Source organism: Chryseobacterium koreense CCUG 49689 (assembly GCF_001045435.1).
Taxonomy (GTDB): domain Bacteria; phylum Bacteroidota; class Bacteroidia; order Flavobacteriales; family Weeksellaceae; genus Kaistella; species Kaistella koreensis.
This window is the reverse complement of record NZ_LFNG01000002.1, coordinates 57,672-115,342: the sequence shown is the minus strand read 5'-3', so window position 1 is coordinate 115,342 and position 57,671 is coordinate 57,672. Positions and strand designations below refer to the sequence as shown.

At 40.4% G+C, this 57,671-nt stretch carries 49 protein-coding genes (2 of these 49 cut by a window edge); 23 read left to right on the top strand and 26 right to left on the bottom strand.

Going from position 1 to position 57,671, the window contains the following annotated elements; all coding sequences use genetic code 11:
• From ACM44_RS01740 to ACM44_RS01690, 11 genes are all read left to right on the top strand, one after another.
• Positions 1–153, top strand: the final stretch of a protein-coding gene (locus tag ACM44_RS01740) for an ABC transporter ATP-binding protein (RefSeq protein ID WP_048498398.1). It extends 612 nt beyond the left edge of the window; only the last 153 of its 765 coding nucleotides appear in the window; its start codon lies beyond the left edge, outside the window; it ends in the stop codon at positions 151–153.
• Between the two features lie 7 nt (positions 154–160).
• Positions 161–1,390: an ABC transporter permease gene (locus ACM44_RS01735; RefSeq protein WP_048498438.1), complete on the top strand. Its 1,230-nt coding sequence runs from the start codon at positions 161–163 to the stop codon at positions 1,388–1,390.
• Between the two features lie 120 nt (positions 1,391–1,510).
• A complete protein-coding gene (locus tag ACM44_RS01730; protein ID WP_048498397.1) occupies positions 1,511–4,108 on the top strand; it encodes a phosphatidylglycerol lysyltransferase domain-containing protein in 2,598 nt (865 codons plus the stop codon).
• 100 nt (positions 4,109–4,208) lie between these two features.
• Positions 4,209–4,895: an AcvB/VirJ family lysyl-phosphatidylglycerol hydrolase gene (locus tag ACM44_RS01725; protein ID WP_048498396.1), complete on the top strand. Its 687-nt coding sequence runs from the start codon at positions 4,209–4,211 to the stop codon at positions 4,893–4,895.
• Positions 4,896–5,028: 133 nt separating this feature from the next.
• Positions 5,029–5,511, top strand: a complete 483-nt coding sequence (locus tag ACM44_RS01720; protein ID WP_048498395.1) for a hypothetical protein — start codon at positions 5,029–5,031, stop codon at positions 5,509–5,511.
• A 154-nt stretch (positions 5,512–5,665) separates the two neighbouring features.
• Positions 5,666–8,353, top strand: a complete 2,688-nt coding sequence (gene mgtA / locus ACM44_RS01715; protein WP_048498394.1) for a magnesium-translocating P-type ATPase — start codon at positions 5,666–5,668, stop codon at positions 8,351–8,353.
• Between the two features lie 36 nt (positions 8,354–8,389).
• A complete protein-coding gene (locus ACM44_RS01710; RefSeq protein ID WP_048498393.1) occupies positions 8,390–8,968 on the top strand; it encodes a PepSY-like domain-containing protein in 579 nt (192 codons plus the stop codon).
• 175 nt (positions 8,969–9,143) lie between these two features.
• Entirely contained in the window at positions 9,144–9,893 is a 750-nt protein-coding gene (locus ACM44_RS01705; protein WP_048498392.1) for a COG4705 family protein, read from the top strand.
• A 79-nt stretch (positions 9,894–9,972) separates the two neighbouring features.
• Entirely contained in the window at positions 9,973–11,937 is a 1,965-nt protein-coding gene (locus tag ACM44_RS01700; protein WP_053215423.1) for a TonB-dependent receptor plug domain-containing protein, read from the top strand.
• A 186-nt stretch (positions 11,938–12,123) separates the two neighbouring features.
• Positions 12,124–14,385 carry a cation:proton antiporter domain-containing protein gene (locus ACM44_RS01695; protein WP_048498391.1) on the top strand — a complete coding sequence of 754 codons (2,262 nt, stop codon included), beginning with the start codon at positions 12,124–12,126 and terminating at the stop codon, positions 14,383–14,385.
• Between the two features lie 66 nt (positions 14,386–14,451).
• Positions 14,452–14,895, top strand: a complete 444-nt coding sequence (locus ACM44_RS01690; protein WP_407637841.1) for a phosphohydrolase — start codon at positions 14,452–14,454, stop codon at positions 14,893–14,895.
• Positions 14,896–15,165: 270 nt separating this feature from the next.
• Here ACM44_RS01690 and ACM44_RS01685 read toward each other — a convergent pair whose 3' ends face one another.
• The 6 genes from ACM44_RS01685 to ACM44_RS01660 all read right to left on the bottom strand — a co-directional run bounded on the left by ACM44_RS01685 (position 15,166) and on the right by ACM44_RS01660 (position 24,146).
• The gene (locus tag ACM44_RS01685; protein ID WP_048498389.1) at positions 15,166–16,821 is read right to left on the bottom strand and encodes a PspC domain-containing protein; all 1,656 of its coding nucleotides are present in this window, start codon (positions 16,819–16,821) and stop codon (positions 15,166–15,168) included.
• A 5-nt stretch (positions 16,822–16,826) separates the two neighbouring features.
• A complete protein-coding gene (locus ACM44_RS01680) occupies positions 16,827–17,162 on the bottom strand; it encodes a PadR family transcriptional regulator (protein ID WP_048498388.1) in 336 nt (111 codons plus the stop codon).
• 258 nt (positions 17,163–17,420) lie between these two features.
• Complete coding sequence (locus tag ACM44_RS01675; RefSeq protein WP_048498387.1) at positions 17,421–20,678, bottom strand: beta strand repeat-containing protein; 3,258 nt, start codon at positions 20,676–20,678, stop codon at positions 17,421–17,423.
• Between the two features lie 538 nt (positions 20,679–21,216).
• Complete coding sequence (locus tag ACM44_RS01670) at positions 21,217–22,734, bottom strand: GEVED domain-containing protein (protein WP_048498386.1); 1,518 nt, start codon at positions 22,732–22,734, stop codon at positions 21,217–21,219.
• Positions 22,735–22,929: 195 nt separating this feature from the next.
• Positions 22,930–23,220 carry a chaperone modulator CbpM gene (locus tag ACM44_RS01665; protein WP_048498385.1) on the bottom strand — a complete coding sequence of 97 codons (291 nt, stop codon included), beginning with the start codon at positions 23,218–23,220 and terminating at the stop codon, positions 22,930–22,932.
• Positions 23,217–24,146 (bottom strand): DnaJ C-terminal domain-containing protein, encoded by a 930-nt coding sequence (locus ACM44_RS01660; RefSeq protein ID WP_048498384.1) that lies wholly within the window; start codon positions 24,144–24,146, stop codon positions 23,217–23,219. Before ACM44_RS01660 ends, ACM44_RS01665 begins: the two co-directional genes overlap by 4 nt.
• Before the next feature lie 229 nt (positions 24,147–24,375).
• Between ACM44_RS01660 and ACM44_RS01655 the strand changes: the two genes are divergently transcribed.
• Positions 24,376–24,642 (top strand): hypothetical protein, encoded by a 267-nt coding sequence (locus tag ACM44_RS01655; protein ID WP_048498383.1) that lies wholly within the window; start codon positions 24,376–24,378, stop codon positions 24,640–24,642.
• Positions 24,643–24,654: 12 nt separating this feature from the next.
• Positions 24,655–26,811: a prolyl oligopeptidase family serine peptidase gene (locus ACM44_RS01650; protein WP_048498382.1), complete on the top strand. Its 2,157-nt coding sequence runs from the start codon at positions 24,655–24,657 to the stop codon at positions 26,809–26,811.
• A 74-nt stretch (positions 26,812–26,885) separates the two neighbouring features.
• Here the strand turns inward: ACM44_RS01650 and ACM44_RS01645 are convergent, their stop codons facing one another.
• From ACM44_RS01645 to ACM44_RS01620, 5 genes are all read right to left on the bottom strand, one after another.
• Complete coding sequence (locus ACM44_RS01645; protein ID WP_048498381.1) at positions 26,886–29,396, bottom strand: M1 family metallopeptidase; 2,511 nt, start codon at positions 29,394–29,396, stop codon at positions 26,886–26,888.
• 710 nt (positions 29,397–30,106) lie between these two features.
• Positions 30,107–30,901 (bottom strand): thymidylate synthase, encoded by a 795-nt coding sequence (locus ACM44_RS01635; RefSeq protein ID WP_048498379.1) that lies wholly within the window; start codon positions 30,899–30,901, stop codon positions 30,107–30,109.
• 78 nt (positions 30,902–30,979) lie between these two features.
• Positions 30,980–31,420, bottom strand: coding sequence for a GreA/GreB family elongation factor (locus tag ACM44_RS01630; RefSeq protein WP_048498378.1), 441 nt, complete (start codon positions 31,418–31,420; stop codon positions 30,980–30,982).
• A 59-nt stretch (positions 31,421–31,479) separates the two neighbouring features.
• The gene (locus tag ACM44_RS01625; protein WP_048498377.1) at positions 31,480–32,052 is read right to left on the bottom strand and encodes a hypothetical protein; all 573 of its coding nucleotides are present in this window, start codon (positions 32,050–32,052) and stop codon (positions 31,480–31,482) included.
• Positions 32,053–32,118: 66 nt separating this feature from the next.
• Positions 32,119–33,465, bottom strand: a complete 1,347-nt coding sequence (locus ACM44_RS01620; RefSeq protein ID WP_048498376.1) for an alpha-amylase family glycosyl hydrolase — start codon at positions 33,463–33,465, stop codon at positions 32,119–32,121.
• Positions 33,466–33,600: 135 nt separating this feature from the next.
• On the opposite strand from ACM44_RS01620, the gene ACM44_RS01615 reads away from it, so the two are divergent.
• The gene (locus tag ACM44_RS01615) at positions 33,601–34,362 is read left to right on the top strand and encodes an exodeoxyribonuclease III (RefSeq protein WP_048498375.1); all 762 of its coding nucleotides are present in this window, start codon (positions 33,601–33,603) and stop codon (positions 34,360–34,362) included.
• Between the two features lie 73 nt (positions 34,363–34,435).
• Here ACM44_RS01615 and ACM44_RS01610 read toward each other — a convergent pair whose 3' ends face one another.
• The 3 genes from ACM44_RS01610 to ACM44_RS01600 all read right to left on the bottom strand — a co-directional run bounded on the left by ACM44_RS01610 (position 34,436) and on the right by ACM44_RS01600 (position 38,832).
• Entirely contained in the window at positions 34,436–35,770 is a 1,335-nt protein-coding gene (locus ACM44_RS01610; RefSeq protein WP_048498374.1) for a trigger factor, read from the bottom strand.
• A 79-nt stretch (positions 35,771–35,849) separates the two neighbouring features.
• Positions 35,850–36,398, bottom strand: a complete 549-nt coding sequence (locus ACM44_RS01605; RefSeq protein WP_048498373.1) for a hypothetical protein — start codon at positions 36,396–36,398, stop codon at positions 35,850–35,852.
• A gap of 49 nt (positions 36,399–36,447) precedes the next feature.
• The gene (locus ACM44_RS01600) at positions 36,448–38,832 is read right to left on the bottom strand and encodes a TonB-dependent receptor (protein ID WP_048498372.1); all 2,385 of its coding nucleotides are present in this window, start codon (positions 38,830–38,832) and stop codon (positions 36,448–36,450) included.
• Between the two features lie 142 nt (positions 38,833–38,974).
• Between ACM44_RS01600 and ACM44_RS15310 the strand changes: the two genes are divergently transcribed.
• The 3 genes from ACM44_RS15310 to gap all read left to right on the top strand — a co-directional run bounded on the left by ACM44_RS15310 (position 38,975) and on the right by gap (position 41,500).
• Positions 38,975–39,127 carry a hypothetical protein gene (locus tag ACM44_RS15310; protein WP_160303949.1) on the top strand — a complete coding sequence of 51 codons (153 nt, stop codon included), beginning with the start codon at positions 38,975–38,977 and terminating at the stop codon, positions 39,125–39,127.
• Positions 39,128–39,460: 333 nt separating this feature from the next.
• Positions 39,461–40,447, top strand: coding sequence for a 6-phosphofructokinase (gene pfkA / locus ACM44_RS01590; protein ID WP_048498370.1), 987 nt, complete (start codon positions 39,461–39,463; stop codon positions 40,445–40,447).
• Between the two features lie 48 nt (positions 40,448–40,495).
• On the top strand, positions 40,496–41,500 hold the full coding sequence (gene gap, locus ACM44_RS01585) for a type I glyceraldehyde-3-phosphate dehydrogenase (RefSeq protein WP_048498369.1): 1,005 nt from the start codon (positions 40,496–40,498) through the stop codon (positions 41,498–41,500).
• A 242-nt stretch (positions 41,501–41,742) separates the two neighbouring features.
• Here the strand turns inward: gap and ACM44_RS01580 are convergent, their stop codons facing one another.
• Positions 41,743–42,513 carry a hypothetical protein gene (locus ACM44_RS01580; RefSeq protein ID WP_048498368.1) on the bottom strand — a complete coding sequence of 257 codons (771 nt, stop codon included), beginning with the start codon at positions 42,511–42,513 and terminating at the stop codon, positions 41,743–41,745.
• A 188-nt stretch (positions 42,514–42,701) separates the two neighbouring features.
• On the opposite strand from ACM44_RS01580, the gene ACM44_RS01575 reads away from it, so the two are divergent.
• Positions 42,702–43,214 (top strand): DUF488 domain-containing protein, encoded by a 513-nt coding sequence (locus tag ACM44_RS01575; RefSeq protein ID WP_048498367.1) that lies wholly within the window; start codon positions 42,702–42,704, stop codon positions 43,212–43,214.
• 124 nt (positions 43,215–43,338) lie between these two features.
• Here the strand turns inward: ACM44_RS01575 and ACM44_RS01570 are convergent, their stop codons facing one another.
• Together ACM44_RS01570 and ACM44_RS01565 are read right to left on the bottom strand one after the other, a co-directional pair.
• Entirely contained in the window at positions 43,339–44,118 is a 780-nt protein-coding gene (locus ACM44_RS01570; protein WP_152669278.1) for a tetratricopeptide repeat protein, read from the bottom strand.
• A 110-nt stretch (positions 44,119–44,228) separates the two neighbouring features.
• The gene (locus ACM44_RS01565) at positions 44,229–47,066 is read right to left on the bottom strand and encodes an alpha-amylase family glycosyl hydrolase (protein WP_048498365.1); all 2,838 of its coding nucleotides are present in this window, start codon (positions 47,064–47,066) and stop codon (positions 44,229–44,231) included.
• A 259-nt stretch (positions 47,067–47,325) separates the two neighbouring features.
• On the opposite strand from ACM44_RS01565, the gene aqpZ reads away from it, so the two are divergent.
• Complete coding sequence (gene aqpZ / locus ACM44_RS01555) at positions 47,326–48,078, top strand: aquaporin Z (RefSeq protein ID WP_048498363.1); 753 nt, start codon at positions 47,326–47,328, stop codon at positions 48,076–48,078.
• Positions 48,079–48,131: 53 nt separating this feature from the next.
• On the opposite strand, the gene ACM44_RS01550 is transcribed toward aqpZ, so the two are convergent.
• Genes ACM44_RS01550 through ACM44_RS01540 form a run of 3 tightly spaced genes read right to left on the bottom strand, consistent with a single transcriptional unit; the run spans position 48,132 to position 50,380 of the window.
• Complete coding sequence (locus ACM44_RS01550) at positions 48,132–49,142, bottom strand: LuxE/PaaK family acyltransferase (protein WP_048498362.1); 1,011 nt, start codon at positions 49,140–49,142, stop codon at positions 48,132–48,134.
• The gene (locus tag ACM44_RS01545; protein ID WP_048498361.1) at positions 49,139–49,903 is read right to left on the bottom strand and encodes a UDP-2,3-diacylglucosamine diphosphatase; all 765 of its coding nucleotides are present in this window, start codon (positions 49,901–49,903) and stop codon (positions 49,139–49,141) included. Before ACM44_RS01545 ends, ACM44_RS01550 begins: the two co-directional genes overlap by 4 nt.
• Positions 49,904–49,933: 30 nt before the next feature.
• Positions 49,934–50,380, bottom strand: a complete 447-nt coding sequence (locus tag ACM44_RS01540) for a 6-pyruvoyl trahydropterin synthase family protein (RefSeq protein ID WP_048498360.1) — start codon at positions 50,378–50,380, stop codon at positions 49,934–49,936.
• An 81-nt stretch (positions 50,381–50,461) separates the two neighbouring features.
• Here ACM44_RS01540 and ACM44_RS01535 point away from each other — a divergent pair, with 81 nt between their 5' ends.
• The gene (locus tag ACM44_RS01535) at positions 50,462–51,115 is read left to right on the top strand and encodes a ComF family protein (protein ID WP_048498359.1); all 654 of its coding nucleotides are present in this window, start codon (positions 50,462–50,464) and stop codon (positions 51,113–51,115) included.
• Positions 51,116–51,122: 7 nt separating this feature from the next.
• Here ACM44_RS01535 and ACM44_RS01530 read toward each other — a convergent pair whose 3' ends face one another.
• Positions 51,123–51,455, bottom strand: a complete 333-nt coding sequence (locus ACM44_RS01530) for a zinc ribbon domain-containing protein YjdM (RefSeq protein ID WP_048498358.1) — start codon at positions 51,453–51,455, stop codon at positions 51,123–51,125.
• A 146-nt stretch (positions 51,456–51,601) separates the two neighbouring features.
• Between ACM44_RS01530 and ACM44_RS01525 the strand changes: the two genes are divergently transcribed.
• Positions 51,602–52,807, top strand: coding sequence for an RsmB/NOP family class I SAM-dependent RNA methyltransferase (locus ACM44_RS01525; protein WP_048498357.1), 1,206 nt, complete (start codon positions 51,602–51,604; stop codon positions 52,805–52,807).
• A 101-nt stretch (positions 52,808–52,908) separates the two neighbouring features.
• On the opposite strand, the gene ACM44_RS01520 is transcribed toward ACM44_RS01525, so the two are convergent.
• The 5 genes from ACM44_RS01520 to ACM44_RS01500 form a co-directional block, all read right to left on the bottom strand.
• Positions 52,909–53,205 carry a TM2 domain-containing protein gene (locus ACM44_RS01520; protein ID WP_048498356.1) on the bottom strand — a complete coding sequence of 99 codons (297 nt, stop codon included), beginning with the start codon at positions 53,203–53,205 and terminating at the stop codon, positions 52,909–52,911.
• Between the two features lie 51 nt (positions 53,206–53,256).
• Positions 53,257–53,778 (bottom strand): nitroreductase family protein, encoded by a 522-nt coding sequence (locus ACM44_RS01515; protein WP_048498355.1) that lies wholly within the window; start codon positions 53,776–53,778, stop codon positions 53,257–53,259.
• Between the two features lie 21 nt (positions 53,779–53,799).
• Positions 53,800–54,249, bottom strand: coding sequence for a hypothetical protein (locus tag ACM44_RS01510; protein WP_048498354.1), 450 nt, complete (start codon positions 54,247–54,249; stop codon positions 53,800–53,802).
• Between the two features lie 105 nt (positions 54,250–54,354).
• On the bottom strand, positions 54,355–55,092 hold the full coding sequence (gene rlmB, locus ACM44_RS01505) for a 23S rRNA (guanosine(2251)-2'-O)-methyltransferase RlmB (protein ID WP_048498353.1): 738 nt from the start codon (positions 55,090–55,092) through the stop codon (positions 54,355–54,357).
• A 117-nt stretch (positions 55,093–55,209) separates the two neighbouring features.
• Positions 55,210–55,680: a DinB family protein gene (locus tag ACM44_RS01500; RefSeq protein WP_048498352.1), complete on the bottom strand. Its 471-nt coding sequence runs from the start codon at positions 55,678–55,680 to the stop codon at positions 55,210–55,212.
• 274 nt (positions 55,681–55,954) lie between these two features.
• On the opposite strand from ACM44_RS01500, the gene ACM44_RS01495 reads away from it, so the two are divergent.
• On the top strand, positions 55,955–56,959 hold the full coding sequence (locus tag ACM44_RS01495) for an AAA family ATPase (protein WP_048498351.1): 1,005 nt from the start codon (positions 55,955–55,957) through the stop codon (positions 56,957–56,959).
• A gap of 71 nt (positions 56,960–57,030) precedes the next feature.
• Positions 57,031–57,671, top strand: the 5' portion of a protein-coding gene (locus ACM44_RS01490; RefSeq protein WP_048498350.1) for a DUF58 domain-containing protein. Its footprint extends 223 nt past the window's final position; the window shows 641 of its 864 coding nt (coding positions 1–641); it begins with the start codon at positions 57,031–57,033; the stop codon falls past the right edge of the window.

Genomic DNA, 57,671 nt, shown 5'->3' with positions numbered 1-57,671 from the left:
GAACCGGACATCGCAACTTTTAGCACACGAACCGTGACTTTGCGGGATGGACGAGTTATCAGGGACCAAAAAAATGACAACATCAAATCCGCAAAAGAGGCACTCGCAAATCTGCCGATTTCGGATGATACCGCCATTCAACCTAAAAAATGAAAACCGGATGAAATTTTCAAACCTTTTCAAAATCGCCTGGAAAGCACTTCTGCGGAATAAACTGCGTGCATTTCTCACCATGCTTGGAATCATCATCGGTGTTGCCTCGGTCATCGCGATGACTGCAATTGGGCAGGGTTCAAAAAAAAGCATCAGCGAACAGCTTTCCTCGATGGGTTCCAACATGATTACCATCCGACCGACCAGTAATGTGAATGTTTCCGGCGGTGCCAGAATTGGTGCATCCGGTTTGCGGACTTTGGTTTCGGCAGATGCGGATGCCATTGCGAAGGGCTCTCAAAATATTTCCTCTGTTTCCTCAGCGGTACAAACCAACGGACAAGCGATCAGTGGTGCAAACAACTGGCCCACCCAACTTCAGGGAGTCAATGTGAACTATTTCAAAATCAGAGACTGGGACGTATCAAACGGTTCGCTTTTCACACAAAGAGATGACGCCTCGTCCAACAAAGTCTGCCTTCTGGGGCAAACCGTGGTAAACAATCTTTTTAAGAATGGCGAAGATCCCATTGGAAGCACCATCAGATTCAACAAAGTTCCGATGACGGTAATCGGAGTTCTGGCGATGAAAGGCGCCAATACTTTTGGCCAGGACCAAGATGATGTGATCATCGCCCCGTTCAACACGGTACAGCGGAGGTTTTTAGGAATCACCTGGGTTCAAACGATCTATGCCTCTTCAACCAGCGAAAACACTTCCGCACAAGCATCTGACGATATTTCCAACATTCTACGGAAACAACACAAATTGCCGCCGGATGGAAGCAGCGATGATTTCTCGGTACGAACCCAAGCGGAATTAATTTCCACGATGAGCTCTACCAGCCAATTGCTTACCGTGCTTCTTTCGGCAATTGCGGGGATTTCGCTCATCGTCGGTGGAATCGGCATCATGAACATCATGTATGTTTCGGTGACGGAAAGGACCAAAGAAATCGGACTCCGAATGTCCATCGGTGCAAGAGGAAAGGATATCCTTTTCCAATTCCTCATCGAGGCCATTCTGATCAGCATAACCGGGGGAATTATCGGTGTGGTTTTGGGCGTCACAGCTTCTACCCTGGTTACAACATTTTTATCTTGGCCAACCTACATTACTACTTCATCCATCATATTATCATTCATCGTTTGTGCGATCACGGGTGTATTTTTTGGTTATTATCCGGCATTGAAGGCATCCAAACTAGATCCGATTGAAGCACTTCGATATGAATAGTGGACAGTTTTCCTGAATTTCTTACATTTGAACAAAAAGCAATAGACGGCACCGATAGGAACAGCGCCCAACCCAAGACGGACGAAATGTATTTTAATGCAGATTCTTCCCCCTTAATTTATGGACAAACCTAAAAATAGCACAATAAAAACAATCATCTCAAAAATCCGTTGGAAGGAGATTCTTGCTGTACTTATCCTTTTCCTTGCTTTCGTTTTTTTCCGAAGCGAACGAAAAGAGATGGCATCCATCATTCCCCAGCTCAAACAGGCGGATTCTCTTTGGATCTTCATCGGGATTTTGCTCACTTTCCTGTATGTGGTTTTGCAGGCATTGATGTATGTGGCGAGTTTCAGCACAGTGGGAACCAAACTTTCGCTAATTGATGGAATCGAACTTTTTTTAAAAAGGAATTTCCTGAGCGTTTTTCTTCCGGCAGGTGGAATTTCTTCACTCGCATTCACTCCCAAACCCATTCAAAGAAAGATCCCTAACAAACAAAACATCCACAAAGCGAGTGCAATCTATGGATTCATCGGTATTCTGACCGTTTTTTTAGTTGGAATTCCGGTGGTTGCCTATGCGGCAGTGATCAACAAAAATTTCGGGGAATCGTGGTTTTGGTTGATCGTAGTTGGGATTTTTGTAGCACTGGTTTTTTGGCTCGTCAATTCTTTAAGGACAAAAGGAATTCTTTATCAACTCACCGAAAAATATTATCCCAAAAAAATCGACGATATTGATGAAGTTTTTGGTAGCGAAATCAATTCACGAAGTTTTTATCTGACGATTTTCATCTCGGTTTTAATAGAATTCTGCGGAATTTTCCATTTGCTGATCGCGATGTATGCTTTTGGTGCGGAAGGTTCTTTTTCTGCTGCCGCCGTGGGATACACGATTTCGGTTTTGCTGATGCTGGTTTCGCCATTTTTGCGAGGATTAGGCGCTGTGGAATTTTCGCTGATCTATATTCTCGCCAATTTCGGTTTTTCGCACAGTCAGGGATTGGGAATCACTTTGCTGTACAGGGTTTTCGAGTTTTGGCTTCCGCTGGTTTTGGGAGTTTTTGCATTTCTTTGGCACGGCCGGAAAGTCATCGCCAGAATTTTGCCTGCAATTGCGATTTTCCTTTTGGGATTGATCAACATTATTTCTGTCATTACTCCACCTTTAAAGGAAAGACTGCATTTTTCGCAACTCTATTTTTCGGAAGGGATTCTGCATTTTTCCAAAATCCTCACACTGATCGCCGGGATTTTGCTCATCGTCACTTCTGCCTATTTAATCCGGGGATTGAAACGGGGATGGTATTTCGCGCTCATCCTCGCCATCATTTCGCTTGCCGGAAATTTGCTGAAGGCGCTTGATTATGAAGAAGCCCTCGTTGCATTTATCATCATTCTGATTTTGGTTTTCACCCGAAGAGAATATGTACTGAAATCCAGCGGGAAAGTTTTCAGAACCGGATTTTCCTGGATTTTGGGAGTTTTGGCGGCACTTGTGCTTTTTAATTTCCTGAGTTTTTATTTTATTGACAAACGCCATTTCGGCATTGATTTCACCTGGAACGAAGCACTTTATTACACCTTCCAAAACTTCCTGCTCTTTAAGGAAAATGATCTTTTGCCAAAAACCGGATTTGCACGGGATTTCGAATATTTAAACTATTTCCTTGGAATATCGTTTTGGATTTTGCTTATATTTTCTGTTTTCAATGTGAGAAAAATCACCGGTTCCATGGAGGATTCGGAAGATTTCGAACAGGCAGAAAATCTGGTGAACATTTACGGAACTTCACCACTTGATTTTTTTAAGATTTCTAAAGACAAGCAACTTTTCTTCTCTGAAAATGAGGATGGTTTCATTTCCTACCGCATTGCCAACAATTACGCAGTAGTGTTAGAAGAACCGGTTTGCGCACCATCAGACAAAATCTCCATGATTAAGGAATTTGAGGATTATTCCAAAAAAATTGGTGCAAAACCTATTTATTACAGAATTGATGAAGGAAGCCTGTTCCTTTTTAATGGCTTAAAAAAGCAGAAACTCTTCGTGGGTCAGGAAGCGATTATGCATGTGGAGGAATTCAAACTTGAGGGAAAAGAAAGAAAATCTTTGCGAAACGGACTGAGTTCGCTGAACAAAAAAGGTTACCAAACAGAGATACGCACTGCGCCGCACAGCGAAGAACTTTTAAATCAAATCCAAAAAATATCCGATGAATGGTTGAATGAATTCAACAAGTCGGAAATGGTTTTCTCTCAGGGAATGTTCAATCGCGCCGAAATTGTGAACCAAGATTTAATATTGCTGAAAAACGATAACGACGAAATTGAAGCCTTTCTGAACATTATTCCGGATTTTGCACCGGATGAATGTACCTACGATTTGATCCGCCGAACTTCTCAAGCGCCAAACGGAAGCATGGATGCGATGATTGTGAAATTGGTGGAATATGCAAAATCAAAGGATTTCAAATACATCAATTTGGGACTGACTCCTTTGGGTGGCGATAAAACAGCTGACAATACAGCAGAAGAAATCCTGAAATTTGTCTATAACCGGATCGGGAGTTTCAAACATTACCAAAGTTTACGGGACTTCAAGGAAAAATATGCCGACTCCTGGGAAAACAAATACCTGGTTTATGGCAGCGATTTTGATTTGGTTGGAATTCCGGCGGCATTGAACAAAGTGATGAAACCAGTTTCATCATGAAAAAAAATATTCAGGAAGAAATTATTAGGAATTACGCCTCATCAAACTTGAAAAGTTTAATTGGAACAGGCAGAAATATAACTTGCGGAACTGACGCACCATGAAAAACACACGCAAATTTTCACCGTTTTTTTTGCTACTGGCATTCGTCCTTTCCTGCGGGAACCGGAATGAATTTCCGGTGGCTCAGTGGAATAGCAATAATGATTCAAAACCGGTACTGTTCTATATCAGCGGCGATGCAGGATTTAATTCTTTCTCTAAAAGTTTCGGGCAAAATATGCATCAATTTGGATATGACGTTTTCGCCTTGAATACCCGGAAATATTTCTGGACCAAACGCACTCCGGAAAGTACTGCAGAAGATACCGAGAAATTCTTAAAGGAAATCACCGCAAACCGGACCAACAAAAAAATAATTCTCGTCGGCTTTTCTTACGGAGCGGATGTTGCGCCATTTATCTACAACAGACTGGATGAAGATTTCAAAAAAAATATTCAAAACCTGGTCATTATCGGACCTTCAAAAGTGAATGATTTCGAGATCCACCTCGCCGAATATGTGACCGGGGAAAAAGAATATGGATACAGTGTTTTGAATGAAATCAACAATTTGAGAAACGTTCCATTCACTCTGATTGTGAGCGATTTTGAATTTTATCACTTCCCACTGTCGCAAATCAAGCTCAAAAATTACAGTTTGCTCCACCTTCACGGAGACCATCATTACGGAGGAGACACCAAAAGACTTGCAGCCTTTGTGAATGCCAATCTAAATAAAAAATAGGTGGCCGGAAATGGCGCGAAATAATGGAGATTCAGATTATTCAATAGTAAAAATCAACTTAATTGAAATTCAATACTTTACTTCAAATAGTAACCATTTTTTCACCAACTTTGTGTAATAAAAACAAACCGGGATGAAATACTTAGTTTTAATCGCAAGCACCATTTTGCTCTCCTGCAACCAGAAAAATAACGATATCAAACATCTGCAAACCCAAATCGACAGTTTGCAGGCAAATGCGTACCAACCTGGATTTGGCGATTTTATGAGCGGCGTGCAGGTTCATCACAACAAATTGTGGTTCGCGGGAAAAAATGAAAACTGGAAATTAGCGGATTTTGAAATCCATGAAATTAAAGAAAGTATGGACGACATCAAAAAATTCTGCAAAGACCGACCTGAAACGAAATCCATCGGTATGATTGACGTGCCTCTGGAAAACCTAAAAACTGCCATCCAAAAACAAAACACCAAAGACTTCGAAGACCAATACCTGATCCTCACCAACACTTGCAATAGTTGCCATCAGGAAACAAAACACGGTTTCAATGTGATCACCGTTCCTACCGCACCACCATTTTCCAACCAAAACTTTAAGCCACAAAATGGAAATTGAACTGTATGAGGCTTTAGCATAAACCATCCTTTTAAGTCTTTGATTTTTTTTGATATCCATGCTGAAAACTAATCTGATTTTTTTTCAAAAACCTCTGATCCAAAACCGTAATTTTGTATATCACTCGCTTAAAATCACTTGAGAACTCCACCTGATGAAACTCTTCTACAAAACCAAAATCATCACACCGAAAATCAGCTCCGGACACCACGTGTTGCTGCTTCAGAAAATTTCAGCGCTGTCGCCCGAAGCAGCTATTTTAAATATGAAAACCAGCGATGATGGATTATCAGAAGAAGAAGCAAAAAAGCGGCTCGAAGAATACGGCCCAAATGAAGCCAATTACCAGAAAGCCCCAAAATGGTACCGTCAACTGCTGAATGCGTTTCTAAATCCGTTCACCTTTATTTTAATGGTAATCGCGGTCATCTCTTATTTCGTAGATAATATCATGGCCGCAGCCAATGAAAAAGATCCCAGCACCGTCATCATCATTTCGATCATGGTGGTTTTCAGCGGATTGCTGAGGTTTTGGCAGGAATTCAGAAGCAATCGCGCAGCGGAACAATTAAAGAAAATGGTCACCACTTCCACCACGGTGAAAAGGAAAAATAAGCCACCCGAAGAAATTTCAGTGACGCAGATTGTGCCGGGAGACCTCATCAAACTTTCCGCGGGAGACATGGTTCCCGCAGATTGCCGAATCATCCAGAGCAAGGATTTATTCTGCAGCGAAGCAATGCTGACCGGTGAAGCGATGCCGACCGAAAAAAATTCCACCGCCATCCCAAACGCTGCCATGCAGATCCCATTGATGCTCGAAAATCTTTGTTTCATGGGAACAAATATCGTGAGCGGATCTGCAACTGCACTGGTTTTGAACACTGCGACCCAGACCTATTTCGGGCAAATCAGTGAAAAGATCAGTGAAAAACGTTCTGAAAGCGAATTCGAAAAAGGAGTAAACAAGGTGAGTTTCCTGCTTATTCGTTTTATGCTGGTCATGGTGCCGCTCATTTTTTTGATCAATGGTTTGATTAAAGGAAATTGGATTGAGGCATTACTTTTCGCAATTGCAGTAGCAGTAGGATTGATTCCGGAAATGCTACCCATGATTGTGACCGCCAATCTTTCCAAAGGTTCCATTGCGATGAGCAAAAAGAAAGTCATCGTGAAACATTTGGACGCGATCCAAAATATCGGTGCAATGAATATTTTGTGTTGTGACAAAACCGGCACCATCACCAAAAATGAAATCGCCCTCGAAAAACATCTCAACGCCGATGGAAATGACGATAAGGAAGTGCTGAAATGGGCATACCTCAACAGCTATTTTCAAACGGGACTGCGGAATTTGATGGATGAAGCCGTGCTAAAACATACCGAAGTTCAAGACCTCATCAACATAGAGTCCGATTTTCAGAAAGTAGACGAGATTCCGTTTGATTTTGAGCGAAGAAGAATGTCGGTCATCCTGAAAATGAAAAACGGAAAACAATTGCTCATCTGCAAAGGTGCCGTGGAGGAAATCATCGGTTTATGCACCAAATCATTTGACCCGGGTCCCGACAAAGAGCTCCACATAGAGCAAGATAAACAAATTGATTTGGATGAAAATGTGAAAAATAAAATCCTCAATATTTCTAAACAAATGAACGAGGAAGGATTGCGCGTTTTGCTCATCGCTATTCGTGAGTTTGGTGAAAATCATCCGACCAATTACTCTAAAAAAGATGAATCGGAACTCACCATGACTGGATTCATAGGATTCCTGGATCCTGCCAAACCTTCGGCGGGTCCAAGTATTGAGGCTTTGCACCAACTCGGAGTCGAAGTTAAAATCATTACCGGTGACAATGACTTGGTTGCAAAAAAAGTGGGGAAAGACGTGGGATTGTCTACCGACAAAATAATGCTCGGCGAAGAACTGGAAAGACTTTCTGATGAAGAGCTAAAGGGAAAACTCTCTGAAACCGTAATCTTCGCAAAAATCAACCCAATGCAGAAATTGCGCATTGTAAACCTTTTGCGGAAAGCAGGAAACACCATCGGCTTTATAGGTGATGGGATCAATGATGCCGCCGCTTTGAAGGAAGCCGATGTGGGAATTTCCGTGGATTCGGCGGTAGATATTTCAAAGGAAAGTGCCGATATTATTTTGCTCGAAAAAGATTTGATGGTGCTTCGAGAAGGTGTTTTGGCAGGAAGGCAGACTTTCGGAAACATCATCAAATATATCAAAATGGCAGCAAGTTCCAATTTCGGGAATATGTTCAGCATGTTGGGAGCAAGTGCGCTTCTGCCATTTTTGCCCATGCTTCCTTTGCAAATTATCACCCAGAATTTGCTGTACGATTTCTCGCAATCTGCAATTCCCTGGGATAAAATGGACCAGGATTTTCTGGAGCAACCGAAAAAATGGGAAGCAGGAAGCATCCAGCGGTTTATGTTGTGGATTGGCCCAATCAGTTCGATTTTCGATTATGCAACCTTTGCGGTGATGTTTTTCATCTTCAAGGCAAACAGTCCGGAGCATCAAACTTTATTTCAGACGGGTTGGTTTGTGGAAGGACTTCTTTCACAAACACTGATTGTGCACATGATTCGAACCCGGAAAATCCCGTTTATTCAAAGTTGGGCTTCAGCACCATTAACTGCCGTCACTTCACTGATCATGCTAATTGCAATTGCGATTCCATTTACCCCGGTTGCGGCATCGCTTAAAATGCAAGCACTTCCAATCGCTTATTTTCCATGGTTGGCTGGAATTTTGCTGATGTATAGTTTGCTTACCCAATTGGTGAAAACCTGGTACATCAAAAAATATAACGAGTGGCTCTAAAGTCTCTCCAAATTAATATTTTTTTACCAATAGAAAATGAAAACAAAAAATTTATTCACCGTTTTTGCTGCGGTAGGGTTACTAACCTTCAACGCTTGCAAAGAGAGTAAAGAAAATGAACAGCATGAAATGACCGAACAAACTTCCGATCAGCAATCATCTGATGATGCACTAAGTGTAAAACAAGGTGTAGAAGCCGCAAAAGACGCCAGCGAAAACATTAATCTGGATACTTTGCCGGCAAGCATACAGGAATTTATTTCTCATAATTATTATGGATACAAAATGGTAAGTGCAGTAAAAGATCCGCTTTGTTCGGGCATGGAAGCCATAGACGTCACCGTAGAAAAATCTGATTCGCCGTCTTTTTCCCTCATTTTTAAGATGGACGGGCAATTTGTGCAACAGGAAACCGACATTAATCTAAACGAACTTCCAAAAGCCGTACTAAATCAACTGAACACAGGTTTTAAAGATTATATGCCGGATCAAAATGCAGAAAAACTGAATCTGGCAGATCAGTCAATTAACTATCAAGTCGATTTATCTAAAGGTCAGGTTAAAAAAGAAGTGGTGTTCAAAGAAGATGGAACCGTGGTCTGTACTGAAGAATGAAATCTTTGAAATCCAAATAAAACAGAAGTAATTCCGCTTCTGTTTTTTTTTGAAAAAGCTCAGCAAATATTTGAAATTTAATTTCTGCACATTCAATGGATCTCAAGGTCCTTACTTTTTAATGCATGACATTTTTGACTAAAGATTTGTTTTAAAAAAATAAAAAGCAAAAAAAATGGAAAACCAAAACTTCAACAAAGTCACAAAAATCACCCTGATTTTCTGGCTGATGAAAATCGTTGCCACCACTTTGGGTGAAACCTTGGGCGACTTCATTTCTCAAACACTGAACCTGGGTTATTATGTGGGAATCAGTGTGACGGCAACACTTTTCCTGATTTTTCTGGCCATGCAACTTGCAGTTAAAAAATATGTGCCGGCAATTTTTTGGCTGGTCATCATAGGAACCACAACCTTTGGAACAGAGATTTCGGATTTCATCGATAGAACCTTGAAAATCGGATATGCGGGAGGAAGTGCAATCTTGCTTACCTGTTTATTAATCACGCTTTTTCTATGGTATAGAAAATACAGAAACCTTGAGGTTTACCCCATTTTCCAACGCTCTAAAGAAATTTATTTCTGGATCGCCGTTTTATTTTCAAATTCTTTGGGAACCGCATTTGGAGATTTTTTGGGTGACAATTTGGGTTTCTCTTATTTGCAAGGCGCGGTTATTTGCGGCGTAATCATTCTGGTCGTGGTATTGATGCACTATTTCACGAAGATCAACCACATTCTATTATTTTGGATTGCGTTTGTTTTCACCCGTCCCTTTGGTGCCACTTTCGGGGATTTCCTCACCAAACCTTGGGCAAAAGGAGGACTGGATTTGGGAACACTGAACGCGTCAGTGGTTTCAATCATCATCATTTCGTTGTTGATTTTTGTTGCCCACAGAAAACATTCGCAGCAGGGTGAATAACGTGATTTTAATGATTTTTTAAATCTCGAAATCCTTTATTTTAAGGCTTAAATAGCTAATTTTGCACTTTAAATCATAGATGAAAAAGTTAATCATTCCGATCCTAACACTTATTTCTTCAGCAGCATTTTCCCAACAAAAACCAACAGATTCCACCACCGAAAAAAGAATCGACGAAGTGATCATCGTGGCATCTTCCAGAACGGATCAAAAAATAGAGAACTCACCACAGAAAGTGGAAGTTTTGGGAAAAGAAGACATGCAGGAAGAAAGCGGAATCAAACCGATGGGAATTGCAAGTATTCTGGGCGATATTTCCGGGGTTCAGATCCAGCAGACTTCGCCAGTTTCGGGAAACTCCAATGTTCGGATCCAGGGTTTGGACGGAAGATATACCCAGATCTTAAGAGACGGAATGCCGTTGTTTGATGGATTTTCCGGCGGATTGGGCGTGCTGAACATTCCACCACTCGATTTGCAGCAAATTGAGCTGATCAAAGGTTCTGCTTCCACGCTTTACGGAGGTGGCGCAATCGGCGGTTTGGTGAACATGATTTCCAGAAAACCTACTTCCAGACAGGAACTGACGGCGTTGGCGAACTACTCCACTTTAGATGAAAAAAACCTGAACTTTTTTGCAGCCAAGAAATTCAGCATTTTCGGATATACTTTTTTTGCCGGTGGAACTTCGCAAAATGCACAGGATGTGAACAAAGACGGTTTCTCAGACGTTCCAAAATTGAACTCCGTGAATATTCACCCAAGATTGTTCTTTTATCCTTCACCAAATTCCACGGTTACCCTTGGTTGGAGCGGAAGTTTCGATCAAAACCTTGGTGGCGATATGCTGGTCATCAAAGGAAATCCGGACCAAAACCACCAATATTTCGAGGAAAATAAGACCAGGAGAAACACTTACGAATTCGTCTTTCAGCAAAAATTTTCGGATCACAGCAAATTGGAAATGAAAAACAGTTGGAGCGATTTCAAGCGGAAATTCAGTTCAAATGAGAACTTTCTCGATGCGAATCAACAAAATTATTTTTCGGAATTATCTTTCATAAAGCCTATGAATAAAATGATTTGGGTTTTGGGCGCAGATTTTCAGGGAAATAAATTCAGCCCCGAAAATTTCCAAAATTTCCAGATTCCAGCATTTGAGAATAATAGTTTCGGACTTTTCCTTCAAAATACCTTAAAGCTTCAGAAAACCACGATTGAAAGTGGAATCCGAAACGACTTTACCAAAAATTTTGGGAGTTTCTTCCTTCCTCAAGTTGCATTGATCCATCATTTTAATGAAAACTGGGCCGCAAGAGCCGGAGTTGGATTGGGTTATAAAATTCCAAATGCTCTGGCTCCGCAAATCATCGATTATCCGTTGGAAAACCTTTTGCCAATCAATATTCAAACCACGAAAGCGGAAAAATCAGTAGGATATAATTTGGAGTTTAATTATAAAAAAACTTTTTCCGGAGAGGAAGATGGCGAGAAAAATTCAATCTTTATCAATCAAGCTTTTTTCCTGACTCAAATCAACAATCCTGTTATTGCGAACTATGACTCCAATGGAAATGTTTATTTCAGGAACGAAGCAGAACCGGTGGTATCAAAAGGTTTCGACACTTATGTGAAGGCGACTTTGGACGAATGGGAACTTTATCTTGGCTACACTTTTACCATTGCTGAAAACAAATATTTAAGTGAAAATCAGTTCATACCGCTAACTCCGAAAAACCGTTTTGCGATGACTGCGCTGAAAGAATTCAAAACATGGAAAGCGGGAATCGAAGCCAGCTATACCGGAAAACAGCACCGGTTGGACTACACGGAAACTCCCGGATATCTTTTCGCCGCCGCGATGATTTCCAAAGATTTCGGAGAGCATTTCACTTTGGTGTTGAATTGCGAGAACATCCTGGATTTCAGGCAAAGCAGAAAAGAAGCACTGTTCACGGGAAGTATGCTGAATCCGACCTTCCGGCCACTTTGGGCACCGATTGATGGCAGAGTGGTGAATTTTTCGGTAAAATTTAAACTTTGAGGCTAAAAGGCTGGATACATAGCTTTTTTCAGACAAACGGTGGAGAAAAAGAATCCGTGAAAATCAATGTTCCAGACGCTGCGAGTGTGAAATAACTGCGCAGAAACTTCAACTAAACTTTAGAATAATGCTTTGATTTATCATTGCATTTTTTTATTTTTGGGGAAATCGAGATTTTTACGAAGTATGGGACATTTACCGAAGTTGATTGAAGACTTGGCATTGATTTTAATTGTAGCGGCATTTGTCGTTTTAATTTTTAGGAGGATCAAGCAACCGCTGGTTTTGGGATACATTATCGCCGGATTCTTGGTTAGTCCGAATTTTAAGATTTTCCCGTCTGTCGTAGATAATGAAAACATCAAGACGCTCGCAGAAATCGGGGTGATTTTCCTACTTTTCGGTTTAGGTTTGGAGTTCAGTTTCAAGAAACTGATGAATGTGGGCGGTTCCGCTTCCATCACCGCTTTTGTGGAAATTATCTTTATCACCATCGCCGGATATTTCACGGGTAAAATGCTCGGCTGGAATACCATGGACTCTATGTTTTTGGGGGGAATGCTCGCCAGTTCCTCCACCACGATTATCATTCGGGCATTCGATGAATTGGGAGTGAAGACCAAAAATTTTGCAAAAACGGTTTTTGGAGTACTTGTGGTGGAAGATATTGTGGTGATTTTGCTGATGGTATTGCTTTCTACAATTGCGGTCACCAAAGAATTTGAAGGGACTCAGATCCTTTACACAGTTGCGAAGCTGCTTTTCTTCCTGATTTTGTGGTTCATTTTGGGGATATTTCTTTTGCCTACTTTTTTGAAGCGAATTAAAAATCTGGTGGATGATGAAATTCTGATGATTCTCTCCATCGGCCTTTGTCTGGGGATGGTTCTGATTGCAACTTCCGTAGGTTTTTCTGCGGAATTGGGCGCTTTTGTGATGGGTTCCATCATCGCGGAAACTACTGTTGCCGAAAAAATTGAACATACATTAAAATCTGTGAAAGACCTGTTCGGTGCGGTTTTCTTTGTTTCTGTGGGAATGATGATCAACTACAGCGATATGATCACTTATGCGGTTCCGATTTTGGCAGTGACCTTTTTGACAATATTTGGCAAGCTTTTCAGCTCGGCTTTGGGTGCTTTGATTTCGGGGCAACCTTTAAAGCAATCCGTTCAGGTGGGGATGAGTATGGCGCAAATCGGCGAATTCGCATTTATTGTGGCTACTTTGGGGCTTTCATTGGGCGTGATTTCGCCATTCCTTTTTCCGGTCGCGGTGGGGGTTTCGGCAATTACCACTTTTACCACGCCTTATATGATAAAGCTTTCGGAACCGATGCATAATTGGCTAGTGAAAATCATTCCACCAAAATATATTGAGCGGATTAACAAATATTCGTCAAACATTCAAAATATCCAGGCGGAAAACAGTTGGCAAACCCTGCTCAAAAACTACGGAAGAATTCTGATGATCAATGGAATTGTGATTATTGCGATCTATCTTTTATTTTCAAAATTCCTGATTCCGAAAATCAATGAAAATGTGGAATCCAATAACATCAAGAACATGATTGGCATCGCAGTTCCTATACTTTTCATCGTGCCGTTTTTATGGGCTTTGATGATGAAGCGCCCCAAATCGGGTGCATATAATGAATTGTGGACCAAAAAGAAATACAACAGAGGTCCTTTGCTGATCATTGAAATTTTCAGAATCGGGTTGGGAATTGCGATTCTCGGTTTTTTTCTGGATCGATTTGCTTCCACGCGGATTTCGTTTTATATCACAATTCCGGTGGCGGTAATCATCATTTTCCTCTTCAATAAAAGGATTAACCTTTTCTACAACAGACTTGAGAAAAGGTTCATCAGAAACCTCAATGACCGATCTGCAGGAAATGTGCAGTCTGAAGCGGTTACACGACTTGCGGGCAACAGCGAAATCAAAAAAAATCTTGCAGCTTGGGACGTCCACATTCTGGAGCTGGAAGTGAATCCGCTTGCCGACTATGTGGGGAAACCTCTGGTCGAACTGCAGTGGCGTGAAAAATACGGCATTAATATTGGATATATCAAAAGAGGTGAAAAACTCATCCATACGCCGGAGCGGCATCAAGTGCTGATGCCTTATGATAAAGTGGGGATTATCACCACCGATGACGATTTCCAGGTGTTCAGACCTGTTTTTGACAAATTCGAAGCCGTGGTGGAAACCGATGTCAATGATGTGAAATTGGGTAAAATCCTGATCAATCATCATTCACCTGCTAAAAACAAGTCCATCCGTGAATCCGGAATCCGCGATAAGACCGATGGCTTGGTGGTGGCGATCAGACGTGGAGAGGAACGAATTCTCAATCCTAAATCCACTGAAATTTTATTGGAGGACGACATCATTTTCGTGGTCGGAGATCGAAAGAAGATTGAAAAGCTAAACGTGGAGATCTAAAAACGTTATTTTCACCGTCATTTCACACAAAAATCAAAAAATTAAATTACCATTTTTCAAATGACTATGACAAAGGAGGAACTTTTAAATAAAGCCATAAAAATCGCTGACCGCGCTCATAAAGGACAAACCGACAAATTCGGAACTCCCTATATCGGTCATGTGATCCGTGTGATGAATTATGGAAAAACCTATGACGAAAAGATCGTCGGAGTTTTGCATGACGTGATCGAGGATTGCCCGCAAATTACGCTAGATTATCTTTTGCAGCAGGGATTTCCTAAAGAAATCGTTTTTGCGATTGAATGTCTCACGAAGAATCCGCCGAATCAGGATTACACCGAATTTGTGAAGCAAACTGAGAAGTCGCCGCTTGCAGTTGCCGTGAAGATGAATGATCTGCGAGATAACATGGACTTGACCAGATTCACCAAACCTTTGACCGAAAGGGATTACAAGCGTTTGAATAAATATCTGACGGCGTATCTTTATTTGAAAGAGAAATACTAAAAGGGTGACAAAAGTATTTTCTCCCGTAGCAAATATTGATTGATTTACCTCTCAAATCCCAATAAAAAAACTGATGAATCACTCATCAGTTTTTTAGTTTTTGTGCCTAAAATTCTAATTCAAAAAACTGGTGACAAAAGCAACAATTTTCAGTACTATTTCAAAAAAGAGCTGTGCCATAACATTGAATTTTAAAGAGTTAAAGATTGAACAAGCGAAAAGCGAATAACTTTTTTTGGTAAGGAATCCGCTTTTGCTCATCCACTCTCATTATTTTGTTTTAATGGTGATTTCTTTCTTGCCGTCTTTCACGGTGATGTCGATATCTTTCAGTTCTTTCTTGTCAATTTTCTTGATGATAAGATCGCCTTCTTCTTTGCTGACTTTTTTTCCATTCACGATGATGGAGTCTTCATCACTGGAATTGACCACGATCGAATTATTTCCTGAAGCAACAGATGCATTATCTGCCGTGCTGTCATCATCATTTACAGAAAATCCACGTTCGTCATTTAGTGAAACTACCTTCATATTTTTCGGGACCACCAGTTCATAATCTACCCGGTAATCTCTGAAGCGGTATTCATAGGGATAGGAGTAGTAATTTGGAAGCAAAATCTTGTTCCCCACGATTTCTACCGGAACCTGCATTCTGAGTGGCAGATTATATCCGTCCGCATTTTTTTTGATTTCCAGGTAAGGTGCTTTCACGTCCATCCTTTTCACATCCACGCTTGGATAATCCTGTTTGTAGATGGTCTTTTTATCTGAATAGACATCGTCCCAATAAGCTTTGAAGGATTGTGGAATAACCACTCTTTTCACATCGACCAAAATGGTGTCGGAAGTGGTATTGATTGCTACATTTTCAGTCTCGTCATTATTTCCGCTGTACTGGGTTTTGAATTTGATCGCGCTGAAACCTGTTGTTGCGATCAATCCGATCCAAAGCAATACCAATCCACCAATCACATATCCGGTATTGTTCAGTTTAGTTTTTGGCGAAAACAGTTTTATTGCCAGATAAGAAAAGATGAGCGCCGGAATGAACATGGTGAGAAAACCAACCGCTATCACCAGGAAACTCAAATTGTTATCCTGCAAATAAAATCCGAGGTTGTCAAAAAAATGGATATTGTTTGACCCCGAAATTCCGAAGACGGCAAAAGATCCAAGGAGCAGTGAAATCCCCATCAAGGTAAATATTCCGCCCAAGACAAACCTTACCACATTCCACAATCCGTTTCCGGCTTTGTTGATATAGGGTTTGTTTTCATGATAGATTTCGCCAACTCTTTGGGTGGATTCATTGGCAAACTGCACGATTTTGTTGGACTCTTCTTTGATGTTGTCAAAGTTGATCGGCTTTCCTTTCATTTTTAAGAAATCTGCCGCTGTTTCAGCTTTTGGCATTACCACCCAAAGAATGATGTATAAAAGCACCATCAGCATTGGTGAACCCGGAAGCGGAAATAACAATAGGAATAATCCTACCCAGATGGCGCGCATGGCTGCAATGTCCATTCCCGCGTAATGGGCGAGACCGGCACAAACTCCCGCGATTTTTTGTCTTTCAGGATCCCTGAAGAGCTGTTTTTGTTCAGTGGAGCTGTTGTGAGTCCTTCTGGATTTCTCGTTTTTGGTTTTATCAGAAAAATAGGCTTCTTCCTGTTCTTCGATGACTTCTGGTTTTCCGATTTGGGTGATTACTTTTTCCACGTCGTCATCGTTAATTACTTCACGTTTTCCCAGAGCATCTTTGAAGATTTCCACCATTCTGATTTCAATGTCGTGCATCACCTCGTCTGCTTCATTCGCATCCAGAGAATTTCGCAGTGCAGCAAGGTAGTCGCTTAATTTGATGTATGCGTGTTCCTCGATAGTGAAAGAGAAACCGGCAAGTCCTATTGAGAGTGTCTTGTTCATTTTATTTAGCTTATAGTTTTTTGAGTGATTTGATTTACGGAATCTGTCAATTCGTTCCAGGTGTTTAGCAGTTCGGCGAGAAACAGTTTTCCTTTATCGGTAATCTGGTAGTATTTTCTCGGAGGTCCTCCGGTTGATTCTTCCCAACGGTATGATAAGAATTCGCCGTTTTTCAATCTTGTCAGCAAAGGATACAGCGTTCCTTCCACTACATCCAGTTTTCCTTTTTTCAGTTCGTCGATCAGGTCAGAAACATACATTTCTTTTTTTTCAATCAAACTCAAAATACAGAATTCCAGAATGCCTTTTCGCATTTGCGCTTTGGTGTTTTCTGTGTTCATTTTTTATGAGGTTATTAATTGGAACTATTTTCCATGGGTGAGAAGTCGTCACTTCTTCAACTTTACAAAGCAAAGATATGAAAATACTTTAGTAATATGCAATACAAAGTAGTGAAAAAATTTAATTATGTTTGTTAAAATATTGATAATCAATGTGAAAACTTTTAATCATAATTAATAAAAACTAAAACAAACGGCATTAATCAAAAAAAATCGCCCCAAATATGGGGCGATTCATCTAAGATATCATCTAAGAAATTACTTCTTGATTGCTTTCACTGTTTTCACAGATCCGTCGTTCATGTGCAATGTTACCATATACAGACCTGAATTCAATGATGAAAGATTAAGTTCCGCTGCAGGAGCAAGTGTTTTCAATTGTCTTCCTGAAACATCGCTCACTGAGATTGATTTCACGTTTTTCACGTCAGAGATTCTTAAGATATCTGTGAATGGGTTTGGATAAATCGAAATTTCAGTCTTATTAGCAGCGGTAACCGCAAGTGCAGCGTCCGTTGTAAAAGAGATTTCCAAATTACCTGTGGAATCATTTGATCCATCGTTGGAAACCAATTTAGCATAATAAGTTGTACTTGGATTCAAAGTCAAGTCATAAGTGGTAGCTGAAATAGTAGTTCCGTTTACCAAATCATAATTTCCGGAAGAAGTTCCCACGAAAAGTTTATAGCTTGTAGCACCGATTGCCGCATCCCAAGTGATCGTGGTTGGACTAATTGATACTCCGGTTGCACCATTGGCAGGAGAAGTGATTAAAGCTACATCCGGCGATACAATTTTAACGGTATAATCTTCAACCTGTCCGTAAGTATATGTTTGACAAGGGGTGTTATCCGTTCCATCAATCAACTTAACCCTCATCAAGGTAGGGCCAAATTTGGCGTCAGCAGGGATCACAATCTTAGCGGTTGCCGGTGCAGTTGCGGAAGCACCTGTAAGCTGAACTCTTTCAGTATCTTCCAAAACTCCATTTTGATTAAAGTCGATCCATGCAAAATAACTATCACTGGTATAAAATGCACTTGCTTTTACGGAAAGAACGTAAGACCCTTTTCTATTCACATTTGTTGAAATACCTGTGAAATCTTCGTAGCCTGCAGTAGCAGTGGAGTTATTGTTAATTGTTCCAAAATTCACATTAGAGATTTTTTCAAATGATGTTGAGGTTGCTCCTGCGGTACAATAAACCATCACTCCTGTTTTGATCATGGTATAAGCACAGCCGGTTGCATCTCCAATATTGTTTGTTGGTACTATTTTCACATAATAAGTTGAATTAGCAGCCAAGGTAACCTGCATACTCGTCGTTGTTGTTACAGTTCCGTTTACGATATCTGTTCCACCATCAGTGGTTCCCACATAAACTTTATAAGCTGTAGCTCCATTAGCAACCGCCCACGAAATCGTTGCAGGATTCGGCGTGAGATTAATAAGGCTTCCTGTCAGCGAAGTACATGAAGGAACTGTTGTAGGAGCGACATAAGTAAATTCATAGGCACCCATATCCGGGGTTGCAGCATCTCTGGTTGTTCCAGTGTAATCAGTCGTATAAGAAGCAATCGGTGTTCCTTTGTTATCAAGCAACTCTGTATTTGGAGTACTTGGGTTCAATTTAAGGAAATCCGCCGAAGTTCCATTAGTTGAAAGATAATCGGCGCCAATATTCAGGGAATTGGTTTCTCTGACTCCTACATGAGTTTGGAATGCCGACATTGTAGTATAGGCATTGGTACCGTTATAATAGATATTTTGGTTGGTTCCAGTACCTGTGAAGAAATTGTTGTTATTTGATGTTACTGCATAATTATTAAGATTAGTAGAAGCACTTCGTCTGAATGCAGATGCATAACCAGCTCCTTTAGGTGTAGAAGTGTTTATAACCATATTATTACGCATATCCAACGTTGCAGTAGTAGAAGTAGTGTTGAATGTATGGTAAATACCTGTGGAATTAAAGGTAGCTCCAGATGAGACCGCATTCAAATAAATTGAATTATAATATACATTGAGATTTGATGTGACACCGCTAGAAGCGAGATAGATCCCTGCTAAACTTACGGAAGTACTGTTACTGTTTGGTACACGCAAATCACCAATTACATTGTTTACAATATTTGTCTTAGCAGAAGCTGTAGTTCCAACGATGTAAACTCCATAAAGTGTACTTGTACTATTGGCTTGCGCATTATAGACTTTATTTCGCAAAATATTAGTAACTGCCGTGGCATTGGCATAGACCAAATATCCATTCGCGGCAATATTGATTCCGCTTACGGTGTTGTCGATAATATCTGTTTGAGCTCCAGAAGCGGTTGTATAAATCCCATAATAAGTACCGAAAGAAGCACCGGTCACTTTATTTTTTGTGGCAGTGAAGGATCCAGTATTTGCAGTAGCTGCGTAGCCGTGCAAAATTCCATATACGGATTGGTAAGTGGTACCGGTATGATTGGCTATGGTGCCCAAATTGATATCATTGTTATTTGCGGTGAGATTTACTGCCGTGGAAGCATTTACACTTAAACAGTAAATACCCGCATAAGTTCCGTTGCTGGTCGAAGTATAGTTCAATCGATTTGGTGCATTGACTTTATTATTATTAACCGTAAAAGAGGTATTGTCACCGTAGATATAGATTCCGGCCGCTCCTAAGCCTCCGTCTGCAAAATTCATGGTATTGAAAGAAACATTTGAGGATGCCTGATAAGTACCAAATACGCCATATGCTGTGACATAACCTAATTCACCTAAATTATTGAAAGTATTACCCGTGGCCGCTGAAGTTCCTCCCACATCATTTCCGGAATCCCTTAAGGTATATGGAGCTGCGGAAGCATAACCGTTTAGCATAACACCGATTGACAAAGCATTGTTGATGGTATTTCCGTAAATCTTGTTATTGCTATTCATTCCCGATATGACAGTCGGTACAAGCGCAGTTCCAGATTCCGTGGTATGAGCAAAGTAAACTCCGGCAGTGGGAGCAATTACACCACTGCTGATAAAGTTCACCACATTATTCTGAATGGTATTATTATTACAACCATCCGTAGCATCCAATGGGTAAAAATAAAAACCTCTTTCGATGGCCATATTGGCTGTATTATTACTTGCATTTTCTTGAAGGGTAAAACCATCAATGGTCACATAATCCACTCCAACAAATTTAAAGAAAGCATCATAAGACGTGGTTCCAACCTGCGCATTAATCACAGGATTTGCTCCCGATCCACTTTTTTGGATGATCAGCGGATTACTGGAAGATAATGATGCATTCAAAATGGCCGTTCCCAAAGTAAATCCTCCGGAAGGAGCCGATTCAGAATACCCGGAAGGCACATTGATCGTGGCACCACCTGCACCTACACCATTTGCGTTCAGATCAATGAACGCATCCGCCAATGTTGGGTAATCCACCCCGATCGTTTTTGTCCCCGACACTTGGGCGGAAGCACAAACCCCTAAAAGTACTCCACATGTGAGTAAAAGTTTTTTCATTTATAAAATTTTAAAATTGTCGCCAAATATAGCTTAATTTATGAAGCAAATTATATGGTCTGCTATAAATTCTTGTTTTTAATAGCTTTTTAATCTCAAAATAAGATGTATTCTAATACAATGTTAAAGCCTGGATCAAAATTCAAAACTATCTATAATTTATACACAATTAAGTTGTCTGCAAATCCTATCTTCTTCTCAATTCTATCTCATGAAAAAAATGCGCAACAGACACAAAATTTCCATACATTTATTTTGTTGATTTATAGAGCTTTGTGATGAATTTTGGTTTTTTTTCAAAATACTACTGAAGTGATGTGCTTTTAGGCGCATTGCTTTCCGATAGGTTTTGCTAAAGATGCTAATTCCTATATCCGATTCATTGGTGGGCAAATCTTTTCAGTTGAATTTGGATCGGAGGCGTACAAAAACAGATGAAAAGGTTTCATTAAAATATTCCACATGAGTCGTTTTAACAAAATGGCACAAAAAAATCGCCCCAAATCAGGGGCGATTCATTAAGGTATGATCTAAGAAATTACTTCTTGATTGCTTTCACTGTTTTCACAGATCCGTCGTTCATGTGCAATGTAACAATGTATAATCCCGCGTTCAATGAAGAAAGATTAAGTTCTGCTGCCGGAGCTAGCGTTTTCACTTGTCTTCCTGAAACATCGCTCACTGAGATTGATTTCACGTTTTTCACGTCAGAGATTCTTAGGATATCTTTGAACGGATTTGGATAAACGGTTAAGGCATCTTTGTTTACAGTTGAAACCCCTAATACTTTTGGTAAAATATTTATGGTGTAATCTTCTACTTGCCCCCATGTTGAATTTCCACACGATGTTGCGTTCGCTCCATCAGAAGTATCATGTACTCTAATTCTCATTCGTGTATTTCCTTCTAAAGCGGTAGCAGGAATTGCGATATTTCCAGTCCAGGTACTGGCAAGACCTGTTGTAGAAAAAACCAGTTCTCCTGGATCATTAAAACTACCATTTTGGTTAAAATCGATCCAAACTAAAATTTGATCGGCTGCATAAGTTGTAACTGAACATGCAGCAGTGAACGTATAGCTACTTTCTTTATTTACGGTACCGATTTTCGAAGTGAAATCTTCGTATCCTGGTGCAGTACTGAGCGCTGATGAACTATTATTGATTCCTGCAAAATTCACATTGGTGATTTTTTCATACGCTGCAGATTGAGCTCCGGCAGGACAGTAGGCAACAACATTATTTGTAGTAAATGAAATCTCGGAACAGCCGGAAGCATCACCGATAGCGTTTGAAGGTACTACTTTCGCATAATAGGTGGTGTTTTTCGCTAATGGAACATATGCAGTGTAACCTGTCACTGTAGCATTATATATATCAGAACCTCCAGACGTGGACCCTACGGTAAGCTTGTAGTTATTTGCTCCGAAAACACCTTGCCATGACATCGCTACCGTTCCAGAACTTGAAACTGTACCATCCAAAGGCGACACAAAACTCGTACAAGCCGGTACAGCGTCTGCCTCGGCTTGGGTAATATTGATGTTATCCACATAAATATTTCCATTTCCACTAGACTTCACATAAAATGCACCAAATCCATAATTAGCACTCGGATCTAACGAACTTCCAGGAATAGTAGCACTTAATGTTTGACAAGTGGTAATTGCTGCTGAAGCAAGCACTACATTCGCAAGAGAGGAGATATTCCACTGTGATGTTACAGGATCTTGTTTAAATAAAGCAAGATGCAATGTTCCCTGCGGTGTGCTTGCTTTCTTATAATTTATTGAAACATTAATGTCTTTACCACTGTCATATTTACCAGCTGCATTAGGAACAATCGCCCATCCTGTCTGAGTAACAGTGTTTGAAATTGCAAGCTGCCCCCCTTGTGCACCACTACAAGCCGCTGCTGCCGATCTCGTGCCACCACCAAATTGAATGTATACCCCCGGTACACTAAAAGAAGCATCTTCAAAATCACCAGAAAGTGTTAATTGTGCATTCGCACCGATACCCAATGCTAAAAAGCACGATAATAAAAGTTTTTTCATTAAAAATTAATTAAGTTAGTATTTCTGCGAACTTACTAATTTCTAAAGAACCCTCACAATTCCTTGTCAACACAAAAGAGGATTTTAATTTTTTTTTAATAATTCATAGGGATAGGCGCATTCCAAACCATTACTGAAAATAACACACAAACAAATTCTTGCCAATCATTTCAATCAAAAATCAATGACAAAAAACTATTCGCCGGTAAAATACGCCGATAACCGCATCAGCCTTCGGTTTTCTTCACTTAAACGTTCCATTTTTTGAAGTAAATGATGAATGACCTCCAATCCAGGAAGATTCACTTCCAAATCATAATGCCAGTTTGCAAATCTTTCAAACGCGGGAAGCTCCTCATACAAAAGGTACTTCACATCGTTTTCCGTCTCCGTTTTCAGCAATCCGGACTCTTCCAATGAATCAAAAAACGTGATTTCTATATTGTAGATTTTCACAAGATCTTCTCTTGAAATTCGTTCGCTCATTTCTTTAAGTTTTTAAGTTCCTGAAAAAGTTCTTTTTCGCGCTGGGTCAAATGAGTTGGCAGCTTCACCAGATAAGTCACGAACAGGTCACCGAATTCGCCCTCCTTCTTATATACCGGAAAACCTTTGCCTTTCAATCGGACCTTGGTGTTGTTTTGGGTTTCCGGCTTCACCACCAAATTCACGCTTCCGTCTAAAGTAGGGATGGTTACCTCTCCCCCTAAAACGGCGGTGTACAAATCTATTTCAACCATTGAGCTTAGATTATCGCCATTTCTTTTGAAATGATGGTCTTCAGAAATATTAAAGGTAATGAATAAATCACCATTTGGACCACCGTTAAAACCGGGATTTCCATGCCCTTTGAGTTTGATTTTCTGTCCATCGGCAATTCCCGCCGGAATCGTGATCCTCACCTTTTTTCCATTAATTTCAAAGGTTTTCTGATGAGTTTTTGCAGCGTCTCTCAGATGAAGGTTAAGTTCCGCCTCCACATCCTGACCTTTAAATTTTCCGGAAGCTCCCCCTCTGGAACTTCTGCCAAAACCGGCTCCCGCACCACCAAACATACTTTGGAAAAAATCCGAAAAATCTTCGCCTCCCCCAAAGTCTCCTCCCGAAAATCCCCCATAGTTTCCGCCATAATTCTGGCTTTGCTGATATTGCCTCTGTTGTTGCTGAGCTTTTTCATATTCCTCACCATGTTTCCAGTGCTCACCATATTTATCGTACTTTTCACGGTTTTCGGGATTGCTCAGAACCTCATTGGCTTCATTGATTTCTTTGAATTTCTTCTCAGCTTCTTTGTCGCCGGGATTCATATCCGGGTGGTATTTTCGGGCAAGTTTGCGGTATGCCTTTTTTATTTGGTCCGCGCTCGCCTTTTTATCGACTTGCAGAATTTTGTAATAATCTATGTATGCCATCGAATAAAAGATTTTATCAAAATTAATGAAAATTTATGCGAAATCATTTTAATTATCCTCAAAAAAAATATTAATCGGACTAAATTATCGGAATACCGATAAACAGGGTATTTTATTGATTAACAACAGTATATAATTGCAAATTATTTAAAAAAAGGGTGTTTTAACTATTTTATTTTTATAAAATCTTCTTAGCTTTGTTAGGTAAAACGTCATAAAATCCAAAGCCATGAAAACGTTTTTACTGTTCTGCTCGCTGATCCTGGTTAATTCCCCAACAATAGATTTTGATTCCTCAAATTTAAGTTCAGTTGAATTGTTTCAAAAAAATGTTCCGCCGACAGTCAAAAATAGAGAATCGCAACTCCATTTGGGAAATGACCAAGAAGCTAAACCCCAGAATGACCAAGAAGAAATCGCAGCCAAAAGAGAACTCCGAAGCCTATTTGATGGCTTTCTAAATGCACTAGGGCTCATAAAACCTGAACAACCCTAAAAACCCTAAACCATGAAAAAAGTAACTTTAATTTGTATGAGCGCAGCTTTCCAGCTCATCACCGCACAACAGTTCAGTTATCCACCCACCAAAAAAGTAGCGGTAACCGACGAAATTTGGGGCCAGAAAATCCAAGATGATTACCGCTGGATGGAGGATGTAAAAAATCCCGAAATGGTTTCTTGGCTAAAATCACAGGCAGATTTCACCAATTCTCAACTGTCTAAGATTCCCGGTCAAGATCAACTCATCAAGGAATTAAAGCAATACGAACAAATGAACCCGGGATTGAATATTCCCGCCGGAAAATCAGGAAAACGATATTTCTACAATCGGAAAAACGCCGGCGAACAGGTAAGAAAGCTTTATTATCGGGATGGCGAAAATGGCGCCGAAAAACTGCTTTTTGATCCCCAAAAATTTATTGCAGGAAAAACGATGGATTATAACACTCAAATAAGTGATGATGGTTCAAGAATCATTTTTAACCTCAGTGAATCCGGATCGGAACTTGGAGATATTCACATTATGGAGGTTTCGACCGGCCAATTTCTGGCAGATGTGATTCCCCACAGCGAAGGATATTTTTTTGACACGAGCAAATCAGAAATTATTTACAGGCAATTTAAAAGTTATGACGTTCATGATCCTGAGAACAACCTCAATTTACCTTTAAAATTACACAAAATTGGAACTCCAATTTCCTCAGACATCTTATTGGCGAGTGCGGAGAAATATCCAGAATTAGGAATCAAACCCATGGATTATCTTGGCATTTCATCGTATAAGAACTCCCCTTATGTTTTCTTAGGAATATTTACAGTAGATCCGAACGCGATTTTTTACTATGCACCAAAATCCGATTTCAAAAATAAAAAAATAGTATGGAAAAAACTGGTCGACCAAAGAGATGAAATCCATCAAATGTTTGTAGATGGCGAAGATGTTTACTTTCAAACACCAAAAGGCAATTCAAACTTTAGACTAATCAAAACCTCACTGAAAAATCCAGATATTGCCAATGCCAAAGTAATATTAGACGGAAATAGCAACTGGAAAATTGACAGAGTTGTACAGACCAAAGATTTTTTAGTCATTGATCAAGACCACAATGGTATTCAGACCAAAATCGTGACCTACAACCTGCGCAATGGCAAAGAGGAAAGCTTAAATGCAAATCTTGAAGGAAACGTAATGTCCATGCCTTTCAACGAAAATCAAGACGACAATGAAATCGTGTTGATCAACACAGGTTGGACAAAACCTTTCAATGTCTTCCCATACGATCTGGCCGCCAAGAAGAAATGGGAAAACTTTCTAACCGTGAAGTTCAACTTTCCCAATTTGGAAAATCTAGCCTATGAAGAAATCGAATATCCTTCTCATGATGGCGCCATGGTTCCGCTAAGTATCGTTTACGACAAAACAAAACTAAAAAAAGACGGCAGCAACACGGCATTCATGATGGGTTATGGTTCCTACGGCATGATTGCATATGCTCCTGTTTTTCAAAGAAATTATCTGCCACTGCTGAACCGCGGTGTAGTTATCGCTTTCGCTCATGTGAGGGGCGGCGGTGAAAAAGGAAATGATTGGTACCTTGCCGGAAAAAAAACAACAAAACCAAACACTTGGAAAGATTTCAATGCTGCCGCAGAATATTTAATTAAAAATAAATTCACTTCACCAGAGAAACTGGGAATTACCGGAGCAAGCGCAGGTGGAATATTGATTGGAAGAGCAATCACCGAAAGACCAGATCTTTATAAAGTGGCCATTCCCAAAGTGGGATGCCTAAACACTTTAAGGATGGAATTTTCAGCAAACGGACCAGTTAACATACCCGAATTCGGTACCATCAAAGACGAAACCGAGTTTAAGGCACTTTACGAAATGGACGCGTTTCAGCACATCAAAAAAGGAACAAAATATCCTGCACAACTGATTACGACAGGCTTTAATGATCCCCGAGTCGACAGTTTCATTCCTGCGAAATTTGCCGCAAAAATGCAGGATCAAAATGCCTCTCAAAATCCGGTTTACCTTTATGTGGATTACAAAGCGGGACATTTCGGCGGAAGCACTATGGATGAGCAATTTGCACAATTATCTAAAGAGTTTGCATTTCTGCTTTCTGAAACAGGAAATCCAGAATTTCAGGTGAAGTAATCACTCAAAAGAATTATTAAAAAAAAAGCCACCTCAATGCGGGTGGCTTTGTCTTTTTTAAATATCAAATCATCTTATTTGTAAGCCTCAATCGCCTTATTGATCGCATCGATCTGTGCATTGATCGTCGGACTTGACGGATTCGCCTTTAGAACCTGCATCTTTTTGGCAAGTCCCTCTTTCAAGATTTGAACAATCATCATTTTCGCCTGCGGGTTTTGCCCGATCTGGCTCTTCACCTGGGTCAAAACTTTGGTCAGGTTTTCCGTCGCCTTCAAATTATCGGAGCCCATAATCCAGTTGAAGGCCTCTTCCGCAGAAGCGCCCAATTCCGGATTTTGGAATTTGATAAATGGGTAAAACGCAGCAGTTTGCGCAATTGCAGGCATCTGTTTTTCAATCTTATTTTTTACGATGATCGGCAAAAGCTGTGCGATCAAATCATCACTCGCGCCATCCAAATCGATTTGGTTGGCTAAAGCGGAAACCCTGGAAGGATCAATCACAGCAATCGCTCCCAAAGACGCACCTTTTACCGCATTGGAAACCGCGGACATTCCCTTATCAAAAACCGGAAGGTACTTCTTGTCTTTCGTTTTTGCCAAAGCCGTAATTGCAGCCGATTGCACCAATGTTTTCGGATCGTTGACCGCCATTTTCTCCACTTCGGCGAGCGCGGCTTTTTGCTGGTCTGGTTTCGACAAATCCAGTCCGCTTAAAGCCTTTATTCTGATTCTGAAATTACTGTCCTTCAATGCTGCAACCAACGTTTTCACAGAAACAGCATTTTTAGAAGCATTATCTGCAGCATTTTCTACTGCTTTATATCTACTCAAAAATTCTTTGGAATTGGTGTATTGCATAAAATACTGTTCCGGTGTCTTGTTGTCGGTAATTTCCGATAGCAGAACCCCATCTGCATCAATATTCAGCAAGTCCGGACTTTTGGTGATCGAAAAGCTGAAATCATTTTTACTTTTTGCAGCAACCCAAACATTTTGCCTGGTTGGTTTTCCGTTCTCGTAAACATCTATTGCCAAAGGAAACTGAAAATATTGACCCTGATTTTGGATGATCGAAACAGTGACCATTTTTTTCACCGGATCAAAAGTGGAAGTGTAACTCAATTTAGGATTTCCGTTTCCGTAGTACCACTGATTGAAGAACCAGTTCAAATCCTTACCCGAAATCTTTTCTAGTGACAATCTCAGTTGCTGTGCTTCTCCCGTTCCGTATTCGTTGGTTTTCAGGTAATCCGTTAATCCCGCAAAGAATGCATCGTCACCCAAATAATTCCTTAGCATGTGAAGAATGGAGCCACCTTTATTGTAAGAAACTCCATCGAAAACATCTTCTCTGGAATGATAATTAAACCGCACCAAATCCTTGGAAACATTCGACGGGTCGCGGAAATATCCTTCACGGGTTTTCATCAAAGTGTAGTCGGCGAAATCTTTTCCATATTTGTACTCGTTCCATAAATATTCCGAATAATTGGCGAAAGACTCATTAACCGTGATGTTCGACCAAGATTCAGCTGTCACCAAATCACCGAACCAATGGTGGAAGAGTTCATGGGAAATCACGTCCTCCCAACGGTTTTCATCAATCAAATCTCCTGGTTTTTGCTGCGCCATGGTGGAATGAAGTGTGGAAGTGGTATTCTCCATTGCTCCAGAAACGTAATCCACACCCGTGATTTGTGAATATTTTGGCCAAGGATAATCGTAATTTAATCTTTTAGAAAAAAATTCGATCATTTCAGGGGTGTTCCCGAAAATCTGTTTGGCATACGGTTCATACTCCTTTTCCACATAATAATCCACCGGAATGTTTCTCCATTTATCTTTCACCACAGCATATTCACCAACTCCCATGAAGAAAAGGTATGGTGCGTGTTTTTTGTCCATCACCCAATGGTCGGTCCGCAAATTATTGCCCTCCTTTTTGGAATCCTTCAAAACACCATTTGACAAAGTCAAATATTTATCTGGAACGGTCATATAGATTTCCTGGGTGGTTTTCTGGTTCGGTTTGTCTATGGTTGGGAACCAAACTGAATTCGATTCTGTTTCTCCCTGAGTCCAGATCTGGGTCGGTTTACCACTCTCCTTTCCTTGCGGATTGATGAAGTAAAGTCCTTTCGCGTCAGTTATTGCGGCGCTTCCCACCTGTTTCACTTCATTCGGTCGGGCTGTATATTTGATGTAAACCGTGTAATCCTGATTCCTGCTGTAGGTTTTATCAAGATTAATTTTCAGCATATCATTTTTGTAGTCGTACTTCAATGGCGATTTTGAACCGTTTTTGTCTAAAGCCACTTCGTGGATGAGCATCGCTTTCGCATCCAAAACCAAGGAATCACTTGGATAAAAATGTGGCGACGCAGAAATCCACGCCTCACCGTTCATCTGTTCTTTTTGGTAATCGAAATTCACCTTCAGTTTGGTGTGTTTCAACTCGGTGGTTTTGGTGTGGGTTGCTCTGTAAATTTCAGTTCTTCCGGAAGTATCGGTTTGCGCGAATGCGGTTTGGGAACTAAAGATTACACCCAATAAAAGGGCAGAAATTAATATTTTTTTCATAATCTATTTTGTTGAATTTTTGATATAGAGCGGTTGTTAAAATTGGTCTTTAATTTTCAGAAAAAGTTACAAAAAAAGTGAAGTTGTGCTTCACTTTAATCTTAAAATCTCATTCAATTTTTCCGGATTTGACTTAGTGGTCAAAAACAACACTATTTCTACCGAATCCAAATGCAATACAAATTAAACTTTCACTTGTTTTTTTCCTAAAAAAGCATACCGAAATTTTTTTTGCCCGACTGCAAAAGGATATGAAATTCATTTATCTCGAAGAGATTGCACGAACTTTTGCAAATCATGTTCAAAAACACGGAGTTCTTTTTCAGTCCACCGATTTCCCAGAAAATCAACAATTTATTTGAGGCTTTCTATTGCCGTTTTAGAATAAATGATTTTCATTTGATCCGAAAAATAGAATCCATTAATTCTTGAGAATGCGCTACAAATTCTCCATTCTTAATTTGTTTTCTGCTTTTCTCCATGACTTTTCCAAACTCCTCAGATCTTTTGATTTCTTCCCAGGAATAGTTTTTTTCTTCCTCGGAAACATCAATGCTTTTGACGCCTTTTATCTGTGTCAAAAGTTTCTTGATGAAAGAAACATCTGCGTTATCTTCTAATTTAATGGTAATTTCTATCGCTGAATTTTTATCAAAGTTAAAGTTTTATCTGTGAACTTTTTCTAAATTAAAAAATGATCATCCAGTGATTTATACCGCGACCGGCGCTTTGATTCCCGGATAAGGATCATAATTTTCTAAGGTAAAATCCTCAAAATCAAAATCGAAAATATCTTTAATTTCCGGATTCAGCTTCATGGTAGGCAACTCTTTCGGTGTGCGCGAAAGTTGCTTGTGAACCTGCTCGAAATGATTGTTGTAAATATGGACATCGCCGAAAGTATGCACATAATCGCCAACCTCTAAACCGCAAACCTGCGCAACCATCATCAGCAGCAACGCATAACTCGCAATGTTGAACGGAACTCCCAGAAAAACATCTGCACTTCTTTGGTACAGCTGAAGCGATAATTTGCCATCCGCAACATAAAACTGAAACATCGCGTGACACGGCGCTAAAGCCATGTTCGGAATTTCCGCCACATTCCAAGCGGAAACGATTAATCGTCGGGAATCGGGATTCTTTTTGATTTGGTCTATAACTTCAGTGATTTGGTCAATCACTTTGTTGTCGGCTCCTCGCCAACTTCGCCATTGTGCGCCGTAAACGGGGCCTAGATTTCCGGTTTTATCTGCCCATTCATCCCAAATAGAAACTCCATGATCATTCAAATATTTCACATTGGTGTCGCCTTTCAAAAACCAGAGCAATTCGTAAATAATCGATTTCAGATGGACTTTTTTCGTCGTCACCAAAGGAAAACCTTTCGATAAATCGTACCGAAGCTGGTAGCCAAAAACACTCCTGGTTCCGGTTCCGGTTCGGTCGGTTTTGTTGGTTCCATTGTCGAGAATATGCTGTAGTAAATCGAGGTAGTTTTGCATTCTTAGATTTGAAGTTTGAAGCCTGTCTGCCGACAGGTAAATTTGAAATTATAAATTTGAGATTGTAACCGCTCAAATTTACCAAATATTTTTAATGGTTTGTCCTATATTATTCACGATAAAAGTTTCGCCGGCTTTCTTTCCGTGCATCGCTTTTGCCAATGGGCTTTCTGTAGAGATGACGAATATTTTTTCGCCATTAAGCCTAACCTCTCCCCATGAAACCGTAATGAAAAACTTCCCGTTTTCCGTTTGCACCAAACTGCCAAAGCCGATAGACTGATGCGGAACCGGATTGATGTTTTTCACCATATTCAGCGAGTTTGAAAAGGCATTCAGCTGAATCTGGAGATTATTAATTTCCTGCTGCACCCTTTCCCGGCCGGTTTCATACTTATCGCCCATCGAACTTTTGGTTTCGTTGTTGGCAGCGCGGGTTTCGGCAATCAATCGTTCTAAATTTTCAATTTTTTCTGATAATTTATTTTGAATGATTTGAAGGAGTTCGGATTTGTTCATTTTTTTTGGGGGGAACCCTTTCAGCCTTCCGAAGGCTGAAAGGGTTGAGTTGATTTAATTTAATAATTTTTATGACATAAAGCAAAGTTTTCCCTATCATCAAAATACGCTAACACTTTACCTCTTTGAATTTTTGTTGGTGATTCTGAAAGCATCGTAGGATAAGAACTCCATTTATAATCTTCAATATTTTCAACAATACCATGATGCTTAGGATTATTGTGAATGTACAAAATTAATTGCTTTAAATAATTTTCATGCTCAACCATTTTTCTCTCAAATGGCTTTTCAAACAAACTGCCTGATCTGCGATATCTTTTATTTATAGCCAAAGTATAAGCATTAAAAAAATGAGAAAACTGTCTGGAAGGATCAAAACTTTTAGGTGTTTCAACAGTTGAAAATTGGAAATCAGAAAACACTAAATCCTCCGCATCTTTAATTCTAATCAACAAATGAAAATGACTTCTTAAAAGACAATAGCAATAGATTTCTGAAATTGGAATAATATATTTCGCCAAAAGTTTTAAAAAGTAACGGTAATTCTCCTCTTCAAAGAAAATATCCTGACTGTTATTTCCTCTGTTAAAAATGTGATAAAATCGACCAAATTCGATTTTTTCGATTTGCATTACCTTTAATTTAATTTGCTTGCCAAAAACCCTTTCAGCCTTTAAAGGACTGAAAGGGTTCTGAACTCATTTTTCCATTACCGCATAACCGCCAACAGGCAAGTAAAAACTTTTATCCTGGGCAAAATCCTTTACCGGACCGGAAAAAACATTTTTAAAAATCCCCGAAACATTTTCGTCATCGATGGTAAAGGAAACCGCTTCTTTGGAAAAATTCAAAACCGTTAATACCTCATCTTTTCCATTTTTTCGAACGTAAGCTAAAACCTTATCATCGGCAGAAGTTTTCAAAAGCTGTGTGGATGCAGCTGGATCACCACCTCTTAATGCCGGGTTATTTGATTTTAAGTTAAATAGTGTTTTGTAGAAATCGGCCATTTCATAATTTCCGTTCCATGCTATAACATCTTTTTCGAAGAATTCCAGACGTTTCATATTCGGCAGTTCCTGACCGGAATAAATCAGCGGAACGCCGTTCCAGGTCACTGAAAATACCGCCAAAGGTTTTGCGATCACGCCGTATTTTTCGTATTCGGTTCCGTTCCATGAATTTTCGTCGTGATTGGTAGTGAACCAAGCCCTCATCGAATGGTCGCCGATTGCTGTATATTTCTTCAACAAATCTTTTAATTCTTGCAGCGGCAGATTATTTTTGTAATATTTCTCCGTTTTGTGCATCCAAGTCCAGGTATAACTCGCATCGAAAACCTTTCCGTATTCCGGATTTTCCAGTTCGTCAAATTCACCGAGCCAGAAAAGCGGTTTCAGCGTTTCCACTTTTGGCCGGGCTTCTTCCCAAAAATCCACTTCTACCCAACTTGCGAGATCACATCTGAAACCGTCGATATTCGCTTCCCGAACCCAAAACTTCATGGCTTCAATCATCTGATTCCGCATATTTTGGTTGCTGTAGTCCAGTTCGATGATATCGTCCATTCCGGAGGCGATATGGAAACTTCCATCTGGATCGTGGAGATAAAATTCCGGATTCGTCTTGGTCCAAATGTGGTTCCAGCCGGTGTGATTAGCCACCCAATCGATGATGACTTTAAAACCGAGTCGATGCGCTTCATCCACCAAATGTTTGAAATCCTCCATCGTTCCTAATTCAGGATTGATTGAAGTGTAATCTGCCGCCGCATAAGGACTTCCCATTGGACCTTTCATTTTTTCTGTGGCAATCGGAGTAATTGGCATGAACCAAAGTGTCTCCACTCCCATCGCTCTCAGTCGCGGCATTTCTTTTTCGAAAGCGCGGAAAGTTCCTTCCTTGGTATATTGCCTTACATTAACTTCGTAAATATTGGTGTGGCGTTTCCATTCGCTGGGTGATTCCATTTTTTTATTGGCTTTTTGAGTGGTACAGGAAATAATTCCGAGTGCGACAATCGCTAAGATAACGAGTTTTTTCATTGCGGAGATTTAGGGCAAATTTATTGAATTTTATTTCAAAACAACCTTTAAGCATCACTTTAAAATCATTCATTTTTTTAGTATCTGCCGCTTCAGTTCAAAGCAAATTCCCTATTTTTGAGAAAATAATTTTTAATGAAAATCATCAGCTATAATGTGAACGGCATTCGTGCCGCATTCAGCAAAGATTTTGTGGGCTGGCTAAATGCTGCACTTCCGGATGTGATCTGCATCCAGGAAAGTAAAGCCGGGAACGACCAAATCGACATCGAGGCGTTTGAAAAAATCGGTTATCACAGTTTCTGGCATTCTGCCCAAAAGAAAGGATATTCCGGTGTCGGAATCGCTTCGAAAGTGGAGCCGAAACACGTGGAATACGGTTGTGGAATTGAAAGCTACGATTCCGAAGGAAGAATTATCCGTGCAGATTTTGAGGATTTTTCGGTGATTTCGGTTTATGTTCCTTCCGCTTCCAATATCGACCGGTTAGACTTTAAAATGCAGTTTTGCTACGATTTTCTGGATTACATCAAGGAACTGAAGAAAACGATTCCGAACCTGGTTATCTCCGGCGATTTTAATATTTGCCACAAACCGATCGACATCCACAATCCGGAAGGTTTGAAGAATGTTTCGGGATTTTTGCCCATTGAAAGGGAATGGCTGACCAAATTCATCGAGGAATGTGAATTGATCGACAGTTTCCGGTTTTTCAATGATCAACCCGACAATTACACTTGGTGGAGTTACCGACAAAATTCCCGCGAAAGAAACAAAGGATGGCGATTGGACTACAATTTCGTGAGTTATCCGCTAAAGGAAAAATTATCCCGCGCGGCGATTTTGAAGGAGGCTTTTCATTCCGACCACTGTCCTGTTTTGGTGGAACTTCAATAGTTTTAATAGACTTTAAATACAAAAAAATCCGTCCTGAAACTTCAAGACGGATTTGTTATTTATTGTTGAAAAATTATTTTTTCAATTCCTCCAAAAATTCATCATGAGAAATTTTGGTTTCTTTTTTGGTGGCCTTCTCCAAAATAACATCTTTCAATTTTGCCATGGCAACTTCAGATGAAATCTGGCGAACCTGCTCCTGGTCTTTCAACATTTCCACTGCATATTTTTGAACTTCCTCGTCACCTAAATGGTGGATTCCGTACATTGCCAATTGGTTTCTCACCAATTGTTCAGCCTGTCCCAGAACATCTGCATAATCCAATTTGATGTCGTTGTCGTTCATCAATTTACCTTCCAGAATCTGGTATTTCAGGATGTTTTTTTCTGCTTCCAGGATTTCTTTGGCCTGCTCTTCGGTCTGCACATTTTCATTGCTGTAAACCAACCATTTTGTCAAGAAAGTTTCCGGAAGTGTCACCTCTTCTTTTTCATTGATTTGAGCCAAAATCTTATTGACGAAATGCACGTCTGCATTTTGCTGGAAATACTCGTCAAGTTCAGATTTTACTTTTGCTCTTAGTTCCTCTTCAGATTTGATATTTCCTTCGCCATAAACTTTGTCAAAGAGATCCTGATTGAGTTCAGCCAGCTCCAGTCCATAGAAATCTTTCACTTTCACTTCCAATTCTTCGTGGTGCAGATGTTCCACCTCTTCTTTTCCGAAGCCGAGCTCTTTTGCCAAATCTTCATTTTTCTCCAAATCCGCTTTGGTCACTTTCACGGTTCCGTCCATCGCCAAATCTTTCACCAGTTTGAAAGCCTCTTTTTTATCGGCGTTTACCACGGTTTGTTTTGGATGGTGATGATGTTCACCTTCTGCGTTTTCTTCCACGATTTGGGAAATTTCCAAAGCTATATGGGAATCTGCTCCGATTTTGTCCTGTGGAATCTGAGTTGCGAAACGTTTCTGCATGTTTTCGATGCTTTGTCCGATTTCCTTGTCAGATGCTTCCACCTTGAAGTGAGGTGCTTCATACTTCGACAAATCCACAGAGAAATTCGGTTCGTAACCTACTTCGAAAGCCACAGAAAGCTGATCTGCATTGTGGTTGAAATCATCCACTGGTTGTGGCACCGGTTGACCAACCAACCTTAAATTATTTTCGGTGATATAATTATTGAGCGCGTCAGAAACCTGTTTGTTGATTTCCTCGAAAGCGATTCCTGCTTCATATTGCTTTCTCACCATGCTTAATGGCACTTTTCCTTTTCTGAAACCTGGAACCTGTGCATTTTTTGCAAAATTGAGGAGTTGCTTTTCCACATTATCTTTGTAATCTGACTTATCTAAAGTAACTGTAAGCAATGCACTTACCTCATCATGGTTTGTCGCTGTAACGTTCATTTTTCTATTAAAATTTTAGGTTGCAAAAATAGGAATTTTTTTTTGAATTCTTGGTGCCGAAAAAACAGTTGCATCAGTCTTAATTCGAAATCCCGAAAGTGGCCACCGCATCGGTTTCTCCTCCGTTTGCGGTTCCAAATGCGGTTCCGTTCTGCACTTCACTTACCGAAACTGCATCGTGGATTAGCGTAAGGACAAGTTCGGGTGATGACGAGTTCGCTGCTTTCACCACTTCCCATTTCGTCACCAAGCCGAGTTTATTTCCATCAGTTCTTGTGGAGCTTTCATCGTCAATTCTTGTAAAATTGATGATCGAGCCATGAAAATCAAAAATCAGGAAATGCTCGTCTTTCGCCGCAATGATACTTTCGGTTTCATCTTCATTTCCGTTTAAAAATACCGCGTTTACGGTGTAGGTTTTACCATCGGTCAATTTGATGACCGGATTTGTCGCGGAATTCACGGTATAATTATAGGTTTGGGTAATTCCCGTTTCGTCGTCTTTCACGTTTAAGATGATGTTTGAAATATCTTCCTGCGAAAGCACGTCCAGATCTTCATCAGCTCTGGAGCAACCGGCGGTAAATATTATGGTTAAAATCAGAATTAAATATTTTAAAGATTTCATAAATGTATTGTTAAAAGTTAAGCGATATTAATTGAAGCCTGTCTCTTATCTAAAAATTATATTTCAGATTCAGAATAACGTTTCTTCCCATTTCATAAGAGAAAAACCGTAACCTGTTCAGATAGTCTTTGTAATTTACATCGAAAAGGTTGGTGATTTTCAAGCCGGCCGAAAAACCTTTGACGAAATCAATTCCGGTTTGTAGGCTCCACAAAGAATAACTCGGCGGCGGAGTAGATAAGTCAAGAGTTTTTTCCACTTCCACCCCATTTTCATAAATGTGGATCGATGGATTATAATCGGGAAATCTGTTTTGATGCAGGAAAGTCTGGTTTTCTACCTTAAAATAGAAATTTCGCCATTCCGCTTTCGAAAACTCCAAACTGTTGGCAAAATTCGGCGGAAGCATCAAGATCAGCGGCTGATCGTTCGTCACATCCTGTCCATAAACATAGGAGAATCTTCCTTTATAACTAGTATTCGGAGTAATATTCAAACCTGCATCGAAATCGATTCCATACATTTTCGCATCGATTTGCCCATAACTCCAAACTGGAAAAACGCCGCGTATGGTGTTCTGGATTCCGGTCGGCACTTCGGTGATGAAATTTTTGGTCAGAAACAGATAATGATTCACAGAAATCTGCAAACCACCCAGAACATTCAGTTTCGAATCAATGTTCAGGTTAAACTGATGCCCTTCTTCATTTTTCATTCCCAAGTTCCCCACCTCGATGATCGCCGCAGAATGGTGAAGTCCATCCGCGAAAAGTTCTGCAATATTTGGCGTCCTTCCCACATTTGCATAATTGAATTTTAAATCAAATCCGCTCGAAGGTCGAAATTGAACACCCGCATTGAACGAAAGATTTTTGTAAGTCAAAACCGGATTGCTGAAAACTCGGTTTCCATCGGTTTTTACATAAAATTGTGAAAAACTCTCGGAATAGAAGTTTTCCCAAGTGCTCAGATCATACCATTTTTTCGCGTCATATTTGGTTGCATCATATCGCAAACCTGCTTCCACATTTAATTTTGGACTGATTTTATACTTAAAGATGGAATAAACTCCGCCCGAATATTTGGAATAATTTGGCACCAGTCTCCTTGCCTGAGTTTCAGGAGTGGAGTAATTGTATTGATAAGCCAAATCGATCCCGGTTTCGAAATTCCAAAACGGTCTTTCAATTAAATCATTGATATTAAGCTGGTTGGTAAAAAGCTCCAGATCCAGTGACGGAATCTGGGCCAGTTCGCCGCGGCGCACATCGAACTCCTTTCTGTGATTGTACTGAAAACTATAATCCACCGTAATCTTCCCAATATCTTTAAATCTCTTAAAAGCAGAAATCTTCGCCAAATGATGCTGCACATCCTGTTTCGGATTTTCAATGGCATAAGAAAAATCGCGTTGGTAAATCGGAACATCAGTGGTCAAAGCTTTATAGAAATCTTCGAGATTTCCCAAATCCGAACCTCTGTAAATTCCGATTTGTTGGTTGGTGAGGCTGTAATCGAAAGAAATCCCCTGAAGAAAAGAATTGTGCTGCAAAGTGAAATTAAAGGAATTCACCTGCAATCCGGTATTCATCAGAAGGTACTCCGGTGTGTGCAGATCCCCTGATTTTTTGAACCCACCGTTCGTTTTCAGAGCCCATCCGCTTTCCCAGGTTTTCACCAAGTTCAAATCGAAACCAATTCCACGGCCGTTTGAAATTCCGGAGAGATTGGCTTCCCCTTTCAAGGAATCCTTTTTCGGAAAAATCCCCGGTTCCATCACCACTACTCCACCGATGGCGTCGCTTCCGTATTTCAGTGCAGATGCACCCTTAATCACGTCGATGTGCTCAAAATTGTTGATGTCCACATTCGGAGCATGCTCCACTCCCCATTCCTGTTCCGCCATTTTCACCCCGTTGTTGATGATCAGAACCCTACTTCCATAAAGTCCATGGATAATGGGTTTCGAGATGTTATTCCCTGTTTTCAAGGCGCCCACTCCGGAAATATTCGAAAGTACGTTTCCTAAATTTTCAGTAGAATTTCGGGAAATGGTCTCCTGATCCAGCGTTTTCAGAATCATTGACGCATTGGTTTTATGGGTCCGCTGAAAAGTGATGGTTTCAATTTCTTCGATGTGGTGCTCCAGATTAATGGTGATTTCCAAATCTTTGTCCACCACCAATGTCTGCGAAAAAGTCTCGCAATCTGGGTGATTTGCAGTTAAAATATAGGTTCCTTTTTTTACATTTTTAAAGGCAAATTTCCCGTTTTCATCAGAAATTGCGGTGTAGTTTCCAATTTTTATGGAAGCTTCACGAAGCGGAACTTTATCATGGAAATCAATGATTTTCCCTTGAATACTGTAGTTGTTTTGGGCATTAAAGAAAGCCAGTCCGAAAAAGACCAGAATTATATTTAGAATAAATTTCATTAAGATTAATTTTTGAATGAATTATACACGAACATGCAAAAACCAAAGAACCAATCCTTAACAGGTTGGCTTGAAGGCTTCTTGCAACATTTTCATCAGAAATGTTTTTTACTTAAATGAAATTGGAAGGTGGACCGCGAAGTTGAAAATAGAATATATCAAGCTTGGAAAACCTTTGCTGAAAGGCGAAGAACTGCTCTTTAAAATCCAAAAACTTGGAGAAATCAAAGCTAAAGTGATCCGGGACAAGTGTTTTGCCGCCATGGAGAAAATGACAGGAAAGACAGTCTTTTAAATCCGGCGAAAGGTGACTTGTGGTAAATGTTTTTTCGGTTTTTTGAAAGTGAAAATCCTTAAAAACCTCACCACTTCCGTGATCATGAAAATTTTGAGAAAATAGCGCCACAAAAAGATAAACCCCTGTAAAAAGAGTCGAAAACAATTTTTGCAATGCCGGATTTCTTAACATGCTGCGAAAATACTAAAATTCACCAGAATCAACTTACCTTTTAATGGATTTTAAGACTTTCATATTAAAATGGAATAGCTAGACTTAATCTAAATCTTCAAATTTTTCGATTCTATTAATTGGTGGAGTTTTCGTAAATTTGTACTGAAATTTTCATATATGTCAGAAAGTTTGATTAGCAAGATTGGCGTATTGACTTCCGGTGGTGATTCACCCGGAATGAACGCCGCAATCCGCGCGGTAGTAAGAACCGCAAACCACTACAATATAGAGTGTTACGGAATCCGAGAAGGTTACAACGGATTAATCCACGACGACTTTACCAGAATGGGACCCAGATCGGTGAAAAACATCATCACCGAAGGCGGAACTATTCTGAAATCCGCACGTTCGCTGGAATTCAAAACTACCGAAGGTCGAAAAAAAGCGTACGAAAACTTGGTAAAGCGCGGAATTGATGCATTGGTCTGCATCGGTGGAGACGGTACTTTCAGAGGTGCCAAAATTTTCAGCGAAGAATACGGAATCAGAGTCATCGGTATTCCAGGAACCATTGACAATGATATTTTCGGAACCGACAATACGATTGGTTACGATACTGCTTTGAATACGGCAATGGACGCCATCGACAAAATTCGGGATACCGCCACTTCTCACAACCGCGTATTTTTCGTGGAAGTGATGGGAAGAGATGCCGGATTTATCGCCCTGAACAGCGGCATTGCAACCGGTGCATTAGACATCCTGATCCCGGAGAAAAAAGACAGCATCGAAGAACTTTTCGCAACTTTTGAAAAAGCTGAAAAGGCAGGCAAGTCATCTAGCATCGTGGTTGTAGCAGAAGGTGAACAGCTCGGAAGCATTTATGATTTGGCGAAAGCCACCAAAAATGGTTTTCCGGACTATGATATTCGCGTGGTGGTTTTGGGTCACATCCAAAGAGGTGGTTCGCCGAGTTGCGCAGACCGCGTTTTGGCGAGTCAGCTTGGTTACGGCGCGGTGATCGGATTGATGGAAGGTCAAACCAAAGTGATGGCGGGAATGCAATCCAACAAATTGGTTTACACTCCGATTGAGGAAGCCATCAAAAAACATAATGAAATAGACAAAAACCTACTGACCATTTCAGAAATTCTGGCGATTTAAACATCAAATAAAAGAAACTAACTATAAATTTAATTTAAAATAAAAATTATGTCAACAATCAAAGTGGGAATCAACGGATTCGGAAGAATTGGGCGTCTTGTTTTCAGAGCAATGTCCGAAAGAGAAAACATCGAAGTGGTGGGAATCAACGACCTGATCAATGCCGAATACATGGCTTATATGCTGAAATATGATTCTGTACATGGTCAATTTCCGGGGGAAATCTCAGTGGAAGGAAACGACCTCATCGTCAATGGAAAAAAAATCAGAGTAACTGCCGAAAAAGATCCCAACAACTTGAAATGGAATGAAGTGGGCGCAGAATATATCGTGGAATCTACAGGTTTGTTCCTCTCCAAAGAATTGGCTCAAGGACACCTCAATGCAGGTGCAAAAAAAGTGTTGCTTTCCGCTCCTTCAAAAGATGACACCCCAATGTTTGTCATGGGTGTAAACCACAAAGAATTGTCTCCGGATCAAACGATTTTTTCCAATGCGTCTTGTACCACCAATTGCCTTGCTCCCTTGGCAAAAGTGATCCACGACAATTTCGGAATTGTGGAAGGTTTAATGACGACCATCCACGCCACCACAGCAACTCAGAAAACTGTTGACGGTCCTTCCATGAAAGACTGGAGAGGTGGCCGCTCTGCTTTGAACAACATCATTCCTTCTTCTACAGGTGCTGCAAAAGCAGTAGGGAAAGTGATTCCTTCCTTGAACGGAAAATTGACCGGAATGTCTTTCAGGGTTCCAACAGCAGACGTTTCCGTGGTTGACTTGACCGTAAGATTAGAAAAAGCAACTTCCTATGACGAAATCTGTGCAGCAGTGAAAGCGGCTTCAGAAGGCGAACTGAAAGGAATTTTAGGATATACCGAAGATGCTGTGGTTTCTCAGGATTTCGTGGGAGAAAAGAGAACTTCAGTTTTCGATAAAGACGCAGGAATTATGTTGTCTCCTAATTTCGTGAAACTGGTTTCCTGGTATGACAACGAAATGGGATATTCCAATAAACTGACCGACTTATTGGTACACTCCGCATCGATCTAAGCGTCGATCCATAATACAAAAACCTCCTGAAAACTCGGGAGGTTTTTTCGTGGAGCCCTGCTTGTCGGCAGACAGGGTGGCTATCTTAAATTTGGGCAATCCCCTCTCCTTTCCAAAGCAGCACCTCGGGTCGGGCTGTACACTGCAATCTTTTTTTTCCAGCACCAAAAATCCCCATCCAAAAAAAGGATTTCCGTTTCCATCCCTATTGCGGGGAGCGTCTTCAATAGGAAGGTTGGTTATCATTCTCCAGTTGGTTGAAGTACTTTCTTATTTTCTTTTTGCTTCAGTTTCCAATACCAGTAAATTGCAGCGACTGGAACACCGATTGTAATACTGGAATTTAAATAACCCATCGCCGAAAATCCAAACCCGATAAAGGTAAACTGGAAAAGTTTAAAGCTGAAACCCGTAACAGGATTGTAAATGAAAGTGGGAAAATTGAGCAGAATAATTGCGATGTATTTCAACCATTTTCTTTTCAGCCCACTTTTCCTGATCTTGTTGATCATGTAGATATTGAATGTGGTAACAATTAAAGCCAGAACTCCTAAAACATAGTATAATGTCATGTTAGGAATCGGATATTTTACATCCAGTGGTGTCACGTTCAGAATTTTTTTACTCTTGTCATCAAATAAAAATTGCAGCACGCCGAAATCTTTTTCATTTTTAAACTGCATCAAAACAATCGTTGAGTTGGGTGGCGTATTGTTTTTCTCCTCCGTTGAAAAACGTTTTTGGGAAGACATGAAGTCGTACTCAATATTTTTTCCAAAAAGGGTAATAAACTTTTGTCGGAAATTTTCGAGTCCATTTTTCATTTCTTCAACATTGGCATCTTTTGCGGTTTCACTTTCCATCGCAAAATAAGGGATGCTTTCATCCACACTCTTATTAAGTAGCGTGTTCATGAATTTCTTCGAAGTTTCCTTGTATTCCATCGTATTTTGAAGAAAACTACAGGAAATTACTGTCATTGCAGTAAAGAAAAGTATCAATTTGTTTTTCATAGTTTTATTACGTGGCATTCTTAAAGTCAAAGTAACCACTGCGTAAATATAAACATATCTCGCATTTGTACAAATCTCATCGATCCTAATTCGGCTCAAAACTTGCTGCAAATACCAAAATTTGTCTTTTGTCTTTGTTCTTTGTTCTTTGTTCTTTGCTCTTTTCTCTTTTCTCTTTTCTCTAAAAAATGAAAACCATTTTCACCATCGGTCATTCCAATCGCCCTTTCGAAACATTTCTTGAAATGTTGAAATCCTTTGAGATCGAAGTTTTAGCCGATATCAGAAGATATCCCGGTTCCAGGAAATATCCGCAATTCAACAAGGATTCTTTACAGATGACCTTGCCCGAAAACGGAATTGAATACGTTCATTTTGAAGATTTGGGCGGAAGAAGAAAAGTGCAGCCCAACTCAAAAAACACCGCATGGAGACTTGATGCCTTCAAAGCTTACGCAGATTATATGGAAACAGAAAGTTTTAAGAAAGCCACTAAAGAATTGGAAAAAATCGCAACCAAAAAAAGGGTTTGCTTTATGTGTTCTGAAGCGGTTTGGTGGAGTTGCCACCGTTCGCTGGTTTCCGACTACCTTAAAACCGAGGGTTGGAATGTGCAGCACATTATGGGAATTGGGAAAAGTTCAGAACATCCTTATACGAAGGCAGCGCGGATTTTCGATGGGAAACTTCTCTATTCATGAAGACAAAAACAGCCCGCAAACACGAGCCGTTCATTATTATGAATTTGAGAAAGAAATTGCTTCGCAGTATCCCGCAATAATTTAGATAAATCAAATAAAAACTCCGGATATTTCATAACTTTTTTCAGCCGCCCCCTAATGTTTTCTTCACCATTTCAGGTAGTCCATTTTTGTTTTGCACTTTTTCGTAATATTTCTGAGCTTTATTAATCATCTTTCGGTCAGAATTTTTGATTCCAAGTTGTTTCAGGCATAATGCATAATACCCGTTGAAAGTATCGTCCTTCTTAAAATATGATTCTACATTCTCGAAATAGGGGATTGCTTCTTCATATTTTTCATTTAAAGTTAGTAAGACCGCTTTTAATGATTGACAATCTGAATTGGAAGATTTGTATTTTTTTTCGGCAATATTTATGTTTTCAAGCCCGTTTACATAGTCTTCAATAAACAAAGAAGTCAGCCCAATTCCATAATATCCTTCAGGATTATCTGGAAAATACTTGGTCATTTCCTCGAACTTTTTTCTAGAAAGGTTTATTCGTCCAACCTTCATACTTAATGTTGCGAGGTTTTGTTTGAACTCAATCGATCGATTTTGCGCAAGACTATCCGCAGCATGATAAAAAATTACAGCATCATTCTCCATATTGCTTAATCTTAAAGTATACCCTGCCCAAAAATAGGCATCACAGAATGAATTATCTTTTTGTATCACCTCAGAAAAAATCTTAAAAGCTGCACCAATATATAAGTTTTGTTGTACAGCTTTAATTCCGAGAGGATAGATTTTGTTAATCCTTTCATCGTCCGGTTTTTTACAGTATGTTCTATTTCCTAAGAAATAATCACTTTGATTCTGTTGAGAAAGTAAGCTTGAAAGACTCACAAAAGTCAAAATCATGATCAAGATTTTCTTCATATTTGGTCTTATTGATATATTGTCGATACTCAAATATACAAAAAAACAGCCCGCAAACACGAGCCGTTCATTATTTCAAATTGGAGAAGAAATTACTTCACGATCATTTTAGCCACTGCAACTCCTTTGTCGGATTTCAGTTGGATCAAGTAAGTTCCGGAGGTCAATCCGCTTACGGAAACTTCCTGATTTCCTTTTGATTGGATTGTTTTAATTGACTTCACTTCTTTTCCGGAAAGATCATAAATCGCCAAAATTCCATTGTCCGCATTCGTATAGCGAAGATTTGCAACGCCATTGATCACCGGGTTTTGAGTAACGGTTAAAGTCACCGCATTTTTCACGGAAACGGTTTCGCTGGTGGACAAAGCAGCTCCATCACCGAAGATTCTGAAACCACCTGCTTCGATGGTAATCGGAGCAGCGGTGTCCGTAACAAACATGGAGGTATTATCCATCAGGTTAATCCAGTTGATATTTCCAATCGGAAAATTCGGAACTATGTTTTGTGTGGAAGTAGTAAAATTCGCCAGGATCACCACATTTTTCAAAGCGGTTGGTGCAGCATTATTGGTGATGAAAATTCTCGGCATCAAGTTACCGGATTCCACGGTGAAGTTCTTGGTTCCAAAAACGGCAGGATTCGATAAACGTATTTCCAGGATTTTCGCCCAGGTGTCGTAAACAGATTTTCTTGCGGCATCGGTATCGTAACCCAGTGCAAATGCAGAAGGTTTCGGATCAAGTTTGCAGTTAGGACTCACAGTGGTTCCATCCGAACAAAGATTGATGCTCTTATCAAATCCCAATTCCGCAAACTGCCAAATCATTTTCGGCCCCGGAACAGTTAGAGACACTGCTGCGAGAGACTTCTGTCTTTGCAATGCCGCTGAAAGCATGTTTGCACCGGAAGCTCCGTAAGTCAGGTTTTTGTACATGATTCGCTCTTCATCATGACTTTCTGGATAACTCAAAGCCCTCAAGTCAGTGAATCCGTGCGTACTGTATTTCACTCTGTTGAAGTTGCTGTTAGTAGCAAAACCCATGGTATTCTGGTTATATGGATCGGTTTCTTTGTCCCACATCATCACGCCTTTTCCCTCTGAAACTCTGTAGTTCGCCCATTGCGCTTCCTCAGAATCTGTACCTAAATGCTCGAAAATAATATAAGAGGTCGGATCCCAATTCCACTGATAATCCGCATATCCTTTCAGTATATTCACCCGGTCCTGCTGATAAGCATTGGTGCAGGTTTCGTCGGTATTGGTACAAGCTTGGGTAAATCCTTTGGTCAAATCCCACCGGAAACCATCTATTTTGTATTCCTTGATCCATTGTTCCAAAACACGGTTCACGTAATATTTGGTATCTGACGAAGAATGGTTAAGGTCATTAAAAACGCCGTAAGTATGTTTCGCCACAGTATTAAAATAGGGATTACTTGCAGATGGGTCGCCATATCCGTCACCATCCGGATCTACACACCATAATCTCTCAATCGGACTTCTGCCGGTGGCGTGATTCAGTGCGATATCCAAAATCACTGCAATTCCATTTTGGTGGCATGTATCAATAAATTCCTTGAATTTTTCAGGAGTCCCATAGGCTTTATCGAGCGCATAATGAAAACCTGTATTGTAACCCCATGAGCTATTCCCATCAAATTCCATCACCGGCATCAACTCTACTGCATTGATTTTCAATGATTTCAAATATTGCACTTTATCGATCATCGATTGCCAGTTTTGCTGCGAGGTGAAATCCCTAACCAAAAGTTCATAGACGATCAGATTATCTTTAGCAGGTTTTGCAAAATTGGTTACCGTCCAGTTATAGGCTGGTTTCGCAGTTTGTATGACAGAAACCTCAAAATCCTGGCCTGCAGGATACGCCGGAAGATCTGGATAGGTATTCGGTGAGATATACGGATCATCATATGGCGACAAAACCAGCGGCGAATATGGATCAGCTACCTTGATTCCATCTGCAGTTCGGTATTGGAAGGTATAAACTTGCTGCGGAGTAAGTCCGGTAATTTCAATCCAATAAAGGTTGGTATTCGTGGTATCGCGGTTCATCAGATAGTTTCCGCTCACCGTCCAGTTGTTGAAACTTCCAATTACGTGTACATAAGGTTTTCCAGGAGCATAAAGCGCCAAACCAACTTTGGTGGGATCTGCAGGATCATAGCTGATTCCCTGCCTCATATAAGTCGGGATTAGTGCGCTTGGAACCGGCGCAGCTACATTCACTGTGAAAGATTTGGTCACTGTTGTGGCATCCACCGGATTGGTCGCAACCACATCCACGGTCGCATCCTGAGTGACGGTATAGTTATAGCTCAAACTTGTGGAAGGAGATGAACTTGTGTAAACGGGATTCCCGTTAGATTTCACCACATAGTTTGCAGCAAGGGAAGCTGTGCCGGTAATATTCAGCACAGTGCCGGAACTCACCACATTCACACTTCCCGCAAAAGGATTGGTCAATGTAAACTGAAATTTTCCAACATTGGCAATGATGTCCTGAGATTGCACGGAACCGTTCAGCGTTTTAACCAAAAATCCGATTTTCGTCAATGGATTAGGACGGTTCCCGTAGAAAGATTTCACAGTGTTCATCGTGAAAGTATAGGTTCCGGTACCTCCTGAACTGGAAACATAAGTCAGTTTGTTGGCTGGGTTCGAAGCGGTCCACGTTCCGTTGGTCGGGCAATCCATACTGGTGTTTGTGGTATCATAGGACCAAGCCCACAAATAAAGCGCATGCGAAGTTGCAACGCCGTAAGCATTTTCATTCAGTGTGAAAGTGATCGTAATCGCTTCAGTTTCATCAAAACTTGGCGGATTGATTGACGAAGTAACCGTAGTCTGCCCAATAGCAATAAAAGGAATCAACCAGGCCAAAACCAAAGTGTAAAAATATTTCATAACCCTTAATTTTTTATAAGACTGTAAAATTAAAAAAACTTAAGGACAAAATACGGTTTGAACTCATTTATATCTGTGCAAAAAGCGGGTCCATGCCGCAAAATACTTTCAGGTTGAAATAATGTGAGACAAGTTCTGATGAAAGCCGGCAGAATTAAAACCAGAGCCAACTTTAAACTCATTATAAAAATCTTTAAATCAAACAGTTGAATCATATAGAAAAATCTTAAATTTGAATAAACTTAAAAACTAAACTGTTATGGCAAAAAAATTAATTGCTGAATTTTTCGGCACGTTTTGGTTGGTATTTGGAGGTTGTGGCGCTGCCATCTTTGCTTCCCAGATTGCGCCTTCCGCAGATTCTGGACAGATCGGAATCTTGCTCCTCGGCGTTGCATTGGCATTCGGACTTACTGTTCTCACGATGGTTTATGCAGTAGGACACATTTCCGGTGGACATTTTAATCCGGCAGTTTCTTTCGGATTGGCTGCAGGAGGCAGACTTCCGTGGAAAGATCTTCTTCCTTACGTGGTTTCCCAATGTGTCGGTGCATTGGCTGCAGCGGCTTGCCTCTACTTGATTCTAAAAGGCGCAAATGGCGGTGAACTGGTACAGTTTCAGGGAAAAGGCGGCGAATTTGCGAGTAATTTTTATGGAGAAGCCGTTTACTTTGGCAGAAGTTACAGCATGATGGCGGCATTTATGGCAGAAACTTTACTGACCATGTTCTTCATCATCGTCATCATGGGTGCCACAGACAAATTTGCCAACGGAAAATTTGCCGGAATCGCAATCGGTTTGTGTCTCACCTTAATCCACCTGATCTGCATCCCAATCACCAACACTTCCGTGAATCCTGCCCGATCACTTTCACAGGCAGTTTTCGTGGGAGGCGAGGCTATTTCTCAACTTTGGTTGTTCTGGGTCGCTCCAATTTTAGGCGGAGTAATCGGCGGAATAATCTACAGAACGCTGCTTCAGAGAACTGACGAAGAAATGACAGCAGCTTAATTTTTAACTAAAAATATTTGAAGACCTTCGGAAAAAATAATCCGAAGGTTTTTTTACGAAACCAGCAATGAGCAGCCACGGATATCCGAATGGTCAATCCGGCCCAGAACCTGGAACGCATTTCCTAAACCGATCCCATGCGGTTTTTTTACCATTTTGCCCAAATCCTGGGTCGCAATAAATGAGCAGGAATGCCTGTTTGCCAAATCAATGATATTGATCGCACCTGTCCTTCCCTCTTCCACATAGGAAAATGGATCCTCCGTATTTCTGATCAAAATCCTCATCCAGTTGGGACTTTCATAAATATTATTTCCTAAGGAATAAGCCTGAGAAAGCAATTCCGTCATAGAATATTCCGAGTAAATCCGCTCGGTTCCGAATCCTTTTTTGAAGATTTCCAGCAGTTCGTCCTTGGTCATCTCAGATTTCCTGCCTTTCATTCCACCCGTCTCAATTACTGTCAAACCAGATAAGTGGTTGATTGACTTAGTTTTAGATTTTAGAAAATCCAGAAAATCTAGCAACGCGAATGAAACACCAAAAAGAATTACTTTTTGATCATTAAAAGTTTGCAGGAGTTCAAAAAGTTCGGAATGGTTGTAAAGAAAATACCCGTTTTCCGGCTTTGCAGATTTCTTCATCAGAAAATCAACCATATAAATTAAAGACGAGTGTGGATTTTCAGAATAATTGGGCAGTAATCCAAGAAAAACATAGTCTTCCGGCTTCCCGATAAACTGTTCAAAACTCCGGGAAATACTTTCCTCGTACAAAGAAAAATCCGCAATAAAATGTTTAGAACGCGTCTGAATCTGTGTGGTTCCCGAACTTTGGAAGAAACTTTCCGTTGTAGAGTTTTGGTCCAAAACCAAATGATTTTTAAACATCTCAATCGGGAGAAATGGAATTTCTTCTACCTCATCAATTTCATTAGGATTCTTTTTCAAATAGTCGCAAAACCGGCGGTAAACTTCCACGTTCTCATATTGATAGCGGAAAGTTTCCAAACATGCGGAATGGAAATCGGTTTCTGTTTTGATGTTGAAAATAGTGTCGGTCATTTTTCAAATTCCTTCAAAAGAAATTCATCTTGAAACTCACCATAAGTAAAATAGGAAATCCAGTCGCCAAGATTGATGTACTGTGCCTTTCCTTCCAATTCAAGTACCATAGGAAGATGGCGGTGACCGTAAATAAAATAGTCTATCTCTTCCGATTTCAGTTTTTCCTTGGAATAAATAATGAGGTATTCTTTGTCTTCCCCCAAAAACGCCTTGTCTTCTTCGCCGGAAATCATCTTGTTTTTGGTTGAAAGATAAATCGCAACTTTCATGGCAATATCTGGATGCAGCCATTTGAACGCCCATTGCGCAGCAGGATTGGTGAAAAGTTTCTTCATCCTTTTATAGCCTTTATCGCCGGGTCCAAGTCCGTCACCGTGTGCGAGCAGAAATTTTTTCCCATTGATCTCGAAATATTGTTTTTCGAAAAAAACCTGGCAACCGATTTCTTCTTCAAAATAATTTTTCATCCACAAATCGTGGTTTCCAACAAACATGTACAAATCAATCCCGGAATCTTTCAGTTCCGCCAGTTTTCCCAAAACCCGCACATAGCCTTTTGGAATCACATGTTTCCACTCATGCCAGAAATCGAACAAATCACCCATCAAGAACAAAACCTGAGCATCATGTTTGATTTCATCCAGCCAACGGATAAATTTCTCTTCCCGCTTCTTACTTTGCGCCACAGTGGGCGCACCAAAATGCTGATCGGAGCAGAAATAGACTTTTTTACCGGGATTTAACGTTATTTTTTTCAAATTGATTCTTTTGCCTTGTTTCCAGTTAATTTAGATATTTTCTTCAGCTACCCATTCTCCATAGGAATTTTCGGTTTCATGAAGTTTTAAATAGGCCAGTTGCACATGATTTGGCAAACGGTTTTTCACTTTAACTGAGATTTCATAAAGCATATTTTCACATGTTGGCTGAAAATTGCAGTAAATCACCTTATGTCCTTTTTGTTCCAAATCTTCACCCAGTTCTTTGTGCGGGGAAAGTGCATTAATCAAAACCGCATGGTCCCAAACATCTATGATCTCTTCTTTCACAATTTTTTTGATATCGCCAAAATCCACCACCATTCCATTTTTCGGGTTTTCCAAATCATTGATGGGATTTCCTTTCACCGTGACAAACAGTTTGTAGGAATGTCCGTGCATATTTTTGCATTTCCCGTCATAATTATAAAGGACATGCGCCGTTTCGAAAGTAAAGATTTTGGTGATTCGTATCATGCTGCAAAGATAATTTATTTGCTGCGAAGTTGGAAAAAGTAGGGATTGACAAAAAATTGTACCTTTAAATAAAATTCAACCATGTTTCTTCATCTGCTTTTTCCAAACCGATGCATAGAATGCAGCAAAATCATTTCTGCGGAGGAATTGGTTTGTGAATTGTGCTTTAGAAAAATCAATTTTACCCATCATTACTTTGGACGAGACAACCAGTTAAAACAAGAATGTAAACTGCTTTTCCCAATTGAAAACGCCTTCGCCTTAATGCAGTTTGAAAAGGAAAGTCTGAGCCGGAAAATTGTGCATTCGCTCAAATATGGAAAACGTGAAAAAGTGGGAAAAATATTGGCAAACTGGACCAAAGAACGAATCTCTTTTGAACAAGAACTACCCGATTTAATTACCACCGTTCCGCTCCACCCGAAAAAACTGAGAGAACGAGGTTATAACCAACTCCATCTTTTCGCGGACCTACTTTCCACGCATTTTAGAATTCCTCGCGACCATCAACTATTGAGAAGGAACCTTTACAAAAAAGCCCAAGCAAAAAAATCCAAATCCGAGCGAGTGGTCACAGAAAACCTGTTCTCCCTAAACAAAGAAATTTCGGGGAAACACGTTTTGATCATCGACGATGTTTTCACCACGGGAAACACGATGAGTTCCGTGGCTTGGGAAATCCTGAAAAATTCGGGGAATCGCGTATCGATTCTGGTCATCGCGTTGGATGAATAAACGCAGCTTATGCCTTCTTCACAAACTCAGATTTCAGCGCCATGGAGCCAAATCCGTCGATTTTGCAGTCGATATTATGGTCTGAATCCGGACGAAGTCTAATATTTTTCACTTTCGTTCCCGCCTTCACCGGTTTTGGAGCGCCCTTCACCGGCAAATCCTTGATCACCACTACGGAATCGCCATTCTGCAATTCGTTTCCATTGCTGTCGAAAATCTTATCCGCATTATCCGATTCTTTTGGATCCCACTCGTGGAAGCATTGTGAACAAACCATCATGTGATCCTGTTCATAGGTGAATTCCGATTGGCATTTTGGGCAAAGTAGGGTGTCGCTCATTTTTAAATTTTTGCAAAGATAGGGATTGATTTTGGCTTTTGAAACTGATCAGTGGCAGTCATCAAATGTGCGAAAACCATCAAATTCCATTAAAAACCCTATTTTTGCAAAGCCAATAGCCAAATGCTATTAGCCAAAATCAAACAATGGAACTGATCCACAGAAACCTCCTTATCGGAATACACGACGCACTTCAGGAAACTTTTTTCCAGGAAAAGAAATATGCAGATAAAGTGATCGAAAGACTTTTGAAGGCCCACAGAAAATGGGGAAGCGAAGACCGAAAAGTGGTTTCGGAGATTTTCTATAACATCATCCGGTGGAAAAAACGGTTGGAATATTATATGGGAGAAGGCGTGAAACCGAACAATGTTTACAAACTGATTCTCGCCTATCTTTTGTGGAGCAAAACCCATTACAAAAAATTCGAAGAGTTTGATGGAATCAAGATTGCAGATATTTTGACCAAACTGAAAAAAGGAACCGTTCCCACAAAGGCCATTGAATATTCCATTCCCGAATGGTTGGCAGAAACTTTGGAGAAAGAATTGGGCAAAACCTGGGAAAAGGAAATGCAGGCACTCAACGAACAAGCTCCGACCATTCTTCGTGCAAACACCTTAAAAACTACCGCCAAACATCTGATAGACGAACTCCACGAAGAAAATGTGGAAAGTTTCCAAATCAGAAATTATCCCGATGCAGTGCAGCTGGAGGAAAAGAAAAACGTATTCCTCACTTCTGCGTTCAAGGAAGGCTTGTTTGAAGTTCAAGACGCATCTTCCCAAAAAATCGGGGAATTCCTGGATGTGCGCGAAGGAATGCGCGTGGTGGACGCGTGTGCAGGTGCAGGTGGAAAAACCCTGCATTTAGCGGCACTCATGAAAAACAAAGGGCAAATCATCGCTTTGGATATCTTTGAGTGGAAATTGGCCGAACTGAAACGCCGCGCGAAAAGAGCCGGAGCACACAACATAGAAACCCGATTTATCGACGATAACAAAGTCATCAAAAGACTACACGAAAAAGCAGACCGACTATTGATCGATGCGCCTTGTTCCGGTTTAGGAGTTTTGAAAAGAAATCCAGATTCCAAATGGAAAATCGATGGCGAATTCATAGAAAGAATCAAAAAGGAACAGCAGCAGATCCTTCAGGATTATTCCAAAATGTTGAAAAAGGGCGGAAAAATGATTTATGCGACCTGCTCTATCCTGCCTTCCGAAAACAGCGAGCAGGTGAAAACTTTCCTTGAAAACAACTCGGAATTCTCTTTAATTAAAGACCAAAAAATCATGCCGAGCGAAGGTTTCGACGGATTTTATATGGCGTTGATTGAGCGGAAAAATTAAAAATAAATACCACCAATTAACAAGTAATTTATTAGTGAGTTGGTGGTATTTTAATTTTCAAAAACCCAATTCCGGGTTCAGTCCAAAAAAATCGGGTCGGTTTAGAACCAAGCCTTCTTGTTCTGAACATAAGTCTGGTCAAATTGTTCATCGCTCATCGTCAGGTAAATAATTCCCTCAATAAAAGGGATAATAGATGCCGCTCCACACGTCACGATATTCAAAACGATTTGGATGATCCCCTCATTAATGTATCCCAAATAAAATTTATTTGCTCCAAAAGCGCCCACCAAAATCCCCAAAAGTCCCGCTGCGAGCTTTTTCTGGGATTTATAGTTACCGTTTTGGAAATTTTGATTTTGTTGCGATTCCGGATGGTTATAGCCGTAAGTTTCCATAATTTATTTTCTAAAGTTATTTCTCCATAAGTCGGCAATCGCCGGAAATCGTTACAGTTCCCGATTGAGTTTTCCCATATAGAAAAGTCCGTAGCATTTTTGGTTTTCTTCCAAATTCAGAAAGTCGCCAAGGTGGCGAATCATTCCCGGCGTGCTCCAGTAACAGCCAATTTCATTGACCGCACAAGTCAAATACATATTTTCTACGGCAGCTGCAGTGGAGGCAATTTCTTCCCACTCGGGAACTTTGCCGCTGAAATTGATGCAGATCGCAATTACGGTATCTGCCATGGAAATTTTGTGGGGGATATCTTCATATTTCTTTGCAATGAAGTTTTCCGGAGCAGTGGTTTCTTTATAGATTTTTGCCAGCTGATTTCCGAGCCGGTCTTTTTCCTCAGCCCGGAAAACCTTCAGACGGGCGGGATAGGTTTTTTTGTGACTCGGGACATATTTCGCAGATTCCAGAATTTCCGACAAGACAGCATCTTCAATTTTTTCTGGGGAGTAATTTTGGGGAAAAGTACTTTTTCTGCTTTTTAGAATTTCTTTTAATATTTCAGGTTTATCCATTTTATTGAATTTGAAAATCAGCTACATCACGTATTCGATGGTCTGACTTATATTATTTAGGACAAAGGAATCGCCCGGCTTTTTTCCGAACATGATTTTTGCCATCGGGCTTTCTTCGGAAATGGCATAGAAACGGTCGCCTTCAAAGAAAAATTCACCCAAGGATACAGAAATGTAAAACCTCGCCTTATTCGTAAAAACCAACGAACCCCGCTGAACGGTATCTGTTGGCGTGTTTAGGACTTTGGTTAAATTTCTTCGCAAGTCGTTTAACGCCGCAAGCTGCTTCTGCATCTGGTAAATTTCCTCCTGCATTTCCTCGCGAATCGAATCGTATTTCGGAGTTTTCTTAATTTCCCAGCTTGCTTCCAGCGTGAATTCTATAAATTTTTCAAGTTTTTCTATTTTGCTAATGATGGTGTGGCGAACAAAATTGCGTACATCATTTTTAAGAATTCTATTCTTCTGCATGGGCCAATTTTTAAGTAAAGATAAAAAAATGCCTTCTACTTTGCTCTGTCATGATTTGGCGATGATAAGTTTCAATGCAGCTTCAGAAAGTTCTCCAAATAAAATTTACCCCTGAAATCTCTGACGAACCGCTTCATACAAAATCGCTCCACATGCCACGGAAACATTCAGCGACTGGGTTTTTCCCTCAATGGGTAATTTGATTTTTTCGTCGGAATGATGCAGGACCTCTTTAGAAATTCCAGTCTCCTCATTACCCATTACCAAAGCGCATGGTTGAGTGAAATCCACATCGTAAACCAGTTTTTGGGCTTTTTCGGTGGCGGCAAAAATCTGAACGCCTGATTGCTGCAGGAAATCCACGGTATGTGCCAAGTTTTTCTCTTTGCAGATCTTCATATTATAAATCGCACCTGCCGAAGTCTTTATGGCATCTGAATTAATGGGCGACGCTCCTTTTTCCGGAATAATGACCGCATCGATTCCTACACATTCCGCAGTTCTGCAGATCGCGCCGAAATTTCGAACATCGGTCAATCGGTCCAAAATCAAGAGAAACGGGGTTTTCCCAGCTTCAAAGATCTCGGGCAAAATGTTTTCAATGGAATGAAAAGGCACATCCGAAATAAAGGCAACCACACCTTGGTGGTTTTTTCGGGTAAACCGATTCAGTTTCTCTACAGGAACGTAATTCGGTCGGATTTTGTGTTTGCTCAAAAGCGCTTTCAGTTCAGCGTAAATCGGACCCTGCAACGCGTTTTGCAAAAATATTTTGTCGATGGTTTTACCAGCCTCAATGGCCTCGATGACCGGGCGCAATCCAAAAATAAAGTCGTCTTTCATATTTTTATAAGGAATAATGAAGAATTAATAATGAATAATGTTTACTTCAATATTGATTAAACTTTGGCCACTTTTACAGCCCAATTATTAATTGTTCATTTTTAATTTTTAATTATTTTAAAATTCTTCTCCCAGAATCGCCCTTTTCTGCGCCATCGCATAACCATAGTGCAGGCTTTCATGCATATTGTTAAAGATAATGGCGTCCTGAATATTTTTTAAATCCAAACCAAAACTCGTGGTATAAGGCGTGTATTCTGAAAATAAATCGGCGTCATAATCTTTGAGTAAAATCTTTGAAGTTTCGATAAGAAGGAATGCCAAATCGTCCACTTCGGACTGCTGCACATTCAGGTTGGGAAGTGTCCCTTTCTTGTAGGTTTCAATCCAGTATTTGTCTATTCTAAAGGGATTTCCGCTGAGATAATAGCAAAGAAGTTGCTGGGTTGCAACGGTGTGCGCGATGTTCCAATACATATTATTGTTGAAGCCATCCGGAATCAGCATCAAATCCTGCATGGAGCAATTCTGCAGAATTTCCAGTAGGTTTTTTCGAACCTGACGGTGTGCCTGAAAATGATAGTTCATTTGGAATGATTTAGTGTCCAAAGGTACGGAAAAAGTCCGAAGAGCGAAGTTGGAGGACCGAAGACCAAATGGTGATGCAATAAGAATTGGTCTTGGATTAACAAACAGAAAACACCCCTCCCAAATCAAAATACTGAAATCAGTAAAAATCCGTCTGCGGTTTTTGCGCTTCAGACTCCCTTCTTTTAACAAACTTTAACTCACCATTGGCATTAATTGTGTTGATTGGTGTCGGTATTTATTAGAAATTTACCGATTAAATCCACAAGAAACTATGGCGGAACTACATCAAGCAGAAGATATCAGACAATTGACAGAAAAAGTAAGGGAGCTGAATTACTTTTTTTCGCTTTTAAAACAAGAGATCAACAAAGCAATCATCGGTCAGGAATATATGGTGGACCGACTCCTGATCGGACTTTTAGGAAACGGTCACGTGTTGTTGGAAGGCGTTCCGGGATTAGCGAAAACTTTAGCGATTAGAACTTTGGCAGATGCGGTCCATGGCGATTTCTCCAGAATCCAGTTTACGCCCGACTTGCTTCCTGCCGATGTGGTGGGAACCATGATGTATAACATTAAAGACAATGATTTCTCCATCAAACGCGGACCGATTTTCGCCAATTTCGTTTTGGCAGATGAAATCAACCGGGCTCCTTCGAAAGTGCAGTCTGCACTTCTGGAAGCGATGCAGGAAAAGCAAGTAACCATCGGTGATGAAACCATGCAGCTTCCTAAACCATTCCTCGTCTTGGCTACACAAAACCCGATCGACCAAGAGGGAACCTACCTTTTGCCGGAAGCACAAAGCGACCGTTTCATGCTGAAATGCACCATCACTTATCCGGAATTTGAGGACGAAAGAAAGATTATGCAGATGGTCGCCACCTCTCACCAACCGGAAATCCGATCAGTGATTTCTATGCAGAATGTATTGGATGCAAAGCAGCTCATCAACCAAATTTATGTGGACGAAAAAATTGAGAAATATATTCTCGACATGGTTTTCGCGACACGTTTCCCTGAAAAATACGGACTTTCTGAACTAAAAAATTATTTGAGTTTTGGGGCTTCACCCAGAGCATCGATCAATTTAGCAATCGCCTCCAGAGCTATGGCTTTTTTGAAAAACCGGGCCTTCGTGATTCCGGAAGACGTGAAAGAAATCGCCAAAGATGTCCTTCGGCACAGAATCGGATTAAGTTTCGAGGCAGAAGCTGAAGAAATTACCTCAGATGAAATCATCAATAAAATATTGGGAAAAATCCAGGCACCATAGATCAGCTGGAACTGCAGAAAATTGCAGAACTTAGCTAGCGAACTCCCGATATTTGAAACTGGAACCGAAGAATGGAAATAAAAGACATCATCAAGAAAGTCAGGCAGATTGAAATCCGTACCAAGAAAAAGACGGAATCCACTTTGATGGGGCAATATCACAGTGCCTTCAAAGGACAGGGAATGACCTTTTCTGAGGTGAGGCGCTATCAGTTTGGTGACGACATCCGGCGAATCGACTGGAACAAAACCGCTCGTTTCAGGGAACCTTATGTGAAAGTGATGGAAGAAGAGCGTGAACTGACACTGATGCTTTTGGTGGATATTTCCGCATCGATGGATTACGGCACAAAAACGCAGCTGAAAAGAGAATATGTCGCTGAAATCTGCGCAAGTCTGGGATTTTCAGCAGCTGGAAACAACGATAAGGTGGGATTAATCCTTTTCGCCGACAAAGTCTATAAAGTAATTCCCCCCAAAAAAGGAAAAAAACATATTTTGGCAATTCTGAGCACCATCTTGAGTGCTGAACATGTTCCCGCAGAATCAAAAATAGATGAAGCCTTACAGTTTATGATGAGTGTTTTCAAGAGAAAATCAATGGTTTTCCTGTTTTCTGATTTTGAGGACCAGTATGATTTGAAGATTTTGCGGGTGGCCTCCAAAAAGCACCAATTGCTTGGAATGAGAATTTTTGACGATAAAGATGATGA

Excerpts from the sequence above, each read along its gene's own strand:
- ACM44_RS01645 (WP_048498381.1), bottom strand. The coding sequence starts at position 29,396 with ATGAAAAAAATATTAATTTCTGCCCTTTTATTGGGTGTAATCTTTAGT.
- ACM44_RS01620 (WP_048498376.1), bottom strand. The coding sequence starts at position 33,465 with ATGAAAAAACTCGTTATCTTAGCGATTGTCGCACTCGGAATTATTTCC.
- ACM44_RS01630 (WP_048498378.1), bottom strand. The coding sequence starts at position 31,420 with ATGAACAAATCCGAACTCCTTCAAATCATTCAAAATAAATTATCAGAA.
- ACM44_RS01515 (WP_048498355.1), bottom strand. The coding sequence starts at position 53,778 with ATGGATAAACCTGAAATATTAAAAGAAATTCTAAAAAGCAGAAAAAGT.
- ACM44_RS01525 (WP_048498357.1), top strand. The coding sequence starts at position 51,602 with ATGGAACTGATCCACAGAAACCTCCTTATCGGAATACACGACGCACTT.
- ACM44_RS01690 (WP_407637841.1), top strand. The coding sequence starts at position 14,452 with ATGACAAAGGAGGAACTTTTAAATAAAGCCATAAAAATCGCTGACCGC.
- ACM44_RS01605 (WP_048498373.1), bottom strand. The coding sequence starts at position 36,398 with ATGAAATCTTTAAAATATTTAATTCTGATTTTAACCATAATATTTACC.
- ACM44_RS01600 (WP_048498372.1), bottom strand. The coding sequence starts at position 38,832 with ATGAAATTTATTCTAAATATAATTCTGGTCTTTTTCGGACTGGCTTTC.
- ACM44_RS01510 (WP_048498354.1), bottom strand. The coding sequence starts at position 54,249 with ATGCAGAAGAATAGAATTCTTAAAAATGATGTACGCAATTTTGTTCGC.
- ACM44_RS01580 (WP_048498368.1), bottom strand. The coding sequence starts at position 42,513 with ATGAAAAACAAATTGATACTTTTCTTTACTGCAATGACAGTAATTTCC.
- ACM44_RS01680 (WP_048498388.1), bottom strand. The coding sequence starts at position 17,162 with ATGAACACAGAAAACACCAAAGCGCAAATGCGAAAAGGCATTCTGGAA.
- ACM44_RS01700 (WP_053215423.1), top strand. The coding sequence starts at position 9,973 with ATGAAAAAGTTAATCATTCCGATCCTAACACTTATTTCTTCAGCAGCA.
- ACM44_RS01685 (WP_048498389.1), bottom strand. The coding sequence starts at position 16,821 with ATGAACAAGACACTCTCAATAGGACTTGCCGGTTTCTCTTTCACTATC.
- ACM44_RS01650 (WP_048498382.1), top strand. The coding sequence starts at position 24,655 with ATGAAAAAAGTAACTTTAATTTGTATGAGCGCAGCTTTCCAGCTCATC.
- ACM44_RS01625 (WP_048498377.1), bottom strand. The coding sequence starts at position 32,052 with ATGCAAATCGAAAAAATCGAATTTGGTCGATTTTATCACATTTTTAAC.
- pfkA (WP_048498370.1), top strand. The coding sequence starts at position 39,461 with ATGTCAGAAAGTTTGATTAGCAAGATTGGCGTATTGACTTCCGGTGGT.
- ACM44_RS01725 (WP_048498396.1), top strand. The coding sequence starts at position 4,209 with ATGAAAAACACACGCAAATTTTCACCGTTTTTTTTGCTACTGGCATTC.
- ACM44_RS01655 (WP_048498383.1), top strand. The coding sequence starts at position 24,376 with ATGAAAACGTTTTTACTGTTCTGCTCGCTGATCCTGGTTAATTCCCCA.
- ACM44_RS01705 (WP_048498392.1), top strand. The coding sequence starts at position 9,144 with ATGGAAAACCAAAACTTCAACAAAGTCACAAAAATCACCCTGATTTTC.
- ACM44_RS01730 (WP_048498397.1), top strand. The coding sequence starts at position 1,511 with ATGGACAAACCTAAAAATAGCACAATAAAAACAATCATCTCAAAAATC.
- ACM44_RS01635 (WP_048498379.1), bottom strand. The coding sequence starts at position 30,901 with ATGCAAAACTACCTCGATTTACTACAGCATATTCTCGACAATGGAACC.
- ACM44_RS01530 (WP_048498358.1), bottom strand. The coding sequence starts at position 51,455 with ATGAGCGACACCCTACTTTGCCCAAAATGCCAATCGGAATTCACCTAT.
- ACM44_RS01500 (WP_048498352.1), bottom strand. The coding sequence starts at position 55,680 with ATGAACTATCATTTTCAGGCACACCGTCAGGTTCGAAAAAACCTACTG.
- ACM44_RS01660 (WP_048498384.1), bottom strand. The coding sequence starts at position 24,146 with ATGGCATACATAGATTATTACAAAATTCTGCAAGTCGATAAAAAGGCG.
- ACM44_RS01570 (WP_152669278.1), bottom strand. The coding sequence starts at position 44,118 with ATGATTTTGACTTTTGTGAGTCTTTCAAGCTTACTTTCTCAACAGAAT.
- ACM44_RS01495 (WP_048498351.1), top strand. The coding sequence starts at position 55,955 with ATGGCGGAACTACATCAAGCAGAAGATATCAGACAATTGACAGAAAAA.
- rlmB (WP_048498353.1), bottom strand. The coding sequence starts at position 55,092 with ATGAAAGACGACTTTATTTTTGGATTGCGCCCGGTCATCGAGGCCATT.
- ACM44_RS01520 (WP_048498356.1), bottom strand. The coding sequence starts at position 53,205 with ATGGAAACTTACGGCTATAACCATCCGGAATCGCAACAAAATCAAAAT.
- ACM44_RS01575 (WP_048498367.1), top strand. The coding sequence starts at position 42,702 with ATGAAAACCATTTTCACCATCGGTCATTCCAATCGCCCTTTCGAAACA.
- ACM44_RS01565 (WP_048498365.1), bottom strand. The coding sequence starts at position 47,066 with ATGAAATATTTTTACACTTTGGTTTTGGCCTGGTTGATTCCTTTTATT.
- ACM44_RS01540 (WP_048498360.1), bottom strand. The coding sequence starts at position 50,380 with ATGATACGAATCACCAAAATCTTTACTTTCGAAACGGCGCATGTCCTT.
- ACM44_RS01735 (WP_048498438.1), top strand. The coding sequence starts at position 161 with ATGAAATTTTCAAACCTTTTCAAAATCGCCTGGAAAGCACTTCTGCGG.
- gap (WP_048498369.1), top strand. The coding sequence starts at position 40,496 with ATGTCAACAATCAAAGTGGGAATCAACGGATTCGGAAGAATTGGGCGT.
- ACM44_RS01720 (WP_048498395.1), top strand. The coding sequence starts at position 5,029 with ATGAAATACTTAGTTTTAATCGCAAGCACCATTTTGCTCTCCTGCAAC.
- ACM44_RS01675 (WP_048498387.1), bottom strand. The coding sequence starts at position 20,678 with ATGAAAAAACTTTTACTCACATGTGGAGTACTTTTAGGGGTTTGTGCT.
- ACM44_RS01610 (WP_048498374.1), bottom strand. The coding sequence starts at position 35,770 with ATGAACGTTACAGCGACAAACCATGATGAGGTAAGTGCATTGCTTACA.
- mgtA (WP_048498394.1), top strand. The coding sequence starts at position 5,666 with ATGAAACTCTTCTACAAAACCAAAATCATCACACCGAAAATCAGCTCC.
- aqpZ (WP_048498363.1), top strand. The coding sequence starts at position 47,326 with ATGGCAAAAAAATTAATTGCTGAATTTTTCGGCACGTTTTGGTTGGTA.
- ACM44_RS01615 (WP_048498375.1), top strand. The coding sequence starts at position 33,601 with ATGAAAATCATCAGCTATAATGTGAACGGCATTCGTGCCGCATTCAGC.
- ACM44_RS01670 (WP_048498386.1), bottom strand. The coding sequence starts at position 22,734 with ATGAAAAAACTTTTATTATCGTGCTTTTTAGCATTGGGTATCGGTGCG.
- ACM44_RS01550 (WP_048498362.1), bottom strand. The coding sequence starts at position 49,142 with ATGACCGACACTATTTTCAACATCAAAACAGAAACCGATTTCCATTCC.
- ACM44_RS01695 (WP_048498391.1), top strand. The coding sequence starts at position 12,124 with ATGGGACATTTACCGAAGTTGATTGAAGACTTGGCATTGATTTTAATT.
- ACM44_RS01710 (WP_048498393.1), top strand. The coding sequence starts at position 8,390 with ATGAAAACAAAAAATTTATTCACCGTTTTTGCTGCGGTAGGGTTACTA.
- ACM44_RS01665 (WP_048498385.1), bottom strand. The coding sequence starts at position 23,220 with ATGAGCGAACGAATTTCAAGAGAAGATCTTGTGAAAATCTACAATATA.
- ACM44_RS01535 (WP_048498359.1), top strand. The coding sequence starts at position 50,462 with ATGTTTCTTCATCTGCTTTTTCCAAACCGATGCATAGAATGCAGCAAA.